The sequence below is a fragment of the Hydrogenophaga atypica genome (assembly GCF_042665215.1).
In the GTDB taxonomy this organism is placed as follows: domain Bacteria; phylum Pseudomonadota; class Gammaproteobacteria; order Burkholderiales; family Burkholderiaceae_C; genus Hydrogenophaga; species Hydrogenophaga defluvii_A.
Genome location: NZ_JBHTCA010000017.1, coordinates 1 through 55,388, shown reverse-complemented (window position 1 = coordinate 55,388; position 55,388 = coordinate 1). Strand labels below are relative to the sequence as shown.

The 55,388-nt window shown below is 64.4% G+C and carries 58 protein-coding genes and 1 tRNA gene (1 of these 59 running past the window's edge); 20 read left to right on the top strand and 39 right to left on the bottom strand.

Going from position 1 to position 55,388, the window contains the following annotated elements; all coding sequences use genetic code 11:
• Positions 1-726: the 3' portion of an acetyl-CoA carboxylase, carboxyltransferase subunit beta gene (gene accD / locus ACFQPB_RS17470; protein ID WP_382199301.1), read on the top strand. Its footprint begins 153 nt before the window's first position; the window shows 726 of its 879 coding nt (coding positions 154-879); the start codon falls outside the window, past its left edge; its stop codon occupies positions 724-726.
• Positions 727-761: 35 nt separating this feature from the next.
• Here the strand turns inward: accD and ACFQPB_RS17465 are convergent, their stop codons facing one another.
• Genes ACFQPB_RS17465 through ACFQPB_RS17455 form a run of 3 tightly spaced genes read right to left on the bottom strand, consistent with a single transcriptional unit; the run spans position 762 to position 3,110 of the window.
• Positions 762-1,478, bottom strand: coding sequence for an aspartate/glutamate racemase family protein (locus ACFQPB_RS17465; protein ID WP_382226010.1), 717 nt, complete (start codon positions 1,476-1,478; stop codon positions 762-764).
• A gap of 5 nt (positions 1,479-1,483) precedes the next feature.
• Positions 1,484-2,080 (bottom strand): ABC transporter substrate-binding protein, encoded by a 597-nt coding sequence (locus ACFQPB_RS17460; RefSeq protein WP_382226007.1) that lies wholly within the window; start codon positions 2,078-2,080, stop codon positions 1,484-1,486.
• A complete protein-coding gene (locus ACFQPB_RS17455; protein ID WP_382226004.1) occupies positions 2,061-3,110 on the bottom strand; it encodes an ABC transporter substrate-binding protein in 1,050 nt (349 codons plus the stop codon). The genes ACFQPB_RS17460 and ACFQPB_RS17455 overlap by 20 nt, the downstream gene beginning before the upstream one ends.
• Positions 3,111-3,267: 157 nt before the next feature.
• Between ACFQPB_RS17455 and ACFQPB_RS17450 the strand changes: the two genes are divergently transcribed.
• Positions 3,268-3,963, top strand: a complete 696-nt coding sequence (locus tag ACFQPB_RS17450; protein ID WP_382226002.1) for an LON peptidase substrate-binding domain-containing protein — start codon at positions 3,268-3,270, stop codon at positions 3,961-3,963.
• Here ACFQPB_RS17450 and nagZ read toward each other — a convergent pair whose 3' ends face one another.
• The 22 genes from nagZ to ACFQPB_RS17340 form a co-directional block, all read right to left on the bottom strand.
• Positions 3,964-5,049, bottom strand: a complete 1,086-nt coding sequence (gene nagZ, locus ACFQPB_RS17445; protein ID WP_382225999.1) for a beta-N-acetylhexosaminidase — start codon at positions 5,047-5,049, stop codon at positions 3,964-3,966.
• A complete protein-coding gene (gene acpS / locus ACFQPB_RS17440) occupies positions 5,046-5,537 on the bottom strand; it encodes a holo-ACP synthase (RefSeq protein WP_382225996.1) in 492 nt (163 codons plus the stop codon). The genes nagZ and acpS overlap by 4 nt, the downstream gene beginning before the upstream one ends.
• 88 nt (positions 5,538-5,625) lie before the next feature.
• A complete protein-coding gene (locus ACFQPB_RS17435) occupies positions 5,626-6,378 on the bottom strand; it encodes a pyridoxine 5'-phosphate synthase (RefSeq protein ID WP_382225993.1) in 753 nt (250 codons plus the stop codon).
• Complete coding sequence (recO, locus tag ACFQPB_RS17430; protein WP_382225991.1) at positions 6,375-7,169, bottom strand: DNA repair protein RecO; 795 nt, start codon at positions 7,167-7,169, stop codon at positions 6,375-6,377. Before recO ends, ACFQPB_RS17435 begins: the two co-directional genes overlap by 4 nt.
• A 91-nt stretch (positions 7,170-7,260) precedes the next feature.
• Complete coding sequence (gene era / locus ACFQPB_RS17425; RefSeq protein WP_382225988.1) at positions 7,261-8,298, bottom strand: GTPase Era; 1,038 nt, start codon at positions 8,296-8,298, stop codon at positions 7,261-7,263.
• On the bottom strand, positions 8,298-8,978 hold the full coding sequence (gene rnc / locus ACFQPB_RS17420) for a ribonuclease III (protein ID WP_382225985.1): 681 nt from the start codon (positions 8,976-8,978) through the stop codon (positions 8,298-8,300). The genes era and rnc overlap by 1 nt, the downstream gene beginning before the upstream one ends.
• Before the next feature lie 4 nt (positions 8,979-8,982).
• A complete protein-coding gene (locus ACFQPB_RS17415) occupies positions 8,983-9,324 on the bottom strand; it encodes a DUF4845 domain-containing protein (protein ID WP_382199290.1) in 342 nt (113 codons plus the stop codon).
• 46 nt (positions 9,325-9,370) lie between these two features.
• The gene (gene lepB / locus ACFQPB_RS17410) at positions 9,371-10,339 is read right to left on the bottom strand and encodes a signal peptidase I (protein ID WP_382199336.1); all 969 of its coding nucleotides are present in this window, start codon (positions 10,337-10,339) and stop codon (positions 9,371-9,373) included.
• A gap of 14 nt (positions 10,340-10,353) precedes the next feature.
• Positions 10,354-12,162: a translation elongation factor 4 gene (gene lepA, locus ACFQPB_RS17405; protein ID WP_382199289.1), complete on the bottom strand. Its 1,809-nt coding sequence runs from the start codon at positions 12,160-12,162 to the stop codon at positions 10,354-10,356.
• A gap of 508 nt (positions 12,163-12,670) precedes the next feature.
• Entirely contained in the window at positions 12,671-14,170 is a 1,500-nt protein-coding gene (locus ACFQPB_RS17400; RefSeq protein WP_382225982.1) for a Do family serine endopeptidase, read from the bottom strand.
• A 101-nt stretch (positions 14,171-14,271) separates the two neighbouring features.
• Entirely contained in the window at positions 14,272-15,312 is a 1,041-nt protein-coding gene (locus tag ACFQPB_RS17395) for a MucB/RseB C-terminal domain-containing protein (protein WP_382199287.1), read from the bottom strand.
• Positions 15,309-15,992, bottom strand: coding sequence for a sigma-E factor negative regulatory protein (locus tag ACFQPB_RS17390; RefSeq protein ID WP_382225979.1), 684 nt, complete (start codon positions 15,990-15,992; stop codon positions 15,309-15,311). Before ACFQPB_RS17390 ends, ACFQPB_RS17395 begins: the two co-directional genes overlap by 4 nt.
• Before the next feature lie 39 nt (positions 15,993-16,031).
• Complete coding sequence (gene rpoE / locus ACFQPB_RS17385) at positions 16,032-16,673, bottom strand: RNA polymerase sigma factor RpoE (RefSeq protein ID WP_382199285.1); 642 nt, start codon at positions 16,671-16,673, stop codon at positions 16,032-16,034.
• Positions 16,674-16,732: 59 nt separating this feature from the next.
• Positions 16,733-17,212 (bottom strand): hypothetical protein, encoded by a 480-nt coding sequence (locus ACFQPB_RS17380; protein WP_382225976.1) that lies wholly within the window; start codon positions 17,210-17,212, stop codon positions 16,733-16,735.
• Positions 17,213-17,226: 14 nt separating this feature from the next.
• Positions 17,227-18,471: a beta-ketoacyl-ACP synthase II gene (gene fabF, locus ACFQPB_RS17375; RefSeq protein WP_382199284.1), complete on the bottom strand. Its 1,245-nt coding sequence runs from the start codon at positions 18,469-18,471 to the stop codon at positions 17,227-17,229.
• Positions 18,472-18,477: 6 nt separating this feature from the next.
• Positions 18,478-18,717, bottom strand: a complete 240-nt coding sequence (acpP, locus tag ACFQPB_RS17370; protein WP_382199283.1) for an acyl carrier protein — start codon at positions 18,715-18,717, stop codon at positions 18,478-18,480.
• 117 nt (positions 18,718-18,834) lie between these two features.
• Positions 18,835-19,584, bottom strand: a complete 750-nt coding sequence (gene fabG / locus ACFQPB_RS17365) for a 3-oxoacyl-ACP reductase FabG (RefSeq protein WP_382199282.1) — start codon at positions 19,582-19,584, stop codon at positions 18,835-18,837.
• Entirely contained in the window at positions 19,581-20,531 is a 951-nt protein-coding gene (gene fabD, locus ACFQPB_RS17360) for an ACP S-malonyltransferase (RefSeq protein ID WP_382199281.1), read from the bottom strand. Before fabD ends, fabG begins: the two co-directional genes overlap by 4 nt.
• A gap of 61 nt (positions 20,532-20,592) precedes the next feature.
• Positions 20,593-21,570, bottom strand: a complete 978-nt coding sequence (locus ACFQPB_RS17355; protein ID WP_382225973.1) for a beta-ketoacyl-ACP synthase III — start codon at positions 21,568-21,570, stop codon at positions 20,593-20,595.
• Positions 21,571-22,617 carry a phosphate acyltransferase PlsX gene (gene plsX / locus ACFQPB_RS17350; protein ID WP_382199279.1) on the bottom strand — a complete coding sequence of 349 codons (1,047 nt, stop codon included), beginning with the start codon at positions 22,615-22,617 and terminating at the stop codon, positions 21,571-21,573. It lies immediately after the preceding gene.
• A gap of 95 nt (positions 22,618-22,712) precedes the next feature.
• Positions 22,713-22,895, bottom strand: coding sequence for a 50S ribosomal protein L32 (gene rpmF, locus ACFQPB_RS17345; RefSeq protein ID WP_009518787.1), 183 nt, complete (start codon positions 22,893-22,895; stop codon positions 22,713-22,715).
• Between the two features lie 119 nt (positions 22,896-23,014).
• Positions 23,015-23,566 (bottom strand): YceD family protein, encoded by a 552-nt coding sequence (locus tag ACFQPB_RS17340; protein ID WP_382199278.1) that lies wholly within the window; start codon positions 23,564-23,566, stop codon positions 23,015-23,017.
• A 51-nt stretch (positions 23,567-23,617) separates the two neighbouring features.
• On the opposite strand from ACFQPB_RS17340, the gene ACFQPB_RS17335 reads away from it, so the two are divergent.
• Together ACFQPB_RS17335 and pdxH are read left to right on the top strand one after the other, a co-directional pair.
• Positions 23,618-24,220 (top strand): gamma-glutamylcyclotransferase, encoded by a 603-nt coding sequence (locus ACFQPB_RS17335; RefSeq protein WP_382225970.1) that lies wholly within the window; start codon positions 23,618-23,620, stop codon positions 24,218-24,220.
• Entirely contained in the window at positions 24,217-24,852 is a 636-nt protein-coding gene (pdxH, locus tag ACFQPB_RS17330) for a pyridoxamine 5'-phosphate oxidase (protein ID WP_382225967.1), read from the top strand. Before ACFQPB_RS17335 ends, pdxH begins: the two co-directional genes overlap by 4 nt.
• A gap of 3 nt (positions 24,853-24,855) precedes the next feature.
• Here the strand turns inward: pdxH and ACFQPB_RS17325 are convergent, their stop codons facing one another.
• The 6 genes from ACFQPB_RS17325 to ACFQPB_RS17300 are packed head-to-tail and all read right to left on the bottom strand — an operon-like array spanning position 24,856 to position 30,112.
• Positions 24,856-25,566 (bottom strand): hypothetical protein, encoded by a 711-nt coding sequence (locus tag ACFQPB_RS17325; RefSeq protein ID WP_382226073.1) that lies wholly within the window; start codon positions 25,564-25,566, stop codon positions 24,856-24,858.
• Positions 25,567-25,610: 44 nt separating this feature from the next.
• Positions 25,611-26,078 carry a 2-amino-4-hydroxy-6-hydroxymethyldihydropteridine diphosphokinase gene (gene folK / locus ACFQPB_RS17320; RefSeq protein ID WP_382225964.1) on the bottom strand — a complete coding sequence of 156 codons (468 nt, stop codon included), beginning with the start codon at positions 26,076-26,078 and terminating at the stop codon, positions 25,611-25,613.
• A 3-nt stretch (positions 26,079-26,081) separates the two neighbouring features.
• Positions 26,082-27,701, bottom strand: coding sequence for a polynucleotide adenylyltransferase PcnB (pcnB, locus tag ACFQPB_RS17315; RefSeq protein ID WP_382225961.1), 1,620 nt, complete (start codon positions 27,699-27,701; stop codon positions 26,082-26,084).
• Positions 27,682-28,365 (bottom strand): histidinol-phosphatase, encoded by a 684-nt coding sequence (locus ACFQPB_RS17310; protein WP_382225959.1) that lies wholly within the window; start codon positions 28,363-28,365, stop codon positions 27,682-27,684. The genes pcnB and ACFQPB_RS17310 overlap by 20 nt, the downstream gene beginning before the upstream one ends.
• Positions 28,362-29,048: a DnaA regulatory inactivator Hda gene (gene hda, locus ACFQPB_RS17305; protein WP_382199271.1), complete on the bottom strand. Its 687-nt coding sequence runs from the start codon at positions 29,046-29,048 to the stop codon at positions 28,362-28,364. The genes ACFQPB_RS17310 and hda overlap by 4 nt, the downstream gene beginning before the upstream one ends.
• Positions 29,045-30,112 (bottom strand): AI-2E family transporter, encoded by a 1,068-nt coding sequence (locus tag ACFQPB_RS17300; RefSeq protein WP_382225956.1) that lies wholly within the window; start codon positions 30,110-30,112, stop codon positions 29,045-29,047. Before ACFQPB_RS17300 ends, hda begins: the two co-directional genes overlap by 4 nt.
• Positions 30,113-30,210: 98 nt before the next feature.
• On the opposite strand from ACFQPB_RS17300, the gene purM reads away from it, so the two are divergent.
• The 6 genes from purM to ACFQPB_RS17270 all read left to right on the top strand — a co-directional run bounded on the left by purM (position 30,211) and on the right by ACFQPB_RS17270 (position 34,507).
• Positions 30,211-31,242, top strand: a complete 1,032-nt coding sequence (purM, locus tag ACFQPB_RS17295) for a phosphoribosylformylglycinamidine cyclo-ligase (RefSeq protein WP_382225954.1) — start codon at positions 30,211-30,213, stop codon at positions 31,240-31,242.
• A 164-nt stretch (positions 31,243-31,406) separates the two neighbouring features.
• Positions 31,407-31,904 (top strand): DUF1579 domain-containing protein, encoded by a 498-nt coding sequence (locus ACFQPB_RS17290; protein ID WP_382225950.1) that lies wholly within the window; start codon positions 31,407-31,409, stop codon positions 31,902-31,904.
• Positions 31,905-31,940: 36 nt separating this feature from the next.
• Positions 31,941-32,117: a hypothetical protein gene (locus ACFQPB_RS17285; RefSeq protein ID WP_382225947.1), complete on the top strand. Its 177-nt coding sequence runs from the start codon at positions 31,941-31,943 to the stop codon at positions 32,115-32,117.
• Positions 32,118-32,268: 151 nt separating this feature from the next.
• Positions 32,269-32,883, top strand: a complete 615-nt coding sequence (locus ACFQPB_RS17280) for a DJ-1/PfpI family protein (protein ID WP_382225944.1) — start codon at positions 32,269-32,271, stop codon at positions 32,881-32,883.
• The gene (locus ACFQPB_RS17275) at positions 32,871-33,533 is read left to right on the top strand and encodes a LysE family translocator (protein WP_382225941.1); all 663 of its coding nucleotides are present in this window, start codon (positions 32,871-32,873) and stop codon (positions 33,531-33,533) included. The genes ACFQPB_RS17280 and ACFQPB_RS17275 overlap by 13 nt, the downstream gene beginning before the upstream one ends.
• Positions 33,530-34,507, top strand: coding sequence for a GlxA family transcriptional regulator (locus tag ACFQPB_RS17270; RefSeq protein ID WP_382225938.1), 978 nt, complete (start codon positions 33,530-33,532; stop codon positions 34,505-34,507). Before ACFQPB_RS17275 ends, ACFQPB_RS17270 begins: the two co-directional genes overlap by 4 nt.
• A 2-nt stretch (positions 34,508-34,509) precedes the next feature.
• Here the strand turns inward: ACFQPB_RS17270 and ACFQPB_RS17265 are convergent, their stop codons facing one another.
• Genes ACFQPB_RS17265 through murJ form a run of 3 tightly spaced genes read right to left on the bottom strand, consistent with a single transcriptional unit; the run spans position 34,510 to position 37,582 of the window.
• Positions 34,510-35,157, bottom strand: coding sequence for a Rossmann-fold NAD(P)-binding domain-containing protein (locus ACFQPB_RS17265; RefSeq protein ID WP_382225935.1), 648 nt, complete (start codon positions 35,155-35,157; stop codon positions 34,510-34,512).
• 4 nt (positions 35,158-35,161) lie between these two features.
• Positions 35,162-36,010 carry a SirB1 family protein gene (locus tag ACFQPB_RS17260; RefSeq protein ID WP_382225932.1) on the bottom strand — a complete coding sequence of 283 codons (849 nt, stop codon included), beginning with the start codon at positions 36,008-36,010 and terminating at the stop codon, positions 35,162-35,164.
• A gap of 6 nt (positions 36,011-36,016) precedes the next feature.
• Entirely contained in the window at positions 36,017-37,582 is a 1,566-nt protein-coding gene (gene murJ / locus ACFQPB_RS17255) for a murein biosynthesis integral membrane protein MurJ (protein WP_382199263.1), read from the bottom strand.
• A gap of 97 nt (positions 37,583-37,679) precedes the next feature.
• On the opposite strand from murJ, the gene ACFQPB_RS17250 reads away from it, so the two are divergent.
• From ACFQPB_RS17250 to ACFQPB_RS17225, 6 genes are all read left to right on the top strand, one after another.
• Positions 37,680-38,534 carry a 3',5'-nucleoside bisphosphate phosphatase gene (locus ACFQPB_RS17250; protein WP_382225929.1) on the top strand — a complete coding sequence of 285 codons (855 nt, stop codon included), beginning with the start codon at positions 37,680-37,682 and terminating at the stop codon, positions 38,532-38,534.
• The gene (locus tag ACFQPB_RS17245) at positions 38,531-39,433 is read left to right on the top strand and encodes a DMT family transporter (RefSeq protein ID WP_382225926.1); all 903 of its coding nucleotides are present in this window, start codon (positions 38,531-38,533) and stop codon (positions 39,431-39,433) included. Before ACFQPB_RS17250 ends, ACFQPB_RS17245 begins: the two co-directional genes overlap by 4 nt.
• Before the next feature lie 18 nt (positions 39,434-39,451).
• Complete coding sequence (locus tag ACFQPB_RS17240) at positions 39,452-40,093, top strand: L-threonylcarbamoyladenylate synthase (protein ID WP_382225924.1); 642 nt, start codon at positions 39,452-39,454, stop codon at positions 40,091-40,093.
• Between the two features lie 4 nt (positions 40,094-40,097).
• Positions 40,098-40,766: a site-2 protease family protein gene (locus ACFQPB_RS17235; protein ID WP_382225921.1), complete on the top strand. Its 669-nt coding sequence runs from the start codon at positions 40,098-40,100 to the stop codon at positions 40,764-40,766.
• A 24-nt stretch (positions 40,767-40,790) separates the two neighbouring features.
• Entirely contained in the window at positions 40,791-42,080 is a 1,290-nt protein-coding gene (locus tag ACFQPB_RS17230; RefSeq protein ID WP_382225918.1) for a tryptophan--tRNA ligase, read from the top strand.
• Positions 42,081-42,132: 52 nt separating this feature from the next.
• Positions 42,133-42,222, top strand: a tRNA-Ser gene (locus ACFQPB_RS17225).
• Positions 42,223-42,458: 236 nt separating this feature from the next.
• Here the strand turns inward: ACFQPB_RS17225 and ACFQPB_RS17220 are convergent.
• The 3 genes from ACFQPB_RS17220 to ACFQPB_RS17210 are packed head-to-tail and all read right to left on the bottom strand — an operon-like array spanning position 42,459 to position 44,940.
• On the bottom strand, positions 42,459-44,177 hold the full coding sequence (locus ACFQPB_RS17220; RefSeq protein WP_382225915.1) for a recombinase family protein: 1,719 nt from the start codon (positions 44,175-44,177) through the stop codon (positions 42,459-42,461).
• Complete coding sequence (locus ACFQPB_RS17215; RefSeq protein ID WP_382225913.1) at positions 44,177-44,560, bottom strand: DUF2924 domain-containing protein; 384 nt, start codon at positions 44,558-44,560, stop codon at positions 44,177-44,179. The genes ACFQPB_RS17220 and ACFQPB_RS17215 overlap by 1 nt, the downstream gene beginning before the upstream one ends.
• Positions 44,557-44,940 carry a DUF3489 domain-containing protein gene (locus tag ACFQPB_RS17210; RefSeq protein WP_382225910.1) on the bottom strand — a complete coding sequence of 128 codons (384 nt, stop codon included), beginning with the start codon at positions 44,938-44,940 and terminating at the stop codon, positions 44,557-44,559. The genes ACFQPB_RS17215 and ACFQPB_RS17210 overlap by 4 nt, the downstream gene beginning before the upstream one ends.
• A gap of 556 nt (positions 44,941-45,496) precedes the next feature.
• Here ACFQPB_RS17210 and ACFQPB_RS17205 point away from each other — a divergent pair.
• Complete coding sequence (locus ACFQPB_RS17205) at positions 45,497-45,820, top strand: NUDIX hydrolase (protein WP_382226070.1); 324 nt, start codon at positions 45,497-45,499, stop codon at positions 45,818-45,820.
• A gap of 266 nt (positions 45,821-46,086) precedes the next feature.
• Here ACFQPB_RS17205 and ACFQPB_RS17200 read toward each other — a convergent pair whose 3' ends face one another.
• Entirely contained in the window at positions 46,087-46,794 is a 708-nt protein-coding gene (locus ACFQPB_RS17200; protein ID WP_382225907.1) for a response regulator transcription factor, read from the bottom strand.
• Positions 46,795-46,840: 46 nt separating this feature from the next.
• Positions 46,841-48,760 carry a sensor histidine kinase gene (locus ACFQPB_RS17195; protein ID WP_382225904.1) on the bottom strand — a complete coding sequence of 640 codons (1,920 nt, stop codon included), beginning with the start codon at positions 48,758-48,760 and terminating at the stop codon, positions 46,841-46,843.
• Positions 48,761-48,882: 122 nt separating this feature from the next.
• On the opposite strand from ACFQPB_RS17195, the gene ACFQPB_RS17190 reads away from it, so the two are divergent.
• The 3 genes from ACFQPB_RS17190 to ACFQPB_RS17180 form a co-directional block, all read left to right on the top strand.
• Entirely contained in the window at positions 48,883-53,643 is a 4,761-nt protein-coding gene (locus ACFQPB_RS17190) for a cadherin domain-containing protein (RefSeq protein ID WP_382225901.1), read from the top strand.
• Positions 53,644-53,684: 41 nt separating this feature from the next.
• Positions 53,685-54,479 (top strand): hypothetical protein, encoded by a 795-nt coding sequence (locus ACFQPB_RS17185; protein ID WP_382225898.1) that lies wholly within the window; start codon positions 53,685-53,687, stop codon positions 54,477-54,479.
• Positions 54,480-54,482: 3 nt separating this feature from the next.
• On the top strand, positions 54,483-55,388 hold a 906-nt coding region (locus ACFQPB_RS17180), incomplete at its 3' end, for an ABC transporter transmembrane domain-containing protein (protein WP_382225895.1).

Here is a 55,388-nt window from a genome sequence, read left to right as displayed (position 1 = left end):
CACTGCAGCCACCACCACCGCATCGGTGCGCGCGCGCGGCTGGACGCGTTTCTGGACGCCGAGGGCCGCTACGAAGTGGGCCAGGAGGTCATTCCGGTGGACGCGCTCAAGTTCAAGGACAGCCGCAAGTACCCGGAGCGCCTGAAAGAGGCCCTGGAAGCCACCGGCGAAACCGACGCGCTGGTGGTCATGGGCGGTGCCGTCCATTCGCTGTCCGTAGTGGTCGCGTGTTTCGAGTTCGACTTCATGGGCGGCTCCATGGGCTCGGTGGTGGGCGAGCGTTTTGTGCGCGGCGTGGAAACCGCCATCGAACAGAAGGTGCCCTTCATCTGCTTCACCGCCACCGGTGGCGCGCGCATGCAGGAAGGCCTGCTGTCGCTGATGCAGATGGCCAAAACCAACGCCGCCCTGACCCGCCTGGCCAAGAAGGGCCTGCCCTACGTCAGCGTGCTGACCGACCCGACCATGGGCGGTGTGTCGGCCGGCTTTGCGTTTGTGGGCGATGTGGTGATTGCCGAGCCCAAGGCCTTGATCGGTTTTGCCGGCCCACGCGTGATCGAAAACACCGTGCGCGTGAAGCTGCCCGAAGGTTTCCAACGCGCCGAGTTTTTGCAGACCAAAGGTGCGGTCGATTTCATTTGCGACCGCCGCGAGCTGCGCGGTCAAATCGCCAGCATCCTGGCCATGCTGCAGCGCCAGAGCGCCGACGCTGTCGCCGCCGACTGAGAACCGCCCGCCTGGGCGGGATGGCTGGGCGCTGCCTACGCGGATGCGCCCAGCCGGGCGCAGGCCAGGCGCACCGCCGCGCTCACGGGGTTGACCACCCGCACAGACAACCGGGCTGACAAGCTGTCGGCCGCCGCGGCCAGCGGCCCGCCACCGATCACAATCGATTCGGCCCCATCCAGCCGCACGGCAGCATCGCACGCCTCCAGCAAGGCGTCGGACAGGGCCTGAGGTGAGTTCACCAGGTCTTGCGGCCGGCCTCGGGTGTAGCGCACCCCGGCCAGCAGCTGCGGTGGGGCGTGCAGGTGGGCCGCCTGCACCAGGCTGTGGTGCAGTTGTCGGGTCACGGTCACGATGGCGTAACGCCGACCCCCTTCGGCCGCCGCACGGATGCCGGCTTCGCCCAAGCCGGTGACAGCCTGACCAAAAGCATGTTGAAGGGGCTGCAGACCCGGATCGCCAAACCCCGCCACGATCAGCCCATCGCAGCCACCGCGCAGCAGCTTGGGGGCGTGGTCGGCCACCCCCAGGGCCGCGCGGGCAAGGCTGTCGGGCTCGGTGATCAGCGCCTCGCCATCGGGCAGGTTGCACGCTGCCACGCTCACCCCCGGTGGCGCCACCCGACGGGCAACCGCCAGCATCAGCGCGGTGGCCTGCTGGCTGGTGTTGGGGTTCAACAGCAGCAGGCGCAAGGGCGGGCGCGGGCTGGTGCTGCCCTCCGCCATCGCTTCCTGAGGCGTGTTGGCTGGCATGCGCGTCAGTCCATGGCGATGCTGGAGAAGTCCAGGAACCAGTTTTGCGGCGGCACAAAACCCTTGACCTTGCGCGACATGGCACGTGGCGCCACATCGTGCGCAACGAACAGGAACAAGGCCTCGTTGACATACCGTTCGTGCGCCTTCTGGATCAGCGCGAGTTGCGCCTTGGTGTCGAACTCGGTGCGGATGCCGTCAAACAGCGCGTCCATCTCTTTGTCGCTGTAATAGCCCCAGTTGGTGCCCTTCGGGGGCATGAGGCCGCTGTCTACATGGCGAATGAGCGCGGTGAAAGGGTCCTGACTGAAATAGGAGCTGTTGGTGGTGGTGGCGACTTTGGTGGACGCGTCTTTCACGCCGGCGCGCCAGTTGGACAACAAGGCGTTCCAGTCCCGCACATCGAACTCCACCTGGATGCCAATTTCGGCCAAGTTCTGTTGGATGAACTCGTTCATCACCTGCGGCTGCATCTGACCCGAGCCGGCGAACGAGATGATGGAGCGCACCTTGAGCGGCTTGTCCTTGCTGTAGCCGGCCTGCGCCATCAAGGCCTTGGCGGCGGCCAGGTCGGTTTTGACCTCAAAAACTGGGCTTGCCAAACCACGGGCTGTTCGGCGGCACCATGCCCTTGGCCGGCACCATCATGCCGCCCAGCAGTTCCTTCATGCCTTCGCGGTCGATGGCCAGGTTGGCGGCCTTGCGGATGCGGATGTCGTTCCAGGGCGAGCCCTCGATGCGGGACAAGTGCCACGGCCACACATGAGGATAGACGTTGCTCACCAGCGCAAAACCGGCGTTCTTGAGACTGGGAATGGCGTCGGGCGGAGGCGCCTCGATCCAGTCCACCTGTCCGGCACGCAGGGCGGCCACACGGGCCGATGGATCGGGAACGGGCATGAGCACCAGTTTGTCGAGCTTGGGCACGCGGGCCTGGTTCCAGTAGGCGGGGTTGCGCGCCAGCACGGCACGCTCACGTGGCAGGTAGCTTTCCAGCTTGAACGGGCCGGTGCCTGAGGGCGCGCGCAGGAAGGCATCCCAGTTTTTGCCCACTGCGTGCCACTGGGCCGGGCTGGACATGACGATCCACGCCATCTGGAAGGGCAGCAGCGCGTTGACCTCGCTGGTCACCACTTCCACCGTCATGTTGTCCAGCGCCTTGTAGCTGGCCACGGTGGGAATGCGGGTCTTGCCTTGAGACGACTGTTTCGGGTCAAACTGCTCCGCCTTGGTGTTGAGGATCTTGTCCAGGTTCCAGACCACTGCCTGGGCATCAAACGCCGAGCCGTCGTGGAACTTCACGCCCGGGCGCAGCTTGAACACCCAACGCAGCTTGTTGGCCGGGTCCACCTTCCATTCGGTGGCCAAGGCTGGAATGAGGGAGGTGGGTTTGTCGGCGGAAGACAGGTCGTAGCCGATCAGGGCCTCGAACACCGTGTAGCCCATGAAGCGCATGCCCTCGGCCCCCTGGTCGGTCTGGCCGTTGGGCAAGGGGATGTCAGAGGACGTCATGGCCACCCGCAAGGTGCCACCGGCCTGCGCCGCCAGGGTGGCCGCCAGCACGGCCAAACCCACCACACCGGCACGCAAGTGGCGCGCCACCCCCAGGCCCGGAGAAGTCACACGAAACATGATCAAGTCCTTCACAAAAACGGCGGGAACGGTCCACTTTTGCGCAGAGCCATTTTCATGCCACGCTGCTTTCTTGAAAAAACATGGCTTGTGCTGCACCGCGTACCGGGTTGGTGCGCGCTGGCGGCTCGATACTTCAAAGGCGCACCAAAACGGCATGCCACGCACGCGTGTGCGCCTGCGGCACAATGCCGCTTCTATGCCCCACAACCGAGCCACTTTGCCCGCCGCCCTGCCCCTGTTTCCGCTGGGCACGGTGCTGTTCCCGGGTGGCTGGTTGCCGCTGCAGATTTTTGAGGTGCGCTACCTCGACATGGTGCAACGCTGCCACGAGCGCGGCGAGCCGTTTGGCGTCGTCACGTTGACCGAAGGCCACGAGGTGCAACAGCCGGCGCGCGATGGTTCGCCGGGCTTTGCACCCGAAGTCTTTTCAGACATCGGCACGCTGGCCCACATCGAAACGCTGGAACGCCCCCAGCCTGGGCTTTTGGTCATTGGCTGCCGAGGTGGCCAGCGCTTTCGACTGCAGCGCCGCGAGAAGCTCAAACACGGCCTGTGGATGGGCGACGCTGAGCCGCTGCCGGCCGACCCGCCCATGGCCATCCCCGACGACCTGGACAGCCTGCGCGAACTGCTGCTGGACCTGGGACGCCAACTCCACGCCCAGCACCCGGACGCCTTCCGACACCCGCTGGAAGGCGAGCACTGGCAAGACGCCGGCTGGGTGGCCAACCGCTGGTGCGACTTCCTGCCCGAACCCAATGAGGTGAAGCAGCGACTGCTGACACTGGACAACCCACTGCTGCGTTTGGAGCTGGTGGGCGACCTGGTGGACAAACTGCCCCGGGCCTGATCAGGGCAACAGCGACAACGCGTGCATGTAGCGCGCCGACACCATAAGCGTGTCCCAATCGGGTGCGGCTGCGGTGGGCAACAACGCCAGGCGGCGCTGCTCACTGGCTTCGCTGGGCGTCCAGCGGCCGGTCAGCTGGGCACGTGCCAGCGCGTCGATCACCTCGTCGATGGCCTCGCCACCGGCCACCAGCGACTGGTTGCACAACAAGGCCAAATCACCGCCGGCATCCAGTGCGGCCAACACCGCATCGGTGAAGCTCACCGGGCGTCCGTCGATCACGCGCGCGCCGGCCATGCTGAGATCATCACTGAACACCGCGCCCTGAAATCCCAGCCGATGGCGCAAGACGTCTTGCAGCCACACTGGCGAAAAACCCGCCGGCCGGCTGTCCACCTTGGGGTAGATGACGTGGGCAGGCATCACGGCGTCCAGCGTGGCCGACAGCCAGCCGTAGGGGGCAGCGTCGTCGGCCAGGATGGCCTTGAGGCTGCGTTTGTCCACCGGCACGTCGGTGTGGGAATCGGCCTTGACGAAGCCATGCCCAGGAAAATGTTTGCCGCAGTTGCCCATGCCACTCTGGCGCAGGCCATGCATGAGGTTTTGCGCGAGGGCAGCGACCACGCGCGCATCACGGGCAAACGCCCGGTCGCCAATCACCGTGCTGCCGCCGTGGTCCAGGTCCAGCACCGGGGTGAAGCTGAAGTCCACACCGCAGGCCCGCAGCTCGGCGCCCAGCACGTAGCCTGCCGCAGCGGCGGCATTGCAAGCGGCCAAGGCGTTGGCGCCGGGTGTGGTCTTGTCCGGGCGCAGCCACAGCTCGCCAAACGCGCGCATGGGCGGCAAATGCGTGAAGCCATCGGTGCGAAAGCGCTGCACCCGCCCGCCTTCGTGGTCCACCGCAATCAGCAGATCGGCGCGCACGGCCTTGATCTCGGCACACAAGGCTGTGAGCTGGGTACGGCTCTGCCAGTTGCGGCCAAACAGGATGATGCCGCCCACCAACGGGTGGGCCAGGCGCTGGCGGTCGGTGTCGGTCAACGAAAGGCCGGCGACGTCGATGATGAGGGGAGCGTGTGGTGTCATGTGGGAGGCCAGGAAGGGCGATTCGCCGCAGGGCCGCCCCAAGGCGAATCCGCCCCCTCGGGGGGCAGCGACCCGCGAAGCGGCGGAGCGTGGGGGTCAACAGTCTCCACCACGACAAAACTCGCGGCGTAATCGGTTTCGTCGGTGACGCTGACGTGAGCGCTGAGGCCACGGGCCTCGAACCAGGTTTTCAGCTCGCCGTGCAGTACGATGACCGGCTGGCCGCTGGGCAGTTTGGCCACTTCGCAGCTGCGCCAAGTCATGGGCATGCGCATGCCCAGACCAATGGCCTTGCTGAACGCCTCCTTGGCCGAAAAGCGTGTCGCCAGGTAGCGCAAGCCGCGCTCGGGCCAACGCGCGCTGCGGGCCTGCCAGGTGGCGAACTCCGCATCGCTGAGCACCTTGCGCGCGAAGCGCTCGCCATGGCGCTCCATGCTGGCGCGGATGCGGCGGACGTCACAAACATCCGTGCCGATGCCGAAAATCATATAACCCGCCGCCGGGCCGCCCCAAGGCGGGGCTGCTCCCCCGCGGGGGGCAGCGAACACACGAAGTGAGGAGCGTGGGGGCTGTTCATCACATGCAGGCCAGGTAGGCGCGCACGGTCTCGGCGTAGCCCATTTCCAACGCATCGGCGATCAGCGCATGGCCAATGGACACTTCGGCCACGCCGGGCACGGTGCGCACGAACGCCCCCAGGTTGTCGCGGTTGAGGTCGTGGCCGGCGTTGACACCCAAGCCCACGTCCAGCGCGGCCTGGGCGGCCGCGCGGTAGCGTTCCAGTTGGGCATCTCTTTCAGCGGTGTGCCAGGCAGCGGCATAGGGTTCGGTGTAGAGCTCCACGCGGTCCGCCCCCACCGCCTTGGCAGCGGCCATTTGCGCCGGCTCGGGGTCCATGAACAGGCTCACGCGGGCGCCCAGGGCGCGGGCCTCGGCAATGACCGGCATCAGGCGTTGCGCGTCGGACGGGAAGGCCCAGCCATGGTCGCTGGTGAACTGGCCTTGGCTGTCGGGCACAAAGGTGAGCTGGTGCAGTGGCAGGCCACGCGCCTTGACGTCACGCGCAACCTCCAGCAGGTTGTGGAAGGGGTTGCCTTCGATGTTGTATTCGCGGTCGGGCCAGGCCTTCAGCAACTCGCCCAGCTCGAACACGTCACCGGTGCGCACGTGGCGTTGGTCGGGGCGCGGGTGCACCGTGATGCCGTGTGCCCCTGCCTGCAGGCACAGCGTGGCGGCACGCGTGACGCTGGGAATGCCCAGGTGGCGGGTGTTGCGCACCAGCGCCACCTTGTTGACGTTGACGGACAGTGCGGTGTGTTGGCGACTCATTCGGTACGGAGCTGTGGGTGATCGGCGGCGGGTGGAACGGCTGGCACGGTGAGTGCCTGCACGTCCAGCACCATCTGGCGCGTTTTGAAGACACGCACGCCGCTATGGTAGTGCAGCAGGGTGCGCAGTTGCGGGCGCAATCCGTTGAGGCCCGGCAGGCAGGCCAGCAAGGTGTCGCTGAAGGGTGCATCACCGTCCAAGGCCCGTTGGATGCCCGCCCAAACGCTGCCGGGCAAGGCCTGGGCTTCACCGTCCAGCGCTTCGCGCAAACCGCCTTCGGGCATCAGCACATAGGGCGTGGTGGGCGACACGGCGTTCGGGCTGTGGCCCAAGGTGGCCAAACCAGGCAACCAGCCCAGTTCGCGCAGCAGCAGCAACTCAAACGTGCGCAGCACCGCCGGTTGCGCCACCACGCCTTCGGCCAGATGGCGCACCGCACTGGTGTAGTGGTCGAACAGCGCCTCGTGGGCATCGTCGCGCACCAGCAGGCGCATGAGCAGTTCGTTGAGGTAGTAACCCGACAGCAAGGCCTCGCCCGTGGGCATGACATGACCACCCGGCCAGTGCGCGGCTTTGAGCGTGCGCACCTCGGCATCGCCGCCCCAGTTCAGGCGCAAGGGCTGCAAGGGCAGCAGCACGGGGCGAAACTGCGAGGTGGGCTTTTTTGCGCCCTTGGCCACCAGGGCCACACGACCGTGGTGTCGGCTCCAGGTTTCCAGGATGAGGCTGGACTCGCTCCACGGGTAGCTGTGGAGGATGAAGCAGGGTTCGTCGGTGACGCGGGGGCTCATCGACCGTCAGGGCCACCGCGCCTGGCCGCCCCAAGCAAGGCCGCACCCCCACGGGGGGCAGCGACCCGCGAAGCGGCGGAGCGCGGGGGCATCACTCGTAGCCAAAAGAGCGGACACGGGCCTCGTCGTCGGCCCAGCCCGAACGCACCTTGACCCACAACTCCAGGAACACCTTGCAGCCCCAGAGTTTTTCCAGCTCGATCCGGGCTTCGGTTCCGATGCGCTTGAGTTTTTCACCCCGGTCACCAATCACCATGCCCTTGTGCCCATCGCGCTCAACAACAATGGTGGCGGCCACGCGCTTGAGGTTGCCGTCTTCCTCGAACTTGTCGATGACGACGGTGGAGGTGTAGGGCAATTCGTCACCCGTCAGGCGGAACAGCTTTTCGCGCACCATCTCGGCGGCCATGAAGCGCTCGCTTCGGTCGGTCAGGGCCTCGGCGTCGAACATCCAGGGTTGTTGCGGCAGGTACTTTTCGCAGATGCCGAAGAAGCGCGACACGTCGCGCGGGTTCTTGGCCGACATGGGCACGTACTCGGCGAACGCGTGGCGCTCCTGCATGCTGCGCAGCCAAGGGGCCAGTTCACCACGGCGGTGCACCAGGTCGAACTTGTTGGCCACCAGGATGGCGGGCACGTTGGCCGGCAGCAGCGACAACACCTTGGCGTCGGCCAGGTTGAAGTGACCGGCTTCCACCACAAAAACGATCAGGTCCACGTCGTTGACAGCACCCACCACCGTTTTGTTGAGCGACTTGTTGAGGGCGTTGCCATGGCGGGTTTGAAAGCCCGGTGTGTCCACAAACACGAACTGGGTGGCGTTCACCGTGCGCATGCCGGTGATGCGGTGGCGCGTGGTCTGGGCCTTGCGCGAGGTGATGCTGACCTTCTGCCCCACCAAGGCATTCATCAGGGTCGATTTGCCGACGTTGGGTTTGCCCACGATGGCAATGAAGCCACAGTGCTGCGCTTCGGGCGGCACCACCTCGGCCTCGGCCACAGGCGCGTCATCGGCCGGGGTGGGCTCGGCACCCGGTTGCCCCAGCGCGCGCGCCAGCATCGCCTCCAGGTCGGGGTCGGTGGGCGCGGTGTTGGTTGCGTCGGCAGGTTTCGGAGATTTGGGGCTCATCAGGGCAAGGTTCTGAGGTGTTGCAGCATGGCAGCCGCTGCGGATTGTTCGGCGGCGCGCCGTGAATTGCCGATGCCACGTTCGCTTCGACCCAACTCGGCCACCTCGCATTCGACGTCAAAGGTTTGTTTGTGGGCCTCGCCCAGGGTGGCCACCACACGGTACTGCGGCAGCTTCATTTTGCGACCCTGCAGCCACTCCTGCAACTCGGTCTTCGCGTCCTTGGCACTGGCCACCATCGTGGGATTGACGTCCACCTTCTGGTAGAGCCGGCGCACCAGCGCCTGCGCAGCGTCAAAACCGGCGTCCAGATAGACCGCACCGATGATGGCTTCCAAGGTGTCGGCCAGAATAGACGGGCGCTTGCTGCCACCGGAGCGCTTCTCGCCATCGCCCAGGCGCAACAGTTGTGGCAGCCCCAGCCCCACGGCCAGGCCATGCAAAGTGTCTTGTTTGACCAGGTTGGCGCGGATGCGGGACAGGTCACCTTCGGCCTGCTGGCTCAATTGCTCGTACAGCCAGTCCGAGACGGCCAGATTGAGCACCGAATCGCCCAAAAACTCCAGCCGCTCATAGTGCTCTGCGCCAAAACTGCGGTGGGTCAGTGCGCGCGACAGCAGTTTGGGCTGTTTGAAGGTGTGTGCCAGACGCTGCTGCAGCGCCTGCAAGTCGTCGCTCACGTGATCACTTGGAGTTGCCCTGGAGCTTGAAGGTCAGGTAGACCGGCCCGCCCAGGGGAATTTCGCGCTGGTAGGCAAAAGACACCACCACTTTGTCGTCTTCTTTGGTGATTTCCAGGTCTTTGCCCGCCACAGAGCTGAAGTCGTCGATGGCTTGGGCGCGGTCGAACGCAGCCCGCACCGTGGCCACGGTGGTTTCTTGGGCCGCCTTCTTGGAGGCCTTGATGATGGCCTGGTATTCCAGCATCACCGGCACGGCCTGGGCCACGATCACACCCAAAAAGGCCAGCACGCCCCCCACAAACAGCAAGCCGATCAGGGACATCCCACGCTGCGTCGATTTCATGCCCATCTCCAGAGGGTTGTTGACATTCCGATGCCGAACATCTTACTCATTGGAAAGACCCGATGCGCTTGAAATTGCCAAAGTTCATCCAGACAAAAAACGCCTTGCCCACGATGTTGGCCTCTGGCACAAAACCCCAATAACGCGAATCCAGGGAGTTGTCGCGGTTGTCGCCCATCATGAAGTACTGGCCTTCGGGCACCTTGCACACCACACCTTCGGCGCTGTAGCGGCACTGGTCGTTGAACGGGAACTCGGTGGCACCGGGCACAAAAGCCGGCCGACCTTCATCGTTCAAGGTGCCATAGGTTTTGCCGTCAAGCTGCTCTTGGAACTGCTTGCTGTAGCGCATGCTGTCGGCGTCAAAAAAGTCGGGCAGCGCCTGCGTGGGCACCGGCTGGCCGTTGACGGTCAGGCGCTTGTTCAGGTAGGCCACCTCGTCGCCCGGCACACCCACCACGCGTTTGATGTAGTCCAGGCTGGGTTGCGGCGGGTAGCGGAACACCATCACGTCGCCCCGTTGCGGCTCGTTGTTGGCGATGATCTTTTTGTTGATCACCGGCAAGCGCACGCCGTAGTGGAATTTATTGACCAGGATGAGGTCGCCCACCAGCAAGGTCGGAATCATGGAGCCCGACGGGATCTTGAAGGGCTCGAACAGGAAGGAGCGCAGCACAAAAACCACCAGGATCACGGGGAACAATCCAGCGGTCCAGTCCAGCCACCACGGCTGGGCCAGCAATTTCTGGCGGGCCGGCTCCGTGCCCTGGGTGTCGAACTTGGTGATGCCCTGGCGCTGAAGTTCGGCCAGGCGCTGGGCATGTTGTTCGCTCAGTTGTTGTGCGGCACGCTCGCGTTGGGGTTTGAAGTGCAGCTTTTCTGCCACCCAGTACACCCCGGTCACCACCGTGGCCAAAAACAGCAGCAGCGCGAAATTGCCCTCCACCATGCCCAAATACCAGGCACCCGCATAGGCCACAAACAGGCCCAGCACCACGGCGGTCACGCCACCCATCGTCGACTGCTGCATCAATCCTCCACTTGCAAAATGGCCAGAAACGCCTCTTGGGGCACTTCCACCGATCCGATCTGTTTCATGCGCTTCTTGCCCGCCTTCTGCTTCTCCAGCAGCTTGCGCTTGCGGGTGATGTCGCCGCCATAACACTTGGCCAACACGTTCTTGCGCAGTGCCTTGATGGTTTCGCGCGCGATGATGTTGCCGCCAATCGCGGCCTGGATCGCCACGTCAAATTGCTGGCGGCTGATGATCTCGCGCATCTTGGCAGCCACCGCACGCCCCCGGTACTGCGACTGCGAACGGTGGACGATGATGGACAGGGCATCGACCTTCTCGCCGTTGAGCAGGATGTCGACCTTGACCACGTCAGAGGCGCGGTACTCCTTGAACTCGTAGTCCATGGAGGCGTAACCACGGCTGACGGACTTGAGCTTGTCGAAGAAGTCCAGCACGATTTCACCCAGCGGCATGTCGTAGGTCAGCATGACCTGCTTGCCGTGGTAAGCCATGTTGATCTGGGCACCCCGCTTTTGGTTGGCCAGGGTCATGACGGCGCCCACGTACTCCTGCGGCATGTACAGGTGCACGGTCACGATGGGCTCGCGGATCTCCTCGATGCGGCCGATGTCGGGCATCTTGGAGGGGTTCTCCACCATGATGACTTCGCCGTCGCCTTTGACCACTTCGTAGACCACGCTCGGCGCGGTGGTGATGAGGTCTTGGTCAAATTCGCGCTCGAGGCGCTCCTGCACAATTTCCATGTGCAGCAGGCCCAGGAAGCCGCAGCGGAAGCCAAAACCCAGCGCCTGCGAGACCTCGGGTTCGTATTGCAGCGCGGCGTCGTTCAGCTTGAGTTTTTCCAGCGCATCGCGCAGGGCGTCGTACTCGCTGGCCTCGGTCGGGTACAGACCAGCAAACACCTGCGGCTGCACTTCCTTGAAACCGGGCAGTGCCTGTTCGGCCGGGCCGAGGTTGTTGGGCAGCTTCTTTTCCAGGGTGATGGTGTCGCCCACCTTGGCGGCCTGCAGCTCCTTGATGCCGGCAATGATGTAGCCCACCTCGCCCGCTTCGAGTGAGTTGCGCGGCTCGTTGGCCGGCGTGAACACGCCCAGATTGTCGGCGTTGTACACCGTGTTGGTGGCCATCATCTTGAAGCGCTCGCCCTTTTGCAGGCGACCATCGACCACGCGCACCAGCATCACCACACCCACATAGGTGTCGAACCAGCTGTCCACGATCATGGCGCGCAGCGGTGCGTTCGGGTTGCCTTTGGGCGCGGGAATGCGCGCGACCACGGCCTCCAGAATGTCTTCCACGCCCATGCCGGTTTTGGCCGAACAGGGGATGGCATCAGTGGCATCGATGCCAATCACGTCCTCGATTTCGGCCTTGGCGTTGTCCGGATCGGCGTTGGGCAAATCCATCTTGTTGAGGACGGGCACCACCTCCACACCGAGGTCGAGCGCGGTGTAGCAGTTGGCCACGGTCTGCGCCTCAACCCCCTGGCTGGCGTCCACCACCAGCAACGCGCCTTCGCAGGCACTCAGCGAACGGCTCACCTCATAGGAAAAGTCCACGTGGCCGGGTGTGTCGATCAGGTTGAGGTTGTAGACCTGCCCGTCGCGCGCTTTGTATTGCAGCGCGGCGGTCTGCGCCTTGATGGTGATGCCACGCTCTTTCTCGATGTCCATGGAGTCGAGCACCTGCTCGCTCATCTCACGGTCCGACAAGCCACCGCAACGCGAAATGATGCGATCGGCCAGGGTGGATTTGCCGTGGTCGATGTGGGCGATGATGGAAAAATTCCTGATGTGATTCATCACGAGAAAGGTTCAAACAAGGGCGTCGACAACAATGCCGAGACCTGGGACAGCACGGCCCTGCCACCGGGCAAAGCTCATGAAAAAGGGGCGCGTCAACTGGATGACGCGCCCCGAACCAACAATCAATGGCAACTGCGATAGTTGGGGCTTTATTTTAGGCAAAAAGCGGGGGGCACACCGCCAGGACCATCGAGAGGCGCGCCTGTTGCCAGGCGACAACGCTCAATTATCCACAGGTTAATCACATGATATTCGCTCACGCGCTGTCAGACCTGTGAGCAACTCGTCAGCCCTTTCGCATCGCGAACCGTCCCCGCACGACACGCCAGCAATCGATGGCGTTTGACCGGGATTTTACCGGTTCAGGTCACAATCGAAAAAAGTGGGCGTTTACTCACACAAAGGGACGGCAGCCCAAGCGGGTGCCCGGCGTCGTGCGAAAAGCCAACAGAGGGCAAAAAGCCCACCAGCGAGGTGGGCTTTTCACCGCCGCGTCACACGGGCATCAACGGGTGGCTGGGCGGATCACCGCGTACTGCGCCCATTCGCCACGGCGGAACAACACGTTGATGGGTCGCGACTTGTCGGCCTTGGCCACCACGGCTTCAAACTCCTTGAGCCCTCTCACCTCGGTGTTGGCCACGGCCAGAATCACGTCGCCCTCGCGCAGTCCGGCACGCGCAGCGGCGCCCTCGGCGCCATCGATTCGCACGCCGCCGTTGAGTTTGAGCTCGGCCTTGGCTGCATCGGTCAGCTCACTCAGACTCAGGCCCAAAGACTTGACCAGGCTGGTGGCAGGCGGTTTGGTGTCTTTGCTCTCGGGACGTTGGGCCACACGCTCTGGCTCGACCTCACCGATGGTGATGGTCAGATCTTTGGTGCTGCCGCGGCGGAAGACCGTGACGGTGCTGCGCGCACCCGGCTTGGTGTTGCCCACCAGGCGCGGCAGATCCACCGACTTTTCGATCGCCTTGCCGTCAAAGCGCACGATGATGTCACCCGGTTCGATACCAGCCTTGGCCGCTGGCGAATCGGGCTCCACGCTGCGCACCAAGGCGCCCTCAGGCTTGCCCAGGCCGATGGACTCGGCCACTTCCTTGCTGACCTGATCGATGCCCACACCAATGCGCCCACGCGTGACACGCCCACTGCTGCGCAACTGGTCAGACACGCGCACCGCCTCGTCGATGGGGATGGCAAAGGAAATGCCCTGGAACCCACCCGAGCGCGAGTAGATCTGGCTGTTGATGCCCACCACTTCGCCACGCATGTTGATCAGCGGGCCGCCCGAGTTGCCGGGGTTGATGGCGACATCGGTCTGGATGAAAGGCAGGTAGTCACCCGTGTCGCGCTGCTTGGCACTCACGATGCCGGCGGTGACGGTGTTCTCCAGCCCAAACGGCGAGCCGATGGCCATCACCCACTCGCCCACACGCAAGCGGGAGACATCGCCAATCTTCACCGCGTTGAGTCCGGTGGCCTCGATCTTGACCACGGCCACGTCGGTGCGCTTGTCGGTCCCGACGATGCGGGCCTTGAACTCGCGCTTGTCCGGCAAGGTCACGATGACCTCATCGGCACCGTCCACCACGTGGGCGTTGGTCATGATGAACCCGTCGGCGGTAAGCGCAAAACCGGAGCCCACACCACGCGGACGTTCGGCCTCCTCGCCATCGCGCTCGGCACGCGGGCCACGCGGCGTCACGCCCGGCGGAAGCGGAATACCAAAGCGGCGGAAGAACTCGAGCATCTGCTCTTCCTGACCGCTAGGCCGCGCACCCCCACGCACCTTCTCGACGGTGCGGATATTGACCACAGAAGGTCCGACCGCATCCACCAGATCGGTGAAGTCCGGCAAGCCCCGCACAGACGGTACGGCGCCCACACTCTGGGCCGCCAGCGGCTTGAGTGGCATCAGCGCAACCGTGGCCGCAACCGACAACGAGGTCACAAGGGCAACCGCCGCGAGGCGTTTCCCCCAGGGGCGGTGGGTGTGAATTTGCATGCTTGTCCTTCCTAAACGAACGGCTTCCACAAAATGGGGAATGGGGCCGATTCTTCAACCCCGCAGAGCACCGAGCCCCGCGTGTCGGTTGTGATCCGGGTTCAGCGCAGACGTTCCAGCGACTGCGCAAATTCGCGCAGCGTGGCCGGCGGCACCTCACCCATGGCGGTCAACCAATGCTGACCCAGTCGGACCGTGAGTGAATGGGTGGCACCCATGGACGAAGCGCCTTCACGGCGGTGCCGCTGCGCATCAAAGGGCTCCACAAACAACGACACCGAACTCAGGCCATCGGAAAACACCCATTGCATGGGCAGGCTGCCGGCGGGCGCTGCCGGGTCGCCGCGCGTGTGACTGCTCATGCCCTGAAAGCCCGGAACATCCTGGCGCAGCCGCCAGCCCTGGGCCTCAGGTGTGGTCTTGTTGAGCTGAGGCCGCAGGATTTTGTAGCCCTGCGTTTTGGCCATCAGCTTGCTGAGGGTGTCCATCTTCACCGGCGCGTCCAGCTGCAACTCGGAGAACACCATCTGCTCGATCACTTGACCCTGTCCGTCCAGCGTCTGCATCTTGACCGTCAGGCCGGTCTGCTTTTCAGACCACACGCGGTAGCCAAATCGCAGCGCATCGCGTGGCTGGATGTGCAACACGTCGGCGTCAAAACCGGCCACACGCTCCACACCCAGCAGGCGCAGCGTGTAGTGCTCCTCAATGGCATTGCCAGGCGTTTTGATCTGGTCGGGGAAGGGGCGCAGCGCCTCGCGTTTTTCAGCCCAAGCCACGCGCGATTCGGGCACCAGGGTGAGCACCTCGTCGTTCTTGCGCAAGGTCGTGCGCGCGGTGCCGGTGAGCGAATCAATGCGCTCCATCTGTTGTGTGCCATCGCACACATGCCAGATCTTCGAAGCCGACATGGTGGTGCCGGCGGAGACCACAAAGGTGCCAATGTAGGCCCGGCGGCGGGATGCGTCCTGCAGGCGGTCCAACCACTGGTTCAGGCTGGGCGGCGCGGCCGTGCCGCCGGATGCGGCACCGGGTGTCTGGGCCATGGCGCCCGAGGCCGCCAGCGCGACCCACAAGGCAAGGCCTGCCATCGGGCGGCCCAGGCCACGCGCCAACACACGGCAATCACCCACGCGGCTCATCGCTGCCCTTCCGGCAAGTCAAAGGCGGCGTTGCGCAGGAAGCCGGCCGGCATCTGCAACGCAGACATGCCACCCGCCTGGCGGTGGGCTGCCATCAACTCTTCAAGGCGCGGATCGCGCAGCACGGGGCCTTGTTCACCGGCCACCATCACCGGTGCCACCACCGGCGCCGCAGGGGCTGCCGCCACAGGCGCGGTCAGCACCGGTGCCTGCGCCAGCTGAGGCCCGGCGGCATCACTGGCACCCCCGGCACCCCCGGCACCCGACATGTTCCAGGCCACGGCCACCACAGCGGCCAAAGAAGCGAAACCCGCGAGCATCTTCCAGCGGAACACGGCGTCGTTGGCGGCTTCGGCGCGGGTGGGGGCCACCGCTACCGATACCGCCACCGGTGCTGGCGTGGTGGCGGCGCGCTCCTGACGCACCCGCTGCATGATGGCTGACACACGCTCAGCGTCGGCGGCCTGAGCGGGCGCGCCACGCAAGGCCTCCCCAATCACCTGGTAACGCGCCCAGGTGGCGCAAACCACGCCGCCATCGTCGCGCCACAGCGCCGCTGCGGCACCGGCATCGACTTCACCATCGACGAGCGCCGACAGCTGTTCGTGCACAGACCCATCGGCGACCGGCGGGTTCGCCGCGCCAAAAGGAACGTGGGCTGGAGTCGTTGGGCGGTTCATGGTCACACTCACAAAAAAAACGTCGTCGATGCCAATGCGTCACCAGCGCTTGCCGGACTGGTTTTCCAGCAAGGGCTTGATGCGGGCCGAAATCGCTTCGCGGGCACGGAAAATCCGCGAGCGCACGGTTCCGATCGGACAGTCCAGCGCCACGGCAATTTCCTCGTAGCTCAAACCATCGATCTCACGCAAGGTGATGGCTTGGCACAGCTCCGTGGGCAAGGCCTCCATGGCGGCATTCACGGCGGCAGCAATTTCCTTGCTGGCCAACACGGCCTCGGGCGTCTCGGCATCGGCAATCTGCTGCGTTGGTTCCAGATCGGCGCCGGAAGTTTCATCGTCGTCCGCCGATTTCATGGACGACATCAGGATCACCGGGTCGCGTTTCAGTTCCAGCAGTTGCTTCTTGGCGGTGTTGACCGCGATGCGGTAAAGCCAAGTGTAGAACTGGGCGTCACCTCGGAACTGTGACAGGGCCCGGTAGGCACGGATGAAGGTTTCCTGGGCAATGTCGGGCACCAGGTCCACGTCGCGCACCATGCGCCCGATCAGGCGCTCGATGCGTCGTTGGTATTTGATGACCAGCATCTCGAAAGCCCGCTCCTCGCCCGCCAGGGTACGCTGGACCAGCAAAACGTCGCTATCGGGTGCAGGCGGTGAGATGTGGTCGTCGGGGTTCATGGTCGCTGGAGTGGCCGCGAAATATACCCCATGGGTCAGACCGAGCCGGACGCGCGGTATCAAGTGCCTGCGTTTGATTCCCGTTGGCATGCCCACACCGCACGGCGCAGGTCATCCCAACGCGCCACATCGCGCTGGCGTTCCAGCCAAACCCAACGCGGCACCGCAGAAGGGGCATGCAGTCGCAACAAGAGCAGTGTCTGGCCATCCCAAGCCAGCTCAATCGCAGACAGGAGGTGGGCGTCGTTCGCGCCGTCCGCCGACCACGTCCACTGGCCTCGGACCCAGCGCAGCTGTCCCTGGGGGCTCCGTCGCCAATGCCGAAAAGCCAAAGCCGCTGCCAAACACCAGCCGAGCAAGCCCAACACCAGAAAACGTGCCGCGGCAGGGTGTTCGCGTGGATCAGCCCCCACGGTCGCGGCGGTGAGCAGTGTGCCCAGCAACAACAAACACAAACCCAGCAGCACGCCACCCTCCCAAAAACAACGCCCCACCGGGTAAGACACCGGCGGGGCGTGGTAGCGGGGCGTGCCCGGCATTCAGCAAAGGTGGCTCAGACGCGCTTGAAGATCAGCGTGCCGTTGGTGCCGCCAAAACCGAAGTTGTTTTTCATCGCCACATCGATCTTCAGGTCGCGCGCGGTGTTGGCGCAGTAGTCCAGGTCGCACTCGGGGTCCTGGTTGAAGATGTTGATGGTCGGCGGGCTCTTCTGGTGGTGCAGCGCCAACACGGTGAACACCGATTCGATGCCACCCGCGCCACCCAGCAGGTGGCCGGTCATGGACTTGGTCGAGTTGACCACCGTCTTCTTGGCGTGCTCACCCAGCGCGGCCTTGATCGCATTGGTTTCGTTCACGTCCCCCAGCGGGGTGGACGTGCCGTGCGCGTTCAGGTAGTCGATCTGATCGGCGTTGATGCCGGCGTTGCGCAAGGCCAGCACCATGGCGCGGCGTGGGCCGTCCATGTTGGGTGCGGTCATGTGGCCCGCATCGGCGCTCATGCCAAAACCCGCCAGTTCGGCGTAAATCTTGGCGCCACGCGCCTTGGCGTGTTCGTACTCTTCGAGCACCAACACACCCGCACCTTCGCCCAGCACAAAACCATCGCGGTCCTTGTCCCAAGGGCGGGATGCGGTGGCGGGGTCGTCGTTGCGGGTGGAGAGCGCACGCATGGCGGCAAAACCGCCAATGCCCAGGGGTGACACGGTGGCTTCGGAGCCGCCCGCCACCACCACGTCGGCGTCACCGTATTCGATCAGCCGGCCAGCTTCACCGATGCAATGCAGGCCGGTGGTGCAGGCGGTCACGATGGCCAGGTTGGGGCCTTTGAAACCAAAGCGCATCGACACATGACCGGCGATCATGTTGGAGATGGACGCTGGCACAAAAAACGGCGAAATGCGCCGGGGCCCCCGGTTGGTCAGTTCGGCGTGGGTCTCTTCGATCATTGGCAAACCGCCAATGCCCGAACCGATCACACAGCCAATGCGCTCGGCGGCATCGCCATCGAGCGCGTCGCCCACCTTCAACCCGGCGTCGGCCACGGCCTGGGCCGCAGCGGCGATGCCGTAGTGGATGAAGGTGTCCATGCTCCGCGCCTCTTTGGCGCCGATGTAGGACTCGAGCGGAAAATTCTTGACCTCACCCGCAATTTTGCAGGCGAAGTTGGAGGCATCGAATTTGGTGACCAGGTCAATGCCGGAGCGACCGGCGAGCAGGTTGGCCCAGGCTTCGTCCACCGTGTTGCCCACGGGACTCACGCAGCCCAGACCGGTCACGACAACACGGCGTCTGGTCATGCCAAATCAAGCCTTCTGGTGGTTGACTGCGTAGTCGATGGCGTTTTGCACCGTGGTGATCTTCTCCGCGTCTTCGTCGGGGATCTCGATGCCGAATTCGTCTTCCAGCGCCATCACCAGTTCCACGGTATCGAGCGAGTCAGCGCCCAGATCGGCCACGAAGGCTTTTTCGTTGGTGACCTGGCTTTCCTCCACGCCGAGTTGCTCGGCAATGATTTTCTTCACACGTGCTTCGATATCGCTCATAAGTCCCTCAAAGGGTGGTTGGATTGAAGGCCGCCATTTTAGCCGGGCTAGGGTATCGCACCTAAAAGTGCCCCTGCCGACCCGCCGGGCGGATTCAAACGACGTTTGAGAACGGTTTCAGGCCATGAACATGCCGCCGTTGACGTGCAGTTCTTGACCCGTGATGTAGGCCGCCTGGGGCGAGGCCAGGAAGGACACCGCGTGTGCGATGTCGGCCGGCTTGCCCAGGTGGCCCAGGGGAATCTGGCCGAGCAGCGCCTTTTGCTGTTCTTCGGCCAGGCTGGCGGTCATGTCGGTCTCGATGAAACCGGGCGCCACGCAGTTGACGGTGATGTTGCGGCTGCCGAGCTCACGCGCCAGGGCGCGGGTCATGCCGGCCACACCGGCTTTGGCGGCCGCGTAGTTGGCCTGCCCCGGGTTGCCCGAAGCACCCACCACACTGGTGATCGCGATGATGCGGCCATAGCGCTGCTTCATCATGGGTCGGATGACGGCACGGCTCATGCGGAACACGGCCTTGAGGTTGGTGTCCAGCACCGCGTCCCAGTCGTCGTCCTTCAGGCGCATGGCCAACATGTCCCGGGTGATGCCGGCGTTGTTCACCAGCACCTGCAAGCCGCCATGTTCTTTCACGATGGCGTCCACCAGGGCTTCGCCATCGGCCGCGTTGTTGACGTCGAGCTTGGCGCCACGGCAACCGGCGTGCGCCGACAGGGCCGCGCTGATCTTGGCCGCACCGTCGTCGCTGGTGGCGGTACCAATGACCTTGAGGCCTTGCTGGGCCAGTTGCAGCGCAATCGCCGCGCCAATGCCACGCGAGGCACCCGTGACCAGGGCCACCTGGCCTTCGAACTTGATCTCGCTCATGCCAGCAACTCCTTCACGTCGGCCAGCGTGGCCGGATCGAACAACGCGGCGCCGGTCAGTTCGGCGTCGATGCGCTTGGTCATGCCCGCGAGCACCTTGCCAGGGCCACATTCCACCAGCGTGCTGATGCCACGTGCTTTGATGGCCTGAACACACTCGACCCAGCGCACCGGACCAAAAGCCTGGCGGTACAAGGCGTCGCGGATGCGGTCCGAGTCGGTTTCCACCGTCACATCGATGTTGTTGACCAAGGGGATCTGCGCGGCCGCAAACACGGTATCGGCCAACTTGACTTTGAGCTTGTCGGCTGCCGGCTTCATGAGGCTGGAGTGGAACGGCGCGGACACCGGCAAGGGCAACGCCCGTTTGGCCCCGTTGGCCTTGAGCACCTCGCAGGCCTTTTCAACGGCGGCCTTGCTGCCGGCGATCACGGTCTGGGCGGCGTCGTTGAAGTTCACCGCCTCCACCACCTCGGCACTGCCTGCGCCAAACGTGGCCTGCGCCTCGGCACAGCCGGCGATGACCTTGGCCGCATCCATGCCCAGGATGGCGGCCATGGCGCCGGTGCCCACCGGCACGGCCTCTTGCATGGCGGCCGCGCGAAAGCGCACCAGCGGCGCCGCCTGAGCGAGGGTCAACACGCCAGACGCCACCAGCGCCGAATACTCACCCAACGAGTGACCAGCCACGGCCGCAGGCAAGGCCCCGCCCTCGGCACGCCAGACACGCCACGCGGCCACGGCCGCCACCAGCATCACCGGCTGGGTGTTGGTGGTCAGGGCCAGGGCCTCTTTGGGGCCTTCGTGGATCAGGCGGCCCACGTCCTCACCCAAAGCATCAGACGCCTCTTTCAGGGTTTCGAGCACCACGGGGTGGTCGCCCCAGGCGTCCAGCATGCCCACGGACTGGGAGCCCTGGCCGGGAAATACAAAAGCAAAGGATTTCATGACATCAACCTCGGGTGGGCAGACGCCCACACACTGAATGAATCAAAACCGGGGTTCGCGCTCAGAACGTGAGCAGCACCGCACCCCAGGTGAAGCCACCGCCCACACCTTCGAGCATGAGTTTTTGGCCTTTCTGGACCTGCCCGGCGCGCACCGCGTGGTCCAGGGCCAGCGGAATGGAGGCAGCCGACGTGTTGCCGTGCTGATCGACCGTGACCACCACCTTGTCCATGGGCAGCTTGAGCTTGCGCGCGGTGCTGGTCATGATGCGGATGTTGGCCTGGTGCGGGATCAGCCAGTCGATGTCGGTGTCCTGCAAACCCGCTTTGGCCAGCGTGGCCCGGGCAGCGTCTTCCAGCACGCCCACGGCCAGCTTGAACACCGCCTGTCCGTCCATCTTGAGGGTCGGATCGCCCAACACCTGACCACCCGACACCGTGCCCGGCACACACAGAATGCCCACGTGTTTGCCGTCGGCGTGCAAATCGGTGGCAAGAATGCCCGGCGTGTCGCTGGCCTCCAGCACCACAGCGCCAGCACCATCGCCAAACAGCACGCAGGTGGTGCGGTCGTTGAAATCGAGGATGCGGCTGAACACCTCGGCGCCGATCACCAGCGCCTTGTGGGCGGTGCCGGTGCGGATCATGGCGTCGGCCACGGTCAGCGCGTAGACAAAACCGCTGCACACCGCCTGCACGTCAAACACCGGGCAGCCTGCGATGCCCAGCTTGTGCTGCAGGATGGCGGCCGTGGAGGGGAACACCATGTCCGGCGTGGACGTGGCGACGATGATGAGATCGATGTCCTGCGGCTGCAAGCCGGCGGCATCGATCGCGCGACGGGCCGCTTCGGCGCCCAGGTCGCTGCTGCACACGTCGGGCGCAGCAAAGTGGCGCGCCCGGATGCCCGTGCGTTCCACAATCCATTCGTCTGACGTTTCCAGACCCCGGGTGGCCAACTCGGCCGCGAGGTCGGCATTGGTGACGCGGCGCGGCGGCAAGTAGCTGCCGGTGCCGGTGATGCGAGAAAAAGCGCTCATTTAATCTGGGGTGGCCGCGGAGACGGGCACAGCGCTGGCGCCGGTCAACAAAGGCGCGGCGTGCGCAATGCGGGCCTGCACACGTTCCAGCAGGTGGTTGCGGGCCGCATCATACGCCCGGTTCAAGGCCTGCTCAAAAGCAAAGGGATCGGCCGAGCCATGGCTCTTGAACACCAGCCCGCGCAGGCCCAACAAGGCCGCGCCGTTGTAACGGCGGTAGTCGGCGCGTTTTTTGAAAGCAGATAACACCGGATAAGCAACAACAGCTGCCATTTTGGTGAAGATGTTGCGAGAGAACTCTTGTTTGAGGAAGGCAGCGATCATCGACGCCAGGCCTTCGCTGGCCTTGAGGGCGACGTTGCCCACAAATCCGTCGCAGACCACGATATCGGCCGTGCCCTTGAAGATGTCGTTGCCCTCAACGTTGCCGATGAAGTTCAGGTCGCCCGCGTCTGCGGCGCTGCGCAGCAGCTCGCCGGCCTTCTTGATGACTTCGTTGCCCTTGATGGCTTCGGAGCCGATGTTGAGCAGGCCCACGGTGGGCTGCGGTTTGTTCTTGAGCACCGAATCGAGGGCCGAGCCCATGACAGCGAACTCCAGCAGGTGCTGTTCGGTGCAGTCCACATTGGCGCCCAAATCGAGCACCGTGGTCGAGCCACCCAAGGCATTGGGCATGGGATAGGCAATCGCGGGGCGGTCGATACCGTCGAGGGTTTTGAGCAGATAGCGCGCAATCGCCATCAAAGCCCCCGTGTTGCCGGCAGATAACACCGCCTGGGCGCGGCCATCTTTGACCTGCTGTATCGCCACCCGCATCGACGAGTCCTTCTTGCGGCGCAGCGCCACCTCGACCGGGTCGTCCATCGCCACCACCTCGCTGGCGGGCACCACGGTGGCACGCTCGTGCACAAAGCCCTTCAAAGCCTCGGGCAAACCCACCAGCAGCAGGTGCACGTCGGCATGGCGCTCCAACAGGCGCCGACAGGCCGGCAAGGTGATGGCGGGACCGTGGTCGCCGCCCATGCAGTCAACGGCAAGGGTGATCATGCGTGCAAACAAAAAGGCCCGAGGCTACTGATGGCGTAGCGCCGGGCCTTGATTGGGCTGAAAAAGCCGTGAAACCGATAAGCGCGGACGCGCGATCAGGCCTCGGACTTGTTTTTCAGCACCTGGCGACCACGGTAGAAACCGTTGGGGCTGATGTGGTGGCGCAGGTGCACTTCACCGGTGGTGGGCTCAACGGCCGTGCCCGGGGTGGTCAGGGCGTTGTGCGAACGGTGCATACCGCGCTTGGAGGGCGACTTTTTGTTTTGCTGAACGGCCATGGTTGGCTCCTGGATAAATAAGGTGAGTGAAATGCGCCAAAACCATACATACCACTCAAGCCGTGGCCGGCGCCAAATCACGCATTATAGCCTCATCTGAGACGAGTGACCAGCAAGGGTCAGCCCTTCTTGATCTGCTGTAGCACCGCAAAGGGGTTGGGCTTGGCGGGTGCGTCCTCCAACGCAGGGCCTGCGGAGGTCGGCAGCACGGTCGGGCAGACCTCGTGCATGGGCACCAGCGGCTGGGCCATGATGAGTTCGTCCTCGACCAGTTCGCGCAGGTTGAACGCCGGCTGGAACACCAGCACGTCCTCTTCGCTGTCCTCGTCTTCGGCGTCGGCGGTCGCTTCGTCGGCGACAAAGCGGAACCAGCGGTCCACCGCCAGCGCCTCAACCACGGGCGTGAGGCAACGCTGGCACACCACCGGCAACTCGGTGGAAGCGCTCACGTGCAGCCACAACACCGGCGCCTGTTGCGCAACCGTACCCGGTGCGGCCACGGCACGCCGCCATTCGGCTTGCGCGGCCCAGCGCACCAGGCGCGGTTCGGTGTCGGCGGCTTCGGCCACCAGGCGCGGGAACAAGGCCAATGCGTCTTCGCCCGCCAGGGTGTCCCCCGACTGCGCCAGGTGGCGCAAATCAAGGCTATCGGGAAGGGGTCGTGTGGCCATGCGCTCGCGGGTATGCTTGAAAGAACTGTCTGACATTTTAGTTGCCACCCCATGACCACCATCCGCTGCGCCGCGACCATGCTGCAACGCACCTTCGATGAATGGCGCGCGCAAGGTGACGACCTCTGGCTGTTTGCCTACGGCTCACTGATCTGGAAAACCGAATTCGAGGTGGCCGAAAAACGCCCTGCCCGCGTGCATGGCCACCACCGCGCGTTGCAAATGTGGAGCCGGGTGAACCGGGGCACACCCGAACGGCCTGGCCTGGTGCTCGCCCTCATCAGCGGCGGCAGTTGCCGGGGCATGGCCTTGCGCATCCAGGCCGACCACGTGCCGGACATGTTGCCCCAGCTGTGGCAACGCGAAATGCCCAACCCGGTGTACGACCCAAAATGGCTGCCCTGCCTAACGCCACAAGGACCGGTCAGTGCACTGTCCTTCACGCTGTCGCGCCACAGCCCCAACTACACCGGCCGCCTGACTGACGCCCGCTACCGCGAGATTTTTGCCCACTCGCGTGGGCGTTATGGCAGCACACTCGACTACGCCCGCCTGACCTGCGACCACCTGCGCGCCATCGGCATCCAGGATGCCGAACTGGAGCGTGTGGTGGCACTCGCGGCCCCCCATCCCTCACACCACCACACCCCATGAACATCGCCGATTTGCGCAAGAGCTACGAAAAGGCCGAGCTCAGCGAAACCGATTCCCTTGCCGACCCGCTGAAACAGTTTGACCTGTGGCTGCAGCAGGCCATTCAGGGCCAGGTACCCGAACCCAACGCCATGACACTGGCCACGGTGGGCAGCGACCTGCGCCCGAGCACGCGCGTGGTGCTCATCAAGGGCTATGACGAACGAGGCATCGTCTGGTACACCAATTACGAGAGCCGCAAGGGCCGCGAACTGGCCGGCAACCCCTTTGCGGCCTTGCAGTTCCACTGGGTGGAGCTGGAGCGGGTGGTGCGCATTGAAGGGGTGGTGGAGAAGGTCAGCGACGAAGAAAGCGACGCTTACTTCCACAGCCGCCCGCTGGACAGCCGCATCGGCGCCTGGGCCAGCCCACAGAGCGAGGTGATCGAGGGCCGCGGCGTGCTGGTGGCCAACGCGGCCAAGTTCGGCGCCAAGTTCCTTTTGCAACCGCCCCGCCCGCCGCATTGGGGCGGCTACCGGCTCAAGCCCGAACAATGGCAGTTCTGGCAAGGCCGCAAAAGCCGCCTCCATGACCGGCTGCGCTACACACCCCAAGCAGGCGGAGGCTGGCGCCGCGAGCGCCTGGCGCCCTGAACTTCAAGGCGCGGCCACGGCACGCACGGGCAAAAACTGCAGCAGCGTGCCACCCAAGAGGTTTTGCACGTAACTCACCACCGCGCGGCGGTACTTTTCGGCCGACACGGCGGCGAGCAGGTCCAAACGCGCCACGACCTTGCCAAACTCGCGCTCAAAACTCAGGTTGCGCGTCTGGGCTCCGATTTCGTCGGCCAGCAACAGGGGATGGCCGCTCGCATCGCGGCGCTGTGCCAACATCCACACGGCAATTTCCACATTGCGCGCGGCGTTGTACAGGCTCTGGGCGTCCAGGCTGTCGATCAGGTAGAACTCGGTCTTGCCACCGTGCGCCACGATGACCATGTCGGCGGTGGCGGCGATGAAGGCTGCCACGCGGTCGGCCGCAAAATCGGGCGACAAGGCCAAGGCCAAAGCGGCGATGTCGCGCCGGCCTTGCAAGGCCGGCCACGGCTGGCGCTGTTCGATCGCCACCCGCAAACGCTCCAACGCTTCCTCGCGTCCCGTGGCCCCGCCCTTGCGCCATTCGCGCGGGTTGCGGCGGTAGAGCTTGTCGGCCAGGCTCATCAGGCTGTCGAGGTTGGCCCGCATGCCCAGGGTGGCCATGCGGTTGACGTCGGACTGGCCCAGCTCGGTGGCCGTGGTGGGCGCGGCGGTCACCTCACCCTTGGGCGCTGGCGTGGCGGCACAACCCACCAGCACCCATGCCCACATCCACGCCCACACCAGGGCAACCCAACGCAGGTGGCGGGCGGGACTCACAGCGGCCTCGCGTCTTGCGCGGCCACGGCCGCCAGGGTGGTGGCGCTCACCTTGTCGGCGGCAATTTCGGCCAGCGGTCGCAACACAAACGCGCGTTGATCCATGCGGGGATGTGGCACGGTCAATGAGGGGGTGGCGATGTGGTCATCGCCGTACAGCAGCAGGTCCAGGTCCAGTGTGCGGGGCGCATTCAGATAGGGCCGCTCGCGGCCGGCGGCCTGCTCCAGCCCGTGCAAGGCCGCCAGCAACGCATGTGCGTCCAGCAAGGTCGCCACTTCGGCGACGGCGTTGAAAAAATCGGGCCCGCTGGCCTCCCAGGGGGCGCTGCGGTACAGGCGAGAGGCTCGCACCAGGCGTGTCTGAGGCAAGGTCCCCAGGTCGGTGATGGCCTGGCGCACGGTAGCGGCCGCATCGCCCAGGTTGGCGCCCAGGGCCACAAAGGCGGACACGGGCACAACCGTCATGGCTCAGTCGCCACCGCCTTCTGGCGTGGGGGCGGCCCCACCTTCGCCACCACCGGGCTTGCGGCGACGACGGCGGCGTTTGCGCACGGGTGAGCCGCCGCCGGCAGCGTCCGACTGCGCGACCGGGTCCGCTGTGTCTTCATCATCGGACTCGACATCCCGGAAGCGCGGGTCTTGTTCAGGCAGGGGCGCCGGTGTGGCGGCGGGCACACGGCGCACCCTGGTGGCCTTGGCGCCGCCTTTTTGTTTCTGCTGCTCCTGGCGCACAGCATCCACCATGTCGCGACGCACGGCGTCGCTGGCGGTGCTGAAGGTTTCCCACCAATGGGCCAACTCTTCATCCACCTCGCCGGTCTGCGCGCGCAGGCGCAAAAAGTCGAAACCGGCGCGAAAACGCGGCTGCTCCACCAGCGAAAACACCGACGAACCGGTGCGACGGTCAAAGCGCGGCTGCATGGTCCAGATCTCGCGCATGTCGGTGCCCAGTTTGCCCCGGCCCGACACGTCGCCGATGCGGGCGTTGAAGGCATCGTCCACCGCATCCTGCAAGGCGGCAAAGGCTTGCTCGCCATTGGCCTGGCGCTTGTCCCAACCGGCACGCACATCGGCCCACAACACGCAGGCCAACAAAAAGCTGGGCGCCACGGGTTTGTTTTCACCCACCCGGCGGTCGGTGTCCTGCAGGGCCAACTTCACGAAGGGCTCATCGGCGCGTTGCACCACCACGTCCAGCAGCGGGTAGATGCCGGTGGCCAGGCCCGTGGCCTTGAGTTGCTCCACGCTGGCCAGCGCGTGGCCGGTCTGCAACAGCTTGAGCATCTCGTCGAACAGGCGGCTTTGCGGCACGTCGGCCAGCAGGCTGCGCGAGGACTGCAGCGGCTCGCGCGTTTTGGCGTCGAACTTGAAGCCCAAGGCCGAGAGCTTGGCGCCAAAACGCACGGCGCGGATGATGCGCACCGGATCTTCGCGGTAGCGGGTGGCCGGGTCGCCAATCATGCGCAGCACGCGCTTCTTGGCGTCGCGGATGCCGTGGTGGAAATCGACCACCACCTGCGTCTGCGGGTCGTAGTACATGGCGTTGATGCTGAAGTCGCGGCGCGCGGCGTCGTGTTCGATCGGGCCCCACACGTTGTCGCGCAGCACGCGGCCGCTGGCATCGACCGCGTGGGTCATGCCGGCCAGGGCGTTTTTGCTGGTGCGTTCGTTGCCGCTCACCTGCTCAGCGTCGGCGCTGTCGAGGTGGGCGCGAAAGGTCGAGACCTCGATCACCTCGCTCAAGCCCCGGTCTTGCCGGCCCCGACCGAACACCACGTGCACGATGCGAAAGCGCCGCCCGATGATGAAGGCGCGACGGAACAGGCCCTTGACCTGCTCGGGCGTGGCATCGGTGGCGACGTCGAAGTCCTTGGGCTTGAGGCCCAGCAGCAGGTCGCGCACCGCGCCACCCACGATGTAGGCTTGGTAGCCACCGCGTTGCAGTGTCTCCACCACGTCGAGCGCGCGCTGGTCCACCAGCGTGGGGTCGATGCCGTGCACCGACACCGGCACGTCTTCGCGTTTGCCAAAGCGGGACGCGGCAGGGCTGGACTTGCCCAGCAGCTTGTCAATGAATTTCTTGATCATGGAAGAGGTTCAGTATGCGCCAGCCACGCGCTTGAGCAATGACCAGCAGGCGCTCGTCGGGGTTGGCGGCCACCGGCGCATGCACGTGTTCGAGCATGGCCAGGTCGTTGATGGAGTCGCTGTAGAAGGTGCTGTGGCTCACGTCGGCCCAGCCCAGGCCCCGCTCTGCCAGCCACTCGGCCACACGCACCACCTTGCCTTCGCGAAAGGACGGCGTGCCGGCGATCTCGCCGGTGGGGTTGCCGGCGGCATCGCGCTCCAGCCGGATGGCGATCAGCTCGGCCACACCAAACGCATCGGCGATGGGGCGGGTGACGAACTCGTTGGTCGCGGTGACGATGACCACCGTGTCGCCCGCGGCTTGGTGGTGGCGCACCAGTTGCAGGGCCTGGGGCTGGATGTGGGGCAGGACCATCTCGCGCATGAAGTCGGCGTGGGCGGCGGCGGCCCGCTCCGGCCCCAGCTCGCGGATGACTTCGGTGGCAAAGCGGATGTACTCGGCGATGTCCAGCGTGCCGGCCTTGTACTGGGCGTAAAAGGCGTCGTTGGCGCGGCCAAAGGCCTCGGCGTCGCGCCAACCCTGGGCCACGGTGAATTGGCCCCACGCGTGGTCCGAATCCAGCGGGATCAGCGTGTGGTCCAGGTCAAACAGTGCAAGTCTCATTCGTTCTCAAGCATCGCCTTGATCAGCGGGATGGTGATGGCGCGTTGGGTGCGCAGCGCGTAGGCGTCCAGTTCGTCGAGCAGGGCCATGAGGCTGCCCAGATCGCGCGAGAAGCGGTTGAGCATGAAATCCATGACCTCGTCGCCCAGAAAAACACCCCGTTCGTCGGCGGCGCGGCGCAACACCGCGCGGCGCTCGGCCTCGGCCAAACCCTGCAATTGGAACACATGGCCCCAGCCGAGCCGTGTACGGAGATCCTCACGCAGTTGCAGGTCGGCCGGCGGGCGGTCAGACGTGGCCAGCACCCAGCGGGCCTGGCCGGCATGGGGCGTCTGGGCGTTGACGAACCAGTTGAAGGCCGCCGCCTGCTGCGCGGCGGTGAACAGGTGGCAATCGTCCATCAGCACGGCGCCCCAGCGCTCATCGAAGGCAGGGGGGTCGGCGATGGAGGCGTCCAGCCAGCCGACGGCGGTGCCCTGCCCCAGCAAGGCCAGGCGAACGGCCTGCAACAAGTGGGTCTTGCCACAGCCCGGTGGGCCCCAGAGCAGGGTGGGCACGGGCGAACGCAGCGGGTTGTGCACCCACAGGTGCAGGTGGTCCAGCGCGGCCTCGTTGCCGTGCGACGCAAAGTTGTCCAGCGAAGGCAGGGGCGCCAAGCCAATGTCCAGGGCGAGTTGTTTCATTTGCCGTCCTGGTACAAATCGCTGCCCACGTACAGCGTCTGCAGCCGGCGCAGCGCCACCAGCAAAACGGCGCTGGCGGGCAGAGCAATCAACACCCCCACAAAACCCAGCAGGTGACCAAAGGCCAACAAGGCAAAAATCACCGCGATGGGGTGCAAGCCGATGCGCTCACCCAACAGGCGGGGGGTGAGGTACATGCTTTCCACCACCTGGCCGATGGCGTAGACCGCGCCCACCAGGGCCACGGCGGTGAGGCTCTGGAACTGCAAGAGTGCCGCCAGCAGGGCCAGCACCAGGCCCAGGCCAAAACCCAGGTAGGGCACAAACACCGCCAAGCCGGTGAAGACGCCGATGGGCAGCGCCAGCTTGAGGCCACACAGGGCCAGCGCCACGGTGTAGAAGACGGCCAGGATGCCCATGACCAGCAACTGGCCACGCAGGTACTGGCCGAGCACGTCGTCGGTCTCGTCCAGAAAGCGCTGCGTCGGCTCCAGCCAGCGCGGTGGCACCAGGGCCTTGACGCGCCCGACCATGCCATCCCAATCCAGCAGCAGGTAATAGGCGACGATGGGCATGAGGGTGAAGTTGCCGACGATGGCCAACACGGCACTGCCGCCGATGCGCAGCGAGGACAACAGGCCATCGATCAGCTCGCTTTCGTGGCCCGACACCAGCTTGCGCAAGGTGTCGCGCACCAGGTTGACGTCGATCTGTAAATCCAGCCCAAACCGTGCGGCCAGCGGGGTCAACCAGAGGTTGAGGTGTTCCAGCAGCGCCGGCACCTGCTCGCGCAACAGCGGCACCTGCTTGCTCACCACCGGCACAATGAGCAATGCCACGGCCAGCATCACCAGCATCAGCACCGTGATGGCCAGCCCTGCGCCCAACCAGCGCGGCACACGGCGCGCAGCCATGCGCTCCACCCAGGGATGCAGCGCATAAGCCAGCACGGCGGCCAGCACAAAAGGCATCAGCACAGGCGACAAGGCCGCCAGCAGCAGCCAGGCCAACAATCCCATGCCCAGCCAGGTGGCGGCACGAATCTGGGCGGGGGAAAATTGCATGGTGTGAAACGGGGGACCGTAAAATCAGTCAAATTTTATCGGCCCTGGCTGGCGCTCCTGCGCGCTCCCGCCCTTACAGCCATTCCACTGGCACTTCCATGAGCAACACCCCCATCTCCTACAAAGACGCTGGCGTGGACATCGACGCTGGCGATGCCCTGGTCGAACGCATCAAGCCCCTGGCCAAAAAAACCATGCGCGAAGGCGTGCTGGCCGGCATCGGCGGCTTTGGTGCGCTGTTTGAGGTGCCCAAGCGCTACAAAGAACCGGTGCTGGTGAGCGGCACCGACGGCGTGGGCACCAAGCTCAAACTGGCCTTTGAGTGGAACAAACACGACACCGTGGGCATCGACCTGGTGGGCATGAGCGTCAACGACGTGCTGGTGCAAGGCGCCGAGCCGCTGTTCTTTCTCGACTACTTCGCCTGCGGCAAGCTCGACGTGGACACCGCCGCCGCCGTGGTGGGCGGCATCGCCAAGGGCTGCGAACTGAGCGGCTGCGCGCTCATCGGTGGCGAAACCGCCGAAATGCCCGGCATGTACCTCGCCGGCGAATACGACCTGGCCGGCTTCTGCGTCGGTGCGGTCGAAAAATCCAAAATCCTCACCGGCAAGGACGTGAAGCCCGGCGACGTGGTCCTGGGCCTGGCCTCGCATGGTGTGCACTCCAACGGTTTCTCGCTGGTGCGCAAGGTGATCGACCGCGCTGGCAACGACCTGCCCGCCACCCTCGACGGCCAGCCTTTCCGCGATGCCGTCATGGCCCCCACCCGCCTCTACGTCAAGCCCGTGCTGGCCGCGCTGGCCCAGCACCCCATCAAGGCGCTGGCCCACATCACCGGCGGTGGCCTGCTGGAGAACATTCCCCGCGTGCTGCCCGAAGGCACCGCCGCCCACCTGAAAAAGGGCAGCTGGCCGCAGACCGAGCTGTTCGCCTGGCTGCAGAAGGTGGCCGGCATCGACGACATCGAGATGAACCGCACCTTCAACAACGGCATCGGCATGGTGGTGGTGATTGCCGCCGAAGAAGCCGCTGCCTGCGCGGCCACCCTGCGGGCCCAGGGCGAGACGGTGTATGAGATTGGCCAAATTGCCCCGCGTGGCGAAGGCGCCGCCGTCGTTGTGTCCTGACACCTGATGTCCTGATCTGTTCGTTTTTCGTCCGCTGCCGAGCGGACGAGCCCAGATCACAAAAGGAACAATCGGGGCACTCCCTCTTTAGGATGCCCCATGACCCATCGTCCGACAACGGCCATTTGGCATCGCAGAACGCTTGCCACCAAGAAAGGCCACCCGTGACACTTCCCCTTGAAAGTTCCGCCCCAAAAGACTTCGACTTCATCATCGGAGACTGGATCGTCCACCACAAGCGACTCAACGAACGACTCGTAGGGTGCACGACCTGGACAGCGTTTTCAGGACGTTCGTCCACGCGAAAAACACTCGGCGGACTCGGCAATCTAGAAGACAACATCCTCTACCCCCCAGAGGGCACTTTTCGCGCAGCCGCACTGCGCTCCTACTGCACCAAAACCAAGAACTGGTCTATCTGGTGGCTCGACAGTCGAAATCCGAGCCAACTCGACAAGCCCGTTGTAGGACGGTTCATTGATGCCAGGGGCGTTTTTTACGCTGATGACCTCCTCAATGGGCAGCCAATCAAAGTCCGTTTCACTTGGCTACCTCATCAAAACGAGGAAGCCCGTTGGGAACAGGCGTTCTCGGGAGATGGCGGCGCTACGTGGGAAACCAACTGGATCATGCAGTTCACTTCGGCAAGCAGCGATGCTTGAAGATGGTGTTCAAAATCCCGGGCAAGCCCGAATGACATGAACGTGAACGATGTGTTGGGTCGAGACACTGAGCCGTTGTTCTTCTTCGACTGCGTCGCCTGCGACAAGCTATCCGAGGACACCGTCGCCACCGCAGTGACGGCATTGTCAATGGGCTGCAAAATCATCAGCAGCTGCCTGCTGGACAAGTCGCTGCCTGCGCGCCCGGGGTGAGACGGTGTTCGAGATCGGTGCCATCGTCCCGCCTGGCGAAGGGACGGCCGCGCTCGTGGTCTGATGTCCTGATTTGATTGTTTTCTGTCTGCACCTGAGTGGCGTGATTTGACAGCACTGGACACAATGGCGGCTCATCATCCGAGCCGCCATGCCCACCACGCCACCCACCTATACGGTTGCCATCCTGGCCTTTGACGAGGTCGAAGCACTGGACTTTGCCGGCCCCTACGAGGTCTTCACCACCGCCAGCCGGGTGTGGGGCCGCAGCCAGCCAGACACCCCTCCCCTGTTCCGGGTGCAAAGCGTCGCGCGGGATGATGCCCCCGTTCGCGCCCGCGCCGGCCTGCGCCTGTTGCCCGACGCCACGTTCGACACCGCACCACAAGCCGACGTGCTCATCGTGCCTGGCGGCGTAGTGAACGCGCCCATGGCCTGCCCAAAAACCCGTGCCTGGGTGACCAGGCAACATGGTCGCAGCCAGATCACCGCCTCGGTCTGCACCGGCGCATTTGTATTGGCCGCCAGCGGCGTGTTAACTCATGAACGCGTGACCACCCACTGGGAAGACCTCGACGATCTTCAAGCGCAATTCCCCACACTGCAGGTGGTGCCCCACGTGCGCTGGGTGGACAACGGCCACACCGTCACCTCTGCCGGTATCAGCGCCGGCATCGACATGTGCCTGCACCTGGTGAGCCGCCTGGCTGGCACCGAGTGGGCGCAGCGCACCGCCCACCAAATGGACTACCCATGGACAACGTGAACCACTTTCAACACCTGGGCCTGTTCGCCCTGGTGGTGTTGGGCATCATGGTGTTGCCCGGTATGGACATGGCCCTGATCCTCGGCAAAACGCTGACCCAAGGCAGGCGCGCTGGCGCTGCGGCCACGGCCGGGGTGATGCTGGGCGGCGCGGTGCATGTGCTCGTGGCCATGCTCGGTTTGGGCCTGTTGTTGACCCACGCCAGGTGGGCCTACCAAGGTCTGCTGCTGGGTGGCGCGATGTACCTGGCCTGGATTGGCTGGACACTGTGGCGCGATGGGGCTTTGCTCGGCGACATTGGACTGGACAATCGGCAAGCCCAACACAGCTGGCGCGCCGGCTGGCAAGGCTTGTTGACCTGCCTGCTCAACCCTAAAGCCTATGTGTTCATGCTGGCCATCTTTCCGCAATTTTTGCGTGCCGACGAGCTGCCATTGTGGCTGCAAGGTGTGTTGATGGGCGCCATTGTGGTGGGCACACAAGCGTTGGTCTATGGCTGTTTGGTGGTGGGTGCCGGCGGCCTGCGTCGGGCAATGAACCAGCATCCTGAGCGCCAGAAAAGGGTGGCGCAGGCGGTGGGCGTGTTGCTCATCGCGTCCGCACTCTGGACCGCGTGGAGCGGTTGGCAACAACAATCGGTCGGGCCATGACCATCCACGTGCATTTTGTGCTGCTCGACGGTTGCCTGGTGCTGGACTGGGCCGGACCCGCAGAGGTGCTGCGTTTGGCCAACCTGGCGATGCGAGAACGTGGCCTGCCAGACGCCTTTGCCTGGGATTTTGTGGGGCCAAGCGCCGAATGCCACACCTCCATCGGCGCCACCGTGAGCCACATCGCACCCTTGCCCAAACTGACGCCCTCGGCCGACCGTACCGATTGGGTCGTGCTTCTGGGCCAGGTGGGCACCCGCATGAACCTGGAGACACCGGCCGCGCAGGCCGTGCTGCGGTGGCTTTCCACGCTGACATTGCGGGAGGGACAAACCGAGCTGGTGTGCGTATGTGCCGGTGCCATCATTGCTGCGCGTGCCGGACTGCTGTCGGGACGCGACGCCACCACCCACCACGAACACCTGGAGGAACTGCGTGAGACAGAGCCCCGCTGCCGGGTCGCGGTCAACCGGGTGTTCACCAGCGACGGGCCGGTGTGGAGCAGCGCCGGGGTCACCACCGGCATCGACCTCATGCTGCACCGCGTCAGCATGGTGTGTGGCCCAACGGTGGCGGCCCAGGTGGCGCAGGCCCTCGTGGTGGCCATGCGGCGCGGGCCCAACGACCCGGAAATGTCACCCTTTTTGGCCCACCGCAACCACCTGCACGCCGCGCTGCACCGTGTGCAGGATGCGGTGTGCCGGGACCCACAGGCCTCTTGGCCGCTGGCGCACATGGCAGCCCTGGCACACACCTCGCCAAGGCACCTGGGACGGCTGTTCAGCGACCATACCGGCACCACGCCTTTGAACTACCTGCGTCAAATCCGGCTGGCGGTGGCCGAAGCGGCGCTCAACGCGGGGCACAACGTCACCCAGGCGGCGGCGCTGGCGGGTTTTGGCTCAGACACCCAGTTGCGGCGCACCTGGCAACAACTGGGTAAAAGTGGCACCCCCTCGGCAGCGGGACGCTGACGCTACAGCAACTGCTCTGACGCCAGCACCGTCACGCCCGGCGTGGCCGCCAAGGCCGCTTCCACCAGGTGGTGCGCGATGCGCTCGGCCGGCACCAGCCGGTAGCGCCGGGGCAACAGAGGCGACAGCAGGCGGGTGGCGGCGATGGCCAGGCTTTCGCCGCGCCGCTGCTCAGGCCGCTCGCCACCAATCAAGCCGGGGCGCACAAAGGTCAGCGAAGCGTAGCCGGGGTTTTTCATGTTCCGCAGCGACTGCTCCAGCTCGCCCTTGACGCGCGAATAAAACACCCGCGCATCGGGGTTGGCCCCCAATGCGGAATTGAGCGCAAAGGCCTGCGCGCCGTGGCGCAGTGCCAGCCGCGCCACGGCCAGCGGCATCTCGTAGTCCACCGCCTCAAACGCGGTCTTTGAGCCGGCCTTGGCCATGGTGGTGCCCAGCGCACACACCACACCATCCACCCGCCACCACGGTGCCACGGGTGGCAGGTGAGCGAAGTCTTCGATGGGGTTGAGCAGTTTGGGGTGGGCAGGCAGCGGGCGTCGGGTGGGTGCGACCACACGCTCAACCCGTGCATCGGCCAGCGCCAGGCGCAGCGCGTGCGAGCCCACCAAACCCGTGGCGCCAGCGATCAGCAGCGTTTTGCCGGTCAATGGGTCAACTCAACTCGCGCCGCAACTCGCTCACACGTTGGGTCACGGCGTCGATGTCCAACGCGTCGTCGGCGTGGGCCAGGTAGTGCTCCAGGTCGCCCACGGCACGCCGCAGCTCGCCTTTTTCGGCCCAGGCCAGGCCACGGTCGCGGTACTCGATGTGGGCTTCGGGCAGCAGCACGATGAGGCGGTCGAGCACCTGGATGAGGCGTGTCCAATCCTCGTGGGTGGTGTGGATGTCCTTGAGGTTGCGCAGCATGCGCGCCAGGATGTCGCGTGGTGTGGCCGACTGCAGGTACAGGCCCACAGGCACATCGAAGTCGTCCACCAGGCCGTTGCGGCGTTTGTAGGGCTCCAGCCGCTCAGCCAGGTCTTCGCGGCTGAGCGACTGGCCGGTGAAGGGGTCGATGACCACCTGGCCCCGGGGCAGGTTGACCTTGACCATGAAATGGCCGGGGAAGTTGACGCCCCGCGCCGACAGGCCCATGCCCTGCGCCAGCTCCAGCCACAGCACCGCCAACGTGATGGGGATGCCCCGCCGGGTGCGCATGACCACGTTGAGGTGGCTGTTGTCGGGGTCGTAATAGTGGTTGACGTTGCCGCCAAAACCCAGGTCACGGAAGAAGAACTGGTTGAGCCCGCGCAGGCGCTGCAGGGGCGGCGCATCGGCGGGCAAGCGGCGGCGCAGACGGGCCAGCAGCTGGTCCACGTCGCCCAGCACCTGCTGCACGTCGAGGTCGGGGTACTCGTCCTGGGCAATCGAAGCGGCGGCCTCGAGCAGCGGCAGCTGGTCGTCGTCGGCCACCAGAGCGGCAAAAAAATCCAGCGGTGTGGGCGCAGCGAGGGAGAACATCGCTTGTTACTTTCTCACAAACTCACGCAACTTCACACCACCCAGCAGCAACACCACAAAATAAAGCGTGGCCGCCCCGCCCAGCACCAGCAGCAACTGCAGCACACGCGCCCAGGCCGCACCGGGTGCGGCGAGCCAGCCCAGGCCGGTGCCTGCCCACAGCAGGTAAATGGCCAACATGGCGCTGGCCGCCACCACCTGCAACACAAAACGCCACCAGCCTGGCCCCGGCCTGTAAGCCCCGCGCCGCAGCAGGCCCACCAGCAGCCAGCCAGCGTTGAGCAAAGCGCCCAGCCCAATGGACAATGCCAGGCCCGCGTGGGCCAGCCACGGCACAAATGCGAGGTTCAGCAGTTGGGTGAACACCAACACGACGATGGCGATCTTGACGGGTGTGCGGATGTCCTGGCTGGCGTAATAACCCGGCGCCAGCACCTTGATGGCCACCAAGCCCAGCAAACCCAAACCGTAGCCCATCAGGGCCAGGGCGGTCTGGCGCACGTCGGCATCGGTGAAAGCGCCGTAGTGGTACAGCACGGCCACCAGCGGCTGGGCAAAGGTCAGCAGCGCCACGGCCGACGGCACGGCCAACAAAACCACCAGCCGCAGCCCCCAATCGAGCAGGCCGCTGTAGCGCTCGGCATCGTCCTGTGCCTTGGCGGCGGCCAATTGCGGCAGCAGCACCACGCCCAAGGCCACGCCCAGCAAGGCCGTGGGGAATTCCATCAAGCGATCGGCGTAGCTCAGCCAGCTCACGCTGCCGGTGCGCAGGTGCGACGCGATCTGGGTGTTGATGAGCAGCGACACCTGCGCCACGCTCACGCCCAGCAAGGCCGGCAGCATGAGGGTGGTGACGCGGCGCGTGCCCGGGTGGCGCCAGGCGTCCCGCAGGCCGGCCCAGCGCCAGTGGATGCGTGGCAACAGCCCCAGGGCGCGCAAGGCAGGGATTTGCACGCCCAGCTGCAGCGCACCGCCCAGCATCACGCCGCCCGCCATGGCGTAAATCGGGTTGATGCCCAGCGACGCAAACCACGGTGCGCCCCACCAGGCGGCGGCAATCATGGCCAGGTTGAGCAGAACCGGCGTGGCGGCTGGCACGGCAAAACGCTTCCAGGTGTTGAGGATGCCTGCCGACAAGGCCACCAGCGACATGAAGGCGATGTAGGGAAACATCCAGCGCGTCATGAACACGGCGGCTTCGAAGCCGGCGGGGTCTTGCTGCAAACCGGCGGCCAGGGCCCACACCAGTATGGGCGCGCCTGCCACACCCAGCACACAGGTGGCCGTCAGCGCCCAGGCCATCACGGTGGCAATGTGGTCGATCATCACCTTGGTGGCGGCCTCGCCGTCTTTTTCCTTGGCGGCGGCCAGCACGGGCACGAAGGCTTGGCTGAACGCACCCTCGGCAAACAGGCGGCGCAACATGTTGGGAATGCGGAAGGCGACGTTGAAAGCGTCTGTCATGGCGCTGGCGCCGAAGGCGGAAGCCATGAGCAATTCGCGCATCAGGCCAGTGATGCGGGACGCCAGCGTGAGCAGCGAAATGAGGGAGGCGGCTTTGAACAGTGACACGCAAGAAGTGTAGCGAGCGCGCTGGTAAGGCCATGTATCCGGCCGCGTCTGCGGGCCCCCGTCAGCAGACTCACGGGCAGCTTCGTAAAATCAGGGGGTGAACGCCCTACTCAACGCCGACCTGCATTGCCATTCCGTCGTCTCCGACGGCACCCTCACGCCCGAGGCCCTGGCCGAGCGCGCCCGCGCCAACGGCGTGGAGCTGTGGGCCCTGACCGACCACGACGAGGTAGGCGGCCAACACCGCGCGGCAGCGGCGGCCAAGGCGGTGGGCATGAAGTACCTGACCGGCACCGAAATTTCCGTCACCTTTGCCGACATCACGGTGCACATCGTGGGCCTGGGCTTTGACCCCGACCACCCAGCGCTGGTGCAAGGCCTCAAGCGCACGCGCGGCGGCCGCGAAGAACGCGCCCGCGAAATGGCCGACGGCCTGGCCAAGGTGGGCATTCAGGGCGCGTTCGAGGGCGCGCTGCAGTACGTGGGCAACCCCGATCTGATCTCGCGCACCCACTTTGCGCGCCACCTGGTGGAAAGTGGCGTGTGCCGCGACACCAACGAGGTGTTCCGCAAATTCCTCACCGAAGGCAAGCCGGGTTTTGTGCCCCACCGCTGGGCACAGCTGGGCGATGCGGTGCGCTGGATCACCGAAGCAGGTGGCTTGGCCGTGATCGCCCACCCGGCCCGCTACGACCACAACCCCACCCGCGAGTACGCGCTGTTCACCGAATTCAAGGCCCACGGTGGGCGCGGCGTGGAGGTGGTGACCGGCAGCCACACGGCCGCCGAATACGTGAAATACGCCGACTTGGCCATCGAATTTGGCCTGGCGGCTTCGCGCGGCAGCGATTTTCACAGCCCGGACGAAAGCCACTGCGACCTGGGCAAACTGCCCTACCTGGAGGGACGCCTCACGCCGGTGTGGGAGCTGCTGGCCGACCGCATCCAATGAGCGCCCCGGCCCCCACGTCGCGCCCTTTGCAGGGCATTGCTCTGCTGCTGACCGCACTGGCCTGTTTTGTCGTGCTCGACAGCAGCGTCAAACACATCAGCGCCGTCATTTCCGTGCTGATCGCGGTGTGGTTCCGCTACATGTTCCAGGCCGTGGTGATGAGCGCGGTGTTGCTGCCCCTGCGCGGGCGGCAACTGCTGCACACCCGGCACCTGCCCCTGCAAATCGTGCGTGGCCTGCTGTTGCTGGTGGTCAGCGTGCTGGGCTACTACGGCGTGAGCCTGATGCCGGTGGGCGAATTCACCGCCATCCTCATGCTCACCCCATTGATGGTGACCCTGCTCGCAGCCGTGTTCCTGAAGGAGCGGGTCAGCCCGCTGCGCTGGCTGCTGGTGGCGGGCGGGTTTGCCGGCGCCCTGCTCATCGTTCAGCCGTGGGAGGGCGCCGACACCAGCCTGGGCTGGGTCGCCCTGCTGCCGCTGGTGATGGTGGTGGCCTACGCCGCTTTCCAGATCCTCACCAGCCGCATGGCCCGCACCGAAGACGCCATGACCATGCACCTCTACACCGGCTGGGTGGGTGCGCTGGCCATGAGCCTGGCCCTGCCCCTGATCTGGCAGGCCATTCCCGACCGCGAAACCCTGGGGCTGCTGTTCCTGCTGGGCCTCATGGGCACCGTGGGCCACTACCTGCTCATCCTGGCGTTTGCCCGCGCGCCCGCCGCCACGCTGACACCGTTTCTGTACGCCCAGATTGCCTTTGCCATGTTGGCCGGCTGGTGGGTGTTTGACCACATTCCCGGCCACGTCGAGTTGGGCGGCATTTCCCTCATCATGGCCTGTGGCGCCACGGCCGCCTGGCTGGCAACGCGCCCGGCACCCAGGCCCTGTGCGGGCTGAACCACCGGCTAAACCAAGATGTCCCAGCTGTTTGAAGTCCATCCTGAGAACCCGCAGCCGCGCCTGCTCAAGCAAGCGGTGCAGCTGCTGGCCAAAGGGGGCATCCTGGCCGTGCCCACCGATTCGAGCTATGCGCTGGTCTGCCACCTCGACGACAAAGCCGCGGCCGACCACCTGCGCCGCATCCGCCAGGTGGACGACAAGCACCACCTCACCGTGTTGTGCCGCGACCTGAGCGAGTTGTCCAACTACGCCAAGGTGGACAACAAACAGTACCGCCTGCTCAAGCTGGGCACGCCCGGACCCTACACCTTCATCCTCGACGCCGGCAAAGACATCCCCCGCCGCCTGAGCCACCCCTCGCGCAAAACCATTGGCCTGCGTGTGCCCGACCACCGCGTACTGCTGGATTTGCTGGAGCAACACGGCACCGCGCTGCTGGCCACCACGCTGATCCCACCCGGCGAGACCGAACCCATGAACGACGCCGAAGCGATCCGCGAGCGCTTTCAGCATGATCTGGCCGCCGTCATCGATGCGGGCGCTTGCGCGTTGGCCCCCACCACCGTGATCGACCTCACACCCATGGGCACAGGCGGTGACCCGGAAGTCATCCGGGTGGGCCAAGGCCCGCTGGACGCCCTGGGCCTGGGACAATAAGCGCATGAACTTTGCCCAGATCGTCCAGACGGTGGCCATCTACGCCATCCCCGTCCTGTTTGCCATCACCCTGCACGAGGCCGCACACGGCTACGCGGCGCGCCACTTCGGTGACAACACCGCCGCCATGATGGGGCGCATCTCGCTCAACCCGGTGCGCCACATCGACCCGGTGGGCACCATCGCCATGCCGCTGCTGCTGTACTTCGCCACGGCAGGTGCTTTCCTCTTTGGTTACGCCAAACCTGTGCCGGTGCGTTTTGGCAACCTGCGCCACCCCAAACGCGACATGGTCTGGGTGGCCCTGGCCGGCCCCGGCGCCAACCTGGCCATGGCCATCGGCTGGACACTGGTGGGCTACCTGATGGTGGCGGCTGGGGTGGAAGAACGCTTTTTTCTGGCCATGTGCCGGGCCGGCGTACTGGTCAACCTGGTGATGTTTGCCTTCAACCTGTTCCCGCTGCCGCCGCTGGACGGCGGGCGCATCCTCGTTGGGCTGCTCCCCATGCGGCAAGCACTCCTCGTGTCCCGCATCGAACCCTGGGGTTTCTTCGTCGTCATGGCGTTGGTCATCAGCGGTGTGGTGGGCAGCCTTTGGCTGCGCCCCTTGATGGCTGTCACCGGCAGCGCCATCGACTTACTGCTCACGCCCGTGCGCGCCCTCCTGTTCTGAACCTGATTTTTTGCTGCTTCCCACATGACCACCACGCGCGTTCTCACCGGCATCACCACCAGCGGCACGCCGCACCTGGGCAACTACGTGGGCGCCGTGCGCCCCACCGTGCGCGCCAGCCGCCTGGCCAACACCGAGAACTTCTACTTCCTGGCCGACTACCACGCGCTCATCAAAACCAGCGGCGACCCCGCGCGCGTGCAACGCTCCACGTTGGAGATTGCCGCCACGTGGCTGGCCTGTGGCCTGGACCCTGAGAAGGTGACCTTCTACCGGCAGTCCGACATCCCCGAAATTCCCGAACTGACCTGGCTGCTCACCTGCGTGTGTGGCAAAGGCCTGCTCAACCGTGCCCACGCCTACAAGGCGTCGGTGGACAAAAACACCGCCGCCGGTGAAGAGCCCGACCACGGCGTGACCGCCGGCCTCTTCATGTACCCGGTGCTGATGGCCGCCGACATCCTGATGTTCAACGCCCACCAGGTGCCCGTGGGCCGCGACCAGATCCAGCACATCGAAATGGCGCGCGACATCGCGTCCAGCTTCAACCACCTCTACGGCGAACACTTCACCCTGCCCGAAGCCGCCATCGAGGAAAACGTGGCCACCCTGCCCGGGCTGGACGGCCGCAAGATGAGCAAGAGCTACGACAACACGATCCCGCTGTTCGTGCCGCGTGAACAGCTCAAGAAGCTCATCATAGGCATCCTCACCGACTCGCGCGCGCCCGGCGAACCCAAGGACACCGAAGGCTCGGCCCTGTTCCAGCTCTACCAAGCGTTTGCCAGCAGTGAAGAAACCCAGGGATTTGCCAAGGCCTACGCCGACGGCATCGCCTGGGGCGAGGCCAAACAACTGCTGTTCGAGCGCCTGGACCGTGAGATCACCCCCATGCGCGAGGTCTATGACGAGTTGATCCGCGACCCCGCCCGCATTGAAAAGACCCTGCTGGCCGGTGCCGAAAAAGCCCGCGCCATCGCCACTCCCTTCACCGCGCGCTTGCGCCACGCGGTGGGCCTGCGACCCTTGCAAGTGACCGACAGCGGCAAAACCACCAAAGCCAACAAAGTGGCCGCACCCAGCTTCAAACAGTACCGCGAACAAGACGGTCGGTTCTACTTCAAGCTGCTGGATGCCCACGGCAAACTGCTGCTGCAGAGCAGCGGATTTGGCTCGCCACGCGATGCAGGCGTCTGCATCAAAGCCTTACAAGAAGCCCCCAGCACCTTGCCGCCCAACGTGTTGGTTGCGCAGGATGCGAGCACAGAAGAAGCGTTGCAGGCACTGCGCTATTTTTTGCAAGCCAACAGCTGATGCCAAAACCCCAAACGTTGATCTGATATAATTTTGGGCTTACCACACACCAGGAGAGGTGGCAGAGTGGTCGAATGTACCTGACTCGAAATCAGGCGTGGTGGCAACATCACCGTGGGTTCGAATCCCACCCTCTCCGCCAGTACGTCAAGGCCCCCGCAGCGCGGGGGCCTTTTCTTTTGGCAAAGCCCCCGTTCATGCGGGCTGCAGGCCGATTCGGGTTTCTCTGTGGGCTCTCTCTGACCGAATCCGCTCTGATTTTTCTGGCCCATTCTCTGTGGGCCCTCGGGGGCGGTGACATTGTGGGTTTTCGCCGATTGAAGGTCCCATGCAAAACGGGGTGCTGAACACCCCGTTTTTGATTGAGTTGCTGCGCGCTCAGGTCATGCCGAGCAAGTGTCTCTGCTCATCCCAGTCCATCGGCAACGGCACCATCCGGCTGAGCTTGGTGGCGGTCAGATCCATCGGGTAATCGCCCTGCTCCAAGGCATGCACGATGTCCGGCGCCAGCAGGGCCAGTTGCAGGATGCGGCCCACGTACTTGACCGAGATCTGGTCGGCCTGAGAGATTTGTGCCAGGGACAGCCCGCGCAGGGTGAGCTTCTCGTACCAGTCCCTCGCCTTGGCCAGCATGGTCAACATCGTGGGGTCAGGTTCCTTGGCGCCCTTGTGCTGCCGAGCATCAATCTGACCAGGCCCGGGGTCCCCGATGATCAGCCTGACTGCCAGACCCGTCCGCTTCCGCTCGGCGGGAACCTCGAGCACGGGCTGCTCCCATGAGCTGCTGTCTCCGCCCTTTTCCGGCTTGACCAATCCGCACCCCACCAAGTCGATCGCAATCCTGATGGTGCTCGGTCCAACCTCGACCGCTTCCACACAGTTGCCGATGTGGTCCCGGGCACTGAGCTTCAGGTTCTGGACCAGCTGTTTCCCTGATGCGATCGCGTCGCTGGCCAGCTTGGCGTTGTTCCAGCCAACGGCGTCCACGATCTGCTTTTTGTCACTGGCCCACCGGGTGACTGCTGCGATCACCAATTCCTCCAGATCATTGGCCGGCAGACGGATCGGGTCACCTGGCTCATCGGCTGCCGTGATGTAGTACCGGTAGCGTTTGTGCCCCTTTCTGGCGTGTGAGGGAATCAATCGCCTGCCCAGTTCGTCTTGCAGCTTTCCGGCCAGCAGACTTGGGTTGGCTGCGTGGGCTTTGGTCTTGGTGCCTTGTTTGTTCTGTTCCAAGCGCTGCTGGACCTGGTTCCAGAGTTCCTCGCCGACGATGGCCGGGTGTTGGCCTGGGTGGGCATCGTCCTTGTGGGGGACTCGTCCCACGTAGATCGGATTGCTCAGGATTCGGTACAGGTGGCCCCTGCTGAAAGGTTTGTTGCCACCACCCCCTGCCCGCTTCGTTGTGCGTTCAGGTGTGAGCCACTGGCGCTTCTGGAGCTCTTCACTGAGCTTGCGCACGCAGTTTTTCTCCAGATACAGCTCGTAGATTTCCCGGACGCGATCGGCATGGATTTCTTCGGGCACCAGGGTGCGGCCATGGGGAACATAGCCTACTGGGGCTACACCGCCCATCCACAGGCCCTTGCGCTTTGAAGCGGCGATCTTGTCGCGGATGCGCTCGCCCGTGACCTCCCGCTCGAACTGGGCGAATGAAAGAAGCACATTCAAGGTCAGCCGGCCCATGGACGTCGTCGTATTGAACTGCTGGGTGACGGAGACGAATGACACACCTTTGGCGTCGAAGAGCTCCACCAGCTTGGCGAAATCGGCCAGGGACCGGGTCAGGCGGTCGACCTTGTAGACCACGATGACCTTGATCTTGCCGGCCTCGATGTCAGCGATCAGGCGTTTCAAGGCGGGGCGCTCGACGTTGCCCCCGGAGAAGCCCCCGTCGTCGTAGGTGGTGGGGTTCAGGCTCCAGCCCAGGCTCTTTTGGCTCAGCACAAACGCCTCGCAGGCTTCACGCTGGGCGTGAAGCGAATTGAAATCCTGCTCCAGACCTTCTTCGGAGGATTTGCGGGTGTAGATGGCGCAGGCCATGGCTGGTACCTGAGCGGCTCCGGCGGTCGAAAAATTGAACGACTTGGTTGCCATCAGCGTTTGATCCCGAAGAACAAGGGGCCAGACCAGGGGGTGCCGGTGATAGCGCGGGCGACAGCGCTCAGGCTCTTGTAGGACTGGCCGGCGTAGTCAAAGCCCGCATCCAGCACCCGTACCTCGTGGGTGGTGCCCTGCCACTCGCGAAGCAGGCGGGTCCCAGGGCGAAGGGCGACCGGGGGACGAGAAGACCCCTGGCTGCCAAACGTTGAAACACTCAAGGGATCAAGACCTGCCTGCTGCATCTGGACATTCCAGGCCAGGACACGGCGCATCAAGGCGGTGTGGATCTGGGGTGGGGGTTCGTGTTCGAACAACAATTCCCAGCGTTTGGCCAGCGAATTGCGGTCGGCGGTGGTGATCTCGGCCAGGGTGTTCATTGAGCGCCCTCCTCCACAATGCGGTAGACGCGCAGGCCCTCCGAAACTTCGGCCTGAACATTGAGACCCAGGCGTTTGCGCAGGGAGCCGCTGAGCATGCCGCGCACCGTGTGGGCTTGCCAGCCGGTCAGCGCCATCATCTGAGCCAACGTTGCGCCCGGGGTAGAACGCAGCAAGGCAATCAGCTGGGATTGCTTACTTGCGGGATGCGTGGTCGGAGCAGCAGAAACAGGCACTGAGCGGGGCAATGATTTGCCAGCTGCAGGCTTCTTTGCAGGGGAATTTTTGGCGGCGGCAGCGGGCTTGGCTGCAGACTTCACCGCAGGCTTGGCTGACGAGGTGGACTTGGGTGTTTTGGTGGTGGGTGGTGTGCGTTTCATTGAATGCTCCCGTGCCACAAGCGGCACGGGTCGCAGTAACGCTCTACATCACCAGCGCTTCAAGTCATTTCGGCAGTGTCCGTGGTGCAAGGTCATGATTACCAGCCTGCGCTTGCTGGAACACCGGAATTGATCGATGCAGTGGCGCAGGCGGTGTGGTGGATGGTGGAGGACCGTTTTGCAGCGGTTGCAGCCACTCGGTGTTAGCGACACACAACGGCCGCTGTCGCGAAGAAAGCGGAAGTCGCGACTCCGCGCCGCCCCAGCCCCGGCGCGGTCATTGCATTCGATCGCACGGTGGAGACCTGTACCAAGATGTGTGGTCTGCACTGTACGAGCTGCAACGCCATCCACAGAATCACGCTCACCGCAAGCAAGACGATCGTGGCCAGCCTGTGCTGATTCTCGCGCCCAGCACGCCGTCGAGCCAGCGGGCACGGAAACAAGCCGAGCAGATAGCCGCAATGCTCCCTACGGCAAACTGCCGGCGTCACTGCATCGCGTGCCGTTCTTGCCTTGGGTGGACGCCCCCACGGACTAGGCGGGGTGGGAAGCGCTGGCAGACGAGAACAATATCGCGGAGCCGGCCTTCAGGGCGCCTAAGGGACTGGGACCCGCTGCGGGTGTGGTCACAAAGGAGACCGACGGCCGAGTCTGGCTCGTTGGCCCGACAAACCAATTTGGTGGCTACGAGCTCACGTTTCCCAAGGGTCGCCCTGACGGCAACAGCCTGCAAACCACGGCGCTGTGCGAGGCCTACGAGGAATCGGGTCTGCGCGCGCGGCTGCTGCAGCACCTGGTGGATGTACGGCGTTCACAGACCTACACGCGCTATTACCTGGCCGAACGCATCGGCGGCTCGCCGGCCGACATGAGCTAGGAAAGCCAGTGTGTGATGCTGGTACCTCTGTCAAAGCTGCCCGTTCCACAGCAGCGTGTGTCTTCCATGATGTGCTCAGTTGACGTTGTTGGTGGCGATAGAGGCTAACGGAGTCCCAGAGGCCTTGGAGTCCTGGCGGATACCTTTGGGCTCCTCACCACGTTCATCCCAGCGCCGACACCCATGCGAGCGGTACAAGTTTTCAGGTTACCCTAACAAATGGCCCAGCCTGGCCCGTTGTGCGCAGGCAAAAGCCCAGCACACACTCACCGAATCTCAATCTCGCAGTTCAGCGCGTACCCAAACCCGCGCAAGGCCAGAATCGATGCGTCGGGCGCGCCGCAGGTGTGCAGCTTTTTACGCAAGGAGCTGATGCGCATTTCCATGTTGGCTTGCGACAAGCCCCTGTGGTGGTGGTCCACCAGTTGCATGGCTTGCCACCGCTCAAGCTTTCGCCCTGCGGCGCGAGAAAAAGCCGCCAACAGCATGCTTTCCCCGTGACTCAGCTGCGATTCACCCAGAGGGCCTATCAGACGATGGCTGTTGCTGTACAGCATCAGACGGCCATCAACCTTGGGCACACCGGCTTTCAAGCGCAGTGCCAGGCCGCGCACGCAAGCCAGCAACTCGGCCTGCTCAACCGGTTTGATGAGGTAATTGTCTGCACCGTGGTTGTAGCCATCGAGTCGGTCATGCAATTGACCGCGGGCCGTCATGAGCACTATGCCCGCCAGTGGCTGGCTGGCGCGAATCCGCTTGATCAATGAAAACCCGTCCTCGCCGGGCAAATTGACATCCACCAGGTACAGATCCGGCAGGTCGCGGGTGGGGGTGTCATCCACCTCTTCCGCGCTGGATACGCCGGTGGTGTGATGACCGTTGGCATTCAAGAAGTCGGTGGTGGCGTCCCGCAGGCTGTCGTTGTCTTCAACAACCAGAATATGCAGCGAAGGCGTTGCGTCCATCGCGACCATCTTATCGGGCTGCCCCATGCCAAGCCAAAACAAGCCAAAAGTGCGGTCAAGCCACGCGATTCAGGGGCAGCGTCACCACAAAACGCACCACCTCGTCGTCCGGCACGTATGAAAGTTGCCCCCCCAGCGCTTGCACCAGGTGTTGGGCCAGGTACAAACCCAGCCCTGTGCCAGATTGCCGCTTCGCCTGAGGCGAGCGGTAGTACTTGTCAAAGACGTGTGTTGGGTCGGGCCAGCCTGCCTTGCCTGGCACGTTGGCCACGGTCACGCGGACGGCCTGGGGCGTTTGCGAGGCCTGCGGCATCTGTCTGTCGTGCTCCAACGCACAGGCGAGCTCAATGGTTGTCTGCGGCTTTGCGTATTTGCCGGCGTTATCCAGCAAGTTGCTCAAAACGATGAAAAGCAGTTGCGGATCGGTCTCCACAGGCAATGCTTTGGGCACGTTCAATTGCACGTTTGCAGGTTGTGCAGAGGCAGACCATGCGCTGCGCACCACATCCACGAGATCAACGGTTTGAAATCGCGCGCTGAGGCGTCCATCACCCAATTGAAGAGCTTGCAGGCAACGGTCAATCACACCGTTCATGTCGCGCATGGCATCTCGAATTTCTTTGACGCCCTTGGCTTGGCCATCCAGCCGCAGATGCATGGTTGCCAAGGGCGTCTTGATCTCGTGCGCCAGCATGGCCAGGAGCTTCTCCTGCTCCTCACGCAACTGGCGCTCATGCGCCACCGCCAGCGTGGTGGTCTTCAAGGCCAGCTGGGTTTGCTGCCTCTGCTGGTCCAGCTTGAAAGCGCGGTATTGCAGCACCAGCATGAGCAGCAAGCTGATCACCAAGGTGTGCACCTGGCTGACATAGATGGTCCACTCAGTGGCAGGCAGCCAGCCCAGCCCGGTGGTGGAAGACAGCGCAAAAATCGTCAGAAAACCCAGGTAGAACGTCACCAACACCTTGCGCGTCAATGCCGGCACTTTGCTGCCCTCTGGCGAATCGGCCCACACCCGGCCCGTGATGGCGCACAACAAGCAGATGGGTGGCGCCAACAAAATCGTGACCATGTTGCTCTGCAACGCCCAACTGACGTTGCCCCAGGCCACCAGCACCAAATTGACCAGCACCAGAAGCAGCAGGGCGTCAAGCAGGCCCATCGCCCACGGGGCAGGTCGAAACTCCCGCAAAAAACGGGCGTGGAACGCCACACCCGCCCCCACCACCAACACAGAAGCGAAGCTGCCCAGCAGGTTCAGGGCTTCAGCACTCCAGGCGATCGGCCAAAAACCCCGCATGAAGCCCAAGGAGGTGAGGCCAAACAGGCAGGCCGTGATATTCATCAACGCAAACCAGCCCATCAACACGTCACGGCGCAACACAAAGCCCAAGCAGGCCCAAAGCAGCAGCACCATGACAGCGCCGATGTAGAGGCTGGTGACGATGTTCCACTGAAGCACCCTGAGTGCAAGTTCTCGCGGCGGCAAGACCGCCACATGGATCTGCCGGGTGCTGGTGGACTGCAACCGCAGCCAGATGTCGCGGGGCGCGTCGCCTCGTGAGATGGGCCACAGAAAGTCCGAACCGGGAAGCGGATCGAGGCGCGGATGGTGGCGGTCACCCACCGTGCCGGCATGCCCGTCCGGCGCCAGCGGGTCAAACAGCTGCACATCGTCCAAATACGCCGGCCGAATGCGCAGCACAAGGTCCTGCAGGTCAGCATCGGTACCACCCATGACTTCGCCAGCCTGCGGGTCTATACGCAAACGCAGCCAAAGCACTCCCGTGCCATAGCCGCGATTCAGAGTCCCTTCAAACGGCTGAGTGGTTTGCTTGCGCGCATCGCTCCAGCTCCACTGGCCAGCAGGGTCTTCTGCCCAGCTGCGCTCGACGATGTGATCTTGCGCCAACGCAGTGGACATGCCCATGAAACAGCCGAGAAACAAGGCCATCCACGCGGCCAAATACCTCAACATCGGTCGTCTCCGCGACACAGGCACGGCCAGCAAGCTTGCATTTGGGTTTCTTTGGTTTCGGCTCAGAGCGATCGGTAGAGTTGTTCAAAATTAACAGTTCATAACATATTAAGACAACCCCCATGGCCACCTCCATTGCCGCCCCATCCTTGCAGAACCTGTTGGTCAACACGTGGACCAACGTTTACAGCGCTGCGCCAGTTGCCGGCTTCACGGGCACCGTGCGGGTCGTGGTGGAGGTCGGTAGCGGCAGCCTCAAGCTCAGCAACAGTAGCACGGGCGTCACTAATGCCGCCGGCTATGGCGACCTGTACGACGGCTCTGCCTCCAGCATTGCGTTTGAAGGCAACCTGACGCAGGTCAACGATGCCTTGCAGTCGCTGCAGGCCTACAACAGCGACGCCAATGCGAGCCCCACACTCAAAATCAGCGCAGTCAAGGGGGGCCCAGCCTACAACCCAGTCAACGGGCACTATTACGAATACATCGACTACACAGCAAAAGGCTTAACGGACAAAACCTGGACAGGCGCCCAAGGTTACGCGGCTAACTCCGGCACGAAATTCAACGGCTTGCAGGGCTACCTCGTCACCATTACTTCGCAGCAGGAAAACGACTTCATCGTTGGCAAAGTCGGCGGCAACGCCTGGATTGGGGCCAACGATGCAGCAGTCGAAGGTACCTGGAGGTGGGTCACTGGGCCGGAGGCAGGCACCCTCATCATGACCGAGCCCGGTGATGGCGCTAACCCCATTGACAGCGAGTCTCCTTTCTACAGCTGGCAAACCGGCGAGCCAAATGATGGTGGCGGCACTGAGGACTACGCTCAGCTCATCAGCAGCGGCACCGGAGGGCTGGTAGCAGGAAGGTGGAATGACCTGGTGAACACCGGTGGCGGTGAGCAATACACCGTCACGGGCTTTGTCATTGAGTACGGTGGCTATTCCGACGACAACCCTACTGAAGTTGCACGCACCACCACCACGACCCTGACTATCCAGGCGACCCCTGTCATCACCAGCAATGGCGGCGGCGATAGCGCCACCGTCAGCTACGCCGAAAACGGCAACAGCGCCATCACCACAGTCACCGCCAGCGATGCCGATACTGGCGACAGCAAAACCTACAGCATCACGGGCGGGGCCGATGCGGCACTGTTCAACATCAACAGCACCGGCGCACTCACCTTCAAGGACAGCCCCAACTACGAGGCCCCGAGCGACAACGGCACCGATAACAGCTACGAAGTCAAAGTCCGCGTCACAGACAGCTCCGGCCTGTCCGACGAGCAGACCCTGACGGTGAACGTCACGGATGTGAACGACAACGCACCCGTATTCACCAGCGGTGGCACCGGCACCGTGACCGAGAACGCCGCCACCAGCACCGTGATCTACGACGCCGCAACCACGGATGCCGACAGCACAGGGGCCAATCAGGCGGTTGCCTACAGTTTGAAATGGGATGGCAGCGCCTCCGATGCTGAGTTGCTGACCATAAACAGCAGCACCGGCGAAGTCACGCTCAAAGCCAGCGCCAACTTCGAGGCAAAGAACAGCTACGCCTTCACCGTGGTCGCTACCAACGCGGGCACCGGCGCCACCTTGGTGACGGAGCAAGCGGTCAGCGTCAGCGTCACCGATGTGAACGAGACCCCGGCCATTGCAGCCGGTGGCTCCACCGCCTTCACCGAGCAAACCCCCACCGCCGTTGCCCCGGCCATCACCCTCAGCGATGACGATGGCAACTGGGTCGGTGGGACGTTGATGGTGCAGATCACAGGCAACCCCAGTGGCGATGACAGCCTGATCCTGCCGACCACCAACCCAGGTGGTAGCGGCATCTGGCTGGATGTGATTGGCGGCAACCTGCTGATGAGCGGGACCACGCAAATTGGCACAGCCAACGGTAGTTCGGCCAACGGTGGCGCACCCTTTCCATGGGTCTTTACTTTCGACAGCAACGCCACCAACGATTTGGTCCAAGACGTGGCGCGGGCTGTGCAGTTGACCAACAGCAGCAACGACCCCACCACCACAGCACGCACCGTCACCTTCACCGCCACCGATGCGGCCAACGCCACTGCTTCGGCCATCCAGACGGTGACGGTCACCCCCGTCAACGACGCACCACAGGTCAGCAACCGCGTCGATCCCGCCGTCATGTACACCGAGGACGGCGCCGCGGTGTGCCTGTTCAGCGATGTGGTGGTGAGCACCGTGGAAAGCGGCCAGTCCATCACCGGAATGACCTTCACGGTCAGCAACGTGAGCGATGCCACCGAGTTTCTGAACGTTGATGGCCAGCCGATTGCACTGACCCAAGGCAACACCGGCACGACGACCGCGACTGGCGTGACCTACAGCGTCAGCGTGAACGCCGGCACCTCGACCCTCAGCCTGAGCAAAGCCGGGGGGGCCACACCAGAAGAGACGGCCGCCCTGATCAATGGCATCACCTACAGCAACAGCAGCCAGAACCCCAGCACCACCCTCCCGCGCGCGGTGACGCTGACGTCTATGACCGACAGCGGCGGCAGTGCCACCGCCACCCTGAGCCTGACCTCCACGGTGACGCTGGTGGCGGTGAACGATGCACCCTCCGACATCGCCCTGTCTGGCACCACCATCGCTCTGGGCGACACGGCGCAGCGCATCGAAGTGGGCACCATCAGCGTGACGGATTTGGATAACGTTGCACACACACTGACACTCGGAGGAAGCGACGCCGCGTTGTTTGAGGTCGAGGATGGCAAGCTCTATCTGAAAGCCGGCACGCCGCTGAACCCCACCGCCAAACCCAACTTCTCCGTCAGTCTGACCGCTGATGACGGCGCAGCCGTCAACAACACCTACACCAAGGATTTCACGATAGGCATCACCGAGAACGTGGCGCCGGTGGTCAGTGTGGCTGCCGTCAACGGGAGTCAGTTGACGCTCGTGTTTCAAGACAGCAGCCGCCTGGAACCAACCAAGGTGCCCGCTATCAGTGCTTTCACGGTATCGGGGGGCTACACGGTCAGCGCGGTCAGCGTTCCCGACGACGCTACCAAAACCGTGATCCTCACACTGGATGCCGCACCCAGCGGCGACATCACTGTCGGTTACACGCAGCCAGACTCAGAAGCCAATCGCTTGCAAGATGCATTGGGTAATCTGGTGGCGAGCTTTGCCAACCAGGCTGTGATCAACGGCAGCGTGGACACCAGCACGGCAACCATCAGCGTGCCCAACGGCGGCACCGTGCCGGCTCCCCTCGGTGATTTCACGCTGATCAACGACAGTGACACCCCTGCCGTGGTCAGCGGCCTGCGGGATGGTCAGACCGTGACCCTGAGCGGGAGCGGACCCGCGCAAATCAGCGACCCCGCGGGCAGCCTGACCGTTGCCAACACGGGCAGCGGCACCGTGACCGTGGATGGTCTGAACACCGGCTCCACCTTGACCACCACGGGCAGCGGCCCCACGAGCGTGACCAACCCGGATGGCAACCTCAGCATCGTCAACAACGGCTCCGGTACGGTAACCGTCAACGGACTCAACCCCGATGCCACCCTGAGCACCGGCGGCACGGGGGCCATTGACTTGGTCGGGCCCGAGGGCAACCTCATCTTGAACAACACGGGCTCTGGAGCTGTGACGGTCTATGGGCTGCAGAACGGCGCAGCACTGAACGTCACCACGGGCACCCAGCCCATCAACGTTGATTTGAGCCACCTCACTTCAGGCCAATCCATCACGATCGATAACGATGGCAGCGGCGTCGTCCATGTGTTCAACGTACCAGAGGGCGTCACGGTGTCTTTCACGGGCGCAGGGCCGGGGAACAGTGCCCCGACCATCAGCGGGATTCCCGCCGCTGCACAGGCAGTGGTGGCTGGCGCTGCCGCCGCGCTGGCCGACTTTGCCGTGGCCGATGCGAACGCCGACAACACTCTGTTGGTCACGCTCACGGCGAACAATGGCGCGATCGGGGGCTTGACCGACAACGACGCACACACACCAGGCATTCAGCTTACCGGTAGCGCGGCAGCCATCAACAGTACGTTGGCCAATGCAACCTTCACGGCATCGAACGCTGGGCCAGCCAGCCTTGCCATCAACGTGACAGATGGCGTGTTTGCACGCCCGACCACTGCCACTTACAGCTTGACTGCTGCACCGGCGCCAGCGCCCGAGCCCGACGACCCACCCGCGCCAGCGCCGGCACCCGCGCCAATCCCACCCCAGAACCAGTGGCCGAATCTGCCCGATGGCGACGGGGACGGGGTTCCCCAATTGGTGGAGGCGCGAGTGCCCTCCCTGGTGACCAGCGGCTCAAGCGCAGCCCCCGGAGATGGCAACGGCGATGGCATTGCCGACACGGCGCAAAGCGACGTGTCCTCCGCCGCCTTCCGAGCGACAGACGCGATCAGCCAGAACCCGCAGGCACCGGTGACTTTCGTCACGCTGGTCAGCAACAGCCTCGCGGGCAAGCCGGTTGGCAGCACCGCAATCACGCAGATGAGCCAGGTGGATGCCCCGGCCGGCCTGCCAGCGGTGATGGAGGCTCCCCTGGGGTTGCTGGCCTTCACTGCAGGGGTGATCAACGTTGGTGACTCCGGCAGCTTCAGCCTGTACGTCGATCCCGGCTTGGGGGTGAACGGCTTCTGGCGACAAGACGCCAACGGCACCTGGGTGAACCTCGCCAGCAAGGCCTACGGTGGTGGCATGGTGGAAGAAGGCGGCCGACTTCGACTGGACTTCGTGATCGAGGACGGCGGCGCCTTTGATGCCGACGGCGCGGCCAATGGCTTTGTCTCCGCGCCTGGGGCGGTGGGGTCGATGCCGCTGTCTCTGGCCGAACACCAGCCCGTCGTTGAAAACGATGGCTTCTGGTTCTAAGAGCCGATTCCAACTGACTTCCAGCCTTCGAGAGTTTGAATATGAACCGCTTTTCCAATGCGCACAGCTTCGCCCGCAAGCCTTTCGTGGCTGCACTGACCGCCATCGCCCTCAGCCTGGGCCTGAGCGCATGCGGCGGCGGTGGTGACAGCAACGACGAAGCTCCGGCTGTCATCAACCCCACCTCCAGCATCCTGCAAGGCCGCTGGGCCAGCACGGGGCTCGATCCGGCCTACACCGCCATTGCGGTGCCTGCCTCCAGCGGCGCCAACACCCCGGCCGTAGACACCCTGTGGGGCCTGGCGCAAGACGGCAGCACCCTCTACAAGCTTCAGGCCAACGGCGCCGATGGCGCTGCTGCCACCGTCACCGGCAAGCGCTTCACGCTGGGTACTGATGCAGTGGCCGCAGTCACCCCGGGCAGCTACAGCGTCTCCAGCACCACCGGCACACAACTGACGCTGCAATCCGCCCTGGGCGCCAGCGCCACCTTCACCCGCAGCGACGTCATGAGTACCCCGTTGCGCGCCGACCAGGCCAACGGCAGCTGGCGTGCCGCGCTGGGCAGCATCGAAGTGAGCTGGACCGTGCAGAGCGCTGGCATCGCCAATAACCTGACCGGCACCAGCACCAGCGGCTGCACCTACAGCGGCGCCAGCACCGTGGTGGCAAGCCAGAGCCTCTACCAAGTGAGCTTTGAGGAGAACTGCGCCGGCACGACGCAGCGCTTCAGCGGCATCGCCACAATCTCGGGCGACGACAGCCGCCTCACGGTGGTGGCCACCAACGCTGACGAGAGCCGCGGCGTGGCCCTGCTGTTCGCGCGCCAGCCCTGAGCGATGAACCGCCTTCAAATCCCCCAGGGCGAATTCACCCGCGCCCTGGGGGCGCTGCGCCGCGTGTATTGGCAGGTCGGTGGCGTGAGCCTGGTCATCAACCTGCTGCTGCTGGCGCCCTCGCTCTACATGCTGCAGACCTACGACCGGGTGCTCACCAGCCGCAACGAGAACACCCTGCTGGTGCTCACCGTGCTGCTGGCCGGCCTGCTGGCGCTGGAGGCGGCGCTGGAGTACCTTCGTTCTTTGGTGATGAGCCGCGCCAGCGCCGGGCTGGACCTGCAGCTCGGCCCCAAGCTGTTTGATGCCGGCTTCGAGCAGCGGCTGAGCCGCCAGGGCAGCCTGGGCCAGACGCTGACCGACCTCGGCCATGTGCGCAGCTTCCTCACCGGCAAAGGCCTCATGGCCTTGTTCGATGCGCCGTGGTTGCCCATCTACCTGGCGGTGACCTTCCTCATCCACCCGGTGCTGGGCTGGTTCGGTCTGGCCTCGGCCCTGCTGCTGCTGGCGCTGGCGGTGTACAACGAACGCGCCACCGGCGCCTTGCAGGTGGAAGCCAGCCGCATGGGCAACGCCGCACACCAGCTGGCCGACACCAGCGCACGCAACGCCGAGGTGGTGGACGCGCTGGGCATGCTGGGCTTCATGCGCCAGCGCTGGCTGCTGCGGCAGCACCAGTACCTGGCCACCCTGGGCGATGTGAACCAGCGCGCCGCGCGCATTGGTGCTGTGGTGCGCTTTGCCCGCACCTTCCTGCAGTCTGCCATCCTGGGGCTGGGCGCCTACGCGGCCATGGTGTCGAGCATGACGCTGGACCAGGCGGTGGCAGCCCACGCCAAGTACCTGGGTGGCGACCCGGCCGAGTCCGAGGTAAAGGCGCGCAACGCGGTGGCCGAGTTTCTGAACGTG

Coding starts and splice junctions, on each gene's coding strand:
- nagZ (WP_382225999.1), bottom strand. CDS start 5,049: ATGACACCACACGCTCCCCTCATCATCGACGTCGCCGGCCTTTCGTTG.
- ACFQPB_RS17395 (WP_382199287.1), bottom strand. CDS start 15,312: ATGAGCCGCGTGGGTGATTGCCGTGTGTTGGCGCGTGGCCTGGGCCGC.
- ACFQPB_RS17415 (WP_382199290.1), bottom strand. CDS start 9,324: ATGAAATCGACGCAGCGTGGGATGTCCCTGATCGGCTTGCTGTTTGTG.
- ACFQPB_RS17390 (WP_382225979.1), bottom strand. CDS start 15,992: ATGAACCGCCCAACGACTCCAGCCCACGTTCCTTTTGGCGCGGCGAAC.
- hda (WP_382199271.1), bottom strand. CDS start 29,048: ATGAAACAACTCGCCCTGGACATTGGCTTGGCGCCCCTGCCTTCGCTG.
- folK (WP_382225964.1), bottom strand. CDS start 26,078: ATGACGGTTGTGCCCGTGTCCGCCTTTGTGGCCCTGGGCGCCAACCTG.
- ACFQPB_RS17355 (WP_382225973.1), bottom strand. CDS start 21,570: ATGAGCGCTTTTTCTCGCATCACCGGCACCGGCAGCTACTTGCCGCCG.
- ACFQPB_RS17285 (WP_382225947.1), top strand. CDS start 31,941: ATGAACGTGAACGATGTGTTGGGTCGAGACACTGAGCCGTTGTTCTTC.
- ACFQPB_RS17335 (WP_382225970.1), top strand. CDS start 23,618: ATGACCACCATCCGCTGCGCCGCGACCATGCTGCAACGCACCTTCGAT.
- acpS (WP_382225996.1), bottom strand. CDS start 5,537: ATGATTTTCGGCATCGGCACGGATGTTTGTGACGTCCGCCGCATCCGC.
- pcnB (WP_382225961.1), bottom strand. CDS start 27,701: ATGATCAAGAAATTCATTGACAAGCTGCTGGGCAAGTCCAGCCCTGCC.
- ACFQPB_RS17240 (WP_382225924.1), top strand. CDS start 39,452: ATGTCCCAGCTGTTTGAAGTCCATCCTGAGAACCCGCAGCCGCGCCTG.
- ACFQPB_RS17325 (WP_382226073.1), bottom strand. CDS start 25,566: ATGTGGGCATGGGTGCTGGTGGGTTGTGCCGCCACGCCAGCGCCCAAG.
- ACFQPB_RS17450 (WP_382226002.1), top strand. CDS start 3,268: ATGCCACGCACGCGTGTGCGCCTGCGGCACAATGCCGCTTCTATGCCC.
- purM (WP_382225954.1), top strand. CDS start 30,211: ATGAGCAACACCCCCATCTCCTACAAAGACGCTGGCGTGGACATCGAC.
- ACFQPB_RS17260 (WP_382225932.1), bottom strand. CDS start 36,010: ATGTTCTCCCTCGCTGCGCCCACACCGCTGGATTTTTTTGCCGCTCTG.
- ACFQPB_RS17195 (WP_382225904.1), bottom strand. CDS start 48,760: ATGTTGAGGTATTTGGCCGCGTGGATGGCCTTGTTTCTCGGCTGTTTC.
- ACFQPB_RS17300 (WP_382225956.1), bottom strand. CDS start 30,112: ATGCAATTTTCCCCCGCCCAGATTCGTGCCGCCACCTGGCTGGGCATG.
- plsX (WP_382199279.1), bottom strand. CDS start 22,617: ATGATCACCCTTGCCGTTGACTGCATGGGCGGCGACCACGGTCCCGCC.
- ACFQPB_RS17380 (WP_382225976.1), bottom strand. CDS start 17,212: ATGCCGGGCACGCCCCGCTACCACGCCCCGCCGGTGTCTTACCCGGTG.
- ACFQPB_RS17275 (WP_382225941.1), top strand. CDS start 32,871: ATGGACAACGTGAACCACTTTCAACACCTGGGCCTGTTCGCCCTGGTG.
- ACFQPB_RS17455 (WP_382226004.1), bottom strand. CDS start 3,110: ATGTTTCGTGTGACTTCTCCGGGCCTGGGGGTGGCGCGCCACTTGCGT.
- ACFQPB_RS17215 (WP_382225913.1), bottom strand. CDS start 44,560: ATGAACACCCTGGCCGAGATCACCACCGCCGACCGCAATTCGCTGGCC.
- ACFQPB_RS17210 (WP_382225910.1), bottom strand. CDS start 44,940: ATGAAACGCACACCACCCACCACCAAAACACCCAAGTCCACCTCGTCA.
- acpP (WP_382199283.1), bottom strand. CDS start 18,717: ATGAGCGATATCGAAGCACGTGTGAAGAAAATCATTGCCGAGCAACTC.
- ACFQPB_RS17400 (WP_382225982.1), bottom strand. CDS start 14,170: ATGCAAATTCACACCCACCGCCCCTGGGGGAAACGCCTCGCGGCGGTT.
- fabD (WP_382199281.1), bottom strand. CDS start 20,531: ATGAAATCCTTTGCTTTTGTATTTCCCGGCCAGGGCTCCCAGTCCGTG.
- ACFQPB_RS17270 (WP_382225938.1), top strand. CDS start 33,530: ATGACCATCCACGTGCATTTTGTGCTGCTCGACGGTTGCCTGGTGCTG.
- ACFQPB_RS17340 (WP_382199278.1), bottom strand. CDS start 23,566: ATGGCCACACGACCCCTTCCCGATAGCCTTGATTTGCGCCACCTGGCG.
- pdxH (WP_382225967.1), top strand. CDS start 24,217: ATGAACATCGCCGATTTGCGCAAGAGCTACGAAAAGGCCGAGCTCAGC.
- recO (WP_382225991.1), bottom strand. CDS start 7,169: ATGAGCCCCCGCGTCACCGACGAACCCTGCTTCATCCTCCACAGCTAC.
- ACFQPB_RS17230 (WP_382225918.1), top strand. CDS start 40,791: ATGACCACCACGCGCGTTCTCACCGGCATCACCACCAGCGGCACGCCG.
- lepA (WP_382199289.1), bottom strand. CDS start 12,162: ATGAATCACATCAGGAATTTTTCCATCATCGCCCACATCGACCACGGC.
- lepB (WP_382199336.1), bottom strand. CDS start 10,339: ATGGGTGGCGTGACCGCCGTGGTGCTGGGCCTGTTTGTGGCCTATGCG.
- ACFQPB_RS17280 (WP_382225944.1), top strand. CDS start 32,269: ATGCCCACCACGCCACCCACCTATACGGTTGCCATCCTGGCCTTTGAC.
- ACFQPB_RS17190 (WP_382225901.1), top strand. CDS start 48,883: ATGGCCACCTCCATTGCCGCCCCATCCTTGCAGAACCTGTTGGTCAAC.
- ACFQPB_RS17200 (WP_382225907.1), bottom strand. CDS start 46,794: ATGGTCGCGATGGACGCAACGCCTTCGCTGCATATTCTGGTTGTTGAA.
- fabG (WP_382199282.1), bottom strand. CDS start 19,584: ATGAGCGAGATCAAGTTCGAAGGCCAGGTGGCCCTGGTCACGGGTGCC.
- ACFQPB_RS17185 (WP_382225898.1), top strand. CDS start 53,685: ATGAACCGCTTTTCCAATGCGCACAGCTTCGCCCGCAAGCCTTTCGTG.
- ACFQPB_RS17235 (WP_382225921.1), top strand. CDS start 40,098: ATGAACTTTGCCCAGATCGTCCAGACGGTGGCCATCTACGCCATCCCC.
- rpoE (WP_382199285.1), bottom strand. CDS start 16,673: ATGAACCCCGACGACCACATCTCACCGCCTGCACCCGATAGCGACGTT.
- ACFQPB_RS17465 (WP_382226010.1), bottom strand. CDS start 1,478: ATGCCAGCCAACACGCCTCAGGAAGCGATGGCGGAGGGCAGCACCAGC.
- rpmF (WP_009518787.1), bottom strand. CDS start 22,895: ATGGCCGTTCAGCAAAACAAAAAGTCGCCCTCCAAGCGCGGTATGCAC.
- era (WP_382225988.1), bottom strand. CDS start 8,298: ATGAGCCCCAAATCTCCGAAACCTGCCGACGCAACCAACACCGCGCCC.
- ACFQPB_RS17220 (WP_382225915.1), bottom strand. CDS start 44,177: ATGGCAACCAAGTCGTTCAATTTTTCGACCGCCGGAGCCGCTCAGGTA.
- ACFQPB_RS17435 (WP_382225993.1), bottom strand. CDS start 6,378: ATGAGTCGCCAACACACCGCACTGTCCGTCAACGTCAACAAGGTGGCG.
- fabF (WP_382199284.1), bottom strand. CDS start 18,471: ATGACCAGACGCCGTGTTGTCGTGACCGGTCTGGGCTGCGTGAGTCCC.
- ACFQPB_RS17245 (WP_382225926.1), top strand. CDS start 38,531: ATGAGCGCCCCGGCCCCCACGTCGCGCCCTTTGCAGGGCATTGCTCTG.
- ACFQPB_RS17310 (WP_382225959.1), bottom strand. CDS start 28,365: ATGAGACTTGCACTGTTTGACCTGGACCACACGCTGATCCCGCTGGAT.